53 protein-coding genes and 2 tRNA genes (2 of these 55 cut by a window edge) are annotated in these 57,671 nt (G+C 67.7%); 38 read left to right on the top strand and 17 right to left on the bottom strand.

All coding sequences use genetic code 11. The features are described from left to right. Positions 1–224, bottom strand: partial view of a hypothetical protein gene (locus tag DTA22_RS10650; RefSeq protein ID WP_112299400.1) — the beginning only. 418 nt of this gene lie to the left of the window's left edge; the window shows 224 of its 642 coding nt (coding positions 1–224); its start codon is at positions 222–224; its stop codon lies off the left edge, out of view. Between the two features lie 139 nt (positions 225–363). On the opposite strand from DTA22_RS10650, the gene DTA22_RS10645 reads away from it, so the two are divergent. From DTA22_RS10645 to gatB, 4 genes are all read left to right on the top strand, one after another. Next, positions 364–1,560 carry a sensor histidine kinase gene (locus DTA22_RS10645; RefSeq protein WP_037245426.1) on the top strand — a complete coding sequence of 399 codons (1,197 nt, stop codon included), beginning with the start codon at positions 364–366 and terminating at the stop codon, positions 1,558–1,560. Between the two features lie 9 nt (positions 1,561–1,569). Further along, positions 1,570–2,232: a response regulator gene (locus DTA22_RS10640; RefSeq protein ID WP_005240363.1), complete on the top strand. Its 663-nt coding sequence runs from the start codon at positions 1,570–1,572 to the stop codon at positions 2,230–2,232. 96 nt (positions 2,233–2,328) lie between these two features. Next, positions 2,329–3,360: an ATP-dependent 6-phosphofructokinase gene (locus DTA22_RS10635; RefSeq protein WP_009479670.1), complete on the top strand. Its 1,032-nt coding sequence runs from the start codon at positions 2,329–2,331 to the stop codon at positions 3,358–3,360. Between the two features lie 42 nt (positions 3,361–3,402). Continuing rightward, entirely contained in the window at positions 3,403–4,914 is a 1,512-nt protein-coding gene (gatB, locus tag DTA22_RS10630; protein WP_112299399.1) for an Asp-tRNA(Asn)/Glu-tRNA(Gln) amidotransferase subunit GatB, read from the top strand. Between the two features lie 76 nt (positions 4,915–4,990). On the opposite strand, the gene DTA22_RS10625 is transcribed toward gatB, so the two are convergent. Beyond that, entirely contained in the window at positions 4,991–6,139 is a 1,149-nt protein-coding gene (locus tag DTA22_RS10625; RefSeq protein ID WP_112299398.1) for a PQQ-dependent sugar dehydrogenase, read from the bottom strand. 98 nt (positions 6,140–6,237) lie between these two features. Here DTA22_RS10625 and DTA22_RS10620 point away from each other — a divergent pair, with 98 nt between their 5' ends. Continuing rightward, positions 6,238–7,107, top strand: a complete 870-nt coding sequence (locus tag DTA22_RS10620) for a DoxX family protein (protein WP_037245435.1) — start codon at positions 6,238–6,240, stop codon at positions 7,105–7,107. Between the two features lie 69 nt (positions 7,108–7,176). Here DTA22_RS10620 and DTA22_RS10615 read toward each other — a convergent pair whose 3' ends face one another. From DTA22_RS10615 to DTA22_RS10605, 3 genes are all read right to left on the bottom strand, one after another. Continuing rightward, positions 7,177–8,712: an amino acid permease gene (locus DTA22_RS10615; protein ID WP_112299397.1), complete on the bottom strand. Its 1,536-nt coding sequence runs from the start codon at positions 8,710–8,712 to the stop codon at positions 7,177–7,179. Between the two features lie 324 nt (positions 8,713–9,036). Next, positions 9,037–10,881 (bottom strand): dihydroxy-acid dehydratase, encoded by a 1,845-nt coding sequence (gene ilvD, locus DTA22_RS10610; RefSeq protein ID WP_112299396.1) that lies wholly within the window; start codon positions 10,879–10,881, stop codon positions 9,037–9,039. A 52-nt stretch (positions 10,882–10,933) separates the two neighbouring features. Then, a complete protein-coding gene (locus tag DTA22_RS10605) occupies positions 10,934–11,431 on the bottom strand; it encodes a PH domain-containing protein (RefSeq protein WP_037245444.1) in 498 nt (165 codons plus the stop codon). Between the two features lie 267 nt (positions 11,432–11,698). On the opposite strand from DTA22_RS10605, the gene DTA22_RS10600 reads away from it, so the two are divergent. The 5 genes from DTA22_RS10600 (at position 11,699) to DTA22_RS10580 (ending at position 18,095) form a co-directional block, all read left to right on the top strand. Then, positions 11,699–13,642 (top strand): acetolactate synthase large subunit, encoded by a 1,944-nt coding sequence (locus tag DTA22_RS10600; protein ID WP_037245447.1) that lies wholly within the window; start codon positions 11,699–11,701, stop codon positions 13,640–13,642. Next, positions 13,639–14,142 carry an acetolactate synthase small subunit gene (gene ilvN / locus DTA22_RS10595; RefSeq protein WP_015890233.1) on the top strand — a complete coding sequence of 168 codons (504 nt, stop codon included), beginning with the start codon at positions 13,639–13,641 and terminating at the stop codon, positions 14,140–14,142. The genes DTA22_RS10600 and ilvN overlap by 4 nt, the downstream gene beginning before the upstream one ends. Positions 14,143–14,191: 49 nt before the next feature. Next, a complete protein-coding gene (ilvC, locus tag DTA22_RS10590) occupies positions 14,192–15,193 on the top strand; it encodes a ketol-acid reductoisomerase (RefSeq protein WP_061700158.1) in 1,002 nt (333 codons plus the stop codon). A 224-nt stretch (positions 15,194–15,417) separates the two neighbouring features. Beyond that, positions 15,418–17,013 (top strand): phosphoglycerate dehydrogenase, encoded by a 1,596-nt coding sequence (serA, locus tag DTA22_RS10585; protein WP_005240386.1) that lies wholly within the window; start codon positions 15,418–15,420, stop codon positions 17,011–17,013. Positions 17,014–17,084: 71 nt separating this feature from the next. After that, positions 17,085–18,095 (top strand): 3-isopropylmalate dehydrogenase, encoded by a 1,011-nt coding sequence (locus DTA22_RS10580; RefSeq protein ID WP_005240388.1) that lies wholly within the window; start codon positions 17,085–17,087, stop codon positions 18,093–18,095. Here DTA22_RS10580 and DTA22_RS10575 read toward each other — a convergent pair. Continuing rightward, a complete protein-coding gene (locus tag DTA22_RS10575; protein WP_112299395.1) occupies positions 18,092–19,336 on the bottom strand; it encodes an MFS transporter in 1,245 nt (414 codons plus the stop codon). The two genes, DTA22_RS10580 and DTA22_RS10575, sit on opposite strands and share 4 nt — an antisense overlap. A gap of 115 nt (positions 19,337–19,451) precedes the next feature. Between DTA22_RS10575 and DTA22_RS10570 the strand changes: the two genes are divergently transcribed. From DTA22_RS10570 to DTA22_RS10555, 4 genes are all read left to right on the top strand, one after another. Further along, positions 19,452–20,225, top strand: coding sequence for a fumarylacetoacetate hydrolase family protein (locus DTA22_RS10570; protein ID WP_037245454.1), 774 nt, complete (start codon positions 19,452–19,454; stop codon positions 20,223–20,225). 73 nt (positions 20,226–20,298) lie between these two features. Continuing rightward, positions 20,299–21,774, top strand: a complete 1,476-nt coding sequence (gltX, locus tag DTA22_RS10565) for a glutamate--tRNA ligase (protein ID WP_037245456.1) — start codon at positions 20,299–20,301, stop codon at positions 21,772–21,774. A 142-nt stretch (positions 21,775–21,916) separates the two neighbouring features. Next, positions 21,917–21,988, top strand: a tRNA-Gln gene (locus tag DTA22_RS10560). A gap of 76 nt (positions 21,989–22,064) precedes the next feature. Further along, positions 22,065–22,137: transfer RNA gene (locus DTA22_RS10555), tRNA-Glu, on the top strand. A 60-nt stretch (positions 22,138–22,197) separates the two neighbouring features. Here DTA22_RS10555 and DTA22_RS36040 read toward each other — a convergent pair. The 3 genes from DTA22_RS36040 to DTA22_RS10545 form a co-directional block, all read right to left on the bottom strand. Continuing rightward, positions 22,198–22,365 carry a DUF5302 domain-containing protein gene (locus tag DTA22_RS36040; RefSeq protein ID WP_005240394.1) on the bottom strand — a complete coding sequence of 56 codons (168 nt, stop codon included), beginning with the start codon at positions 22,363–22,365 and terminating at the stop codon, positions 22,198–22,200. 85 nt (positions 22,366–22,450) lie between these two features. Further along, positions 22,451–22,969 (bottom strand): pyridoxamine 5'-phosphate oxidase family protein, encoded by a 519-nt coding sequence (locus tag DTA22_RS10550; protein WP_112299394.1) that lies wholly within the window; start codon positions 22,967–22,969, stop codon positions 22,451–22,453. A gap of 39 nt (positions 22,970–23,008) precedes the next feature. Next, complete coding sequence (locus tag DTA22_RS10545) at positions 23,009–23,710, bottom strand: IclR family transcriptional regulator (protein WP_037245461.1); 702 nt, start codon at positions 23,708–23,710, stop codon at positions 23,009–23,011. A 138-nt stretch (positions 23,711–23,848) separates the two neighbouring features. Between DTA22_RS10545 and leuC the strand changes: the two genes are divergently transcribed. From leuC to DTA22_RS10530, 3 genes are all read left to right on the top strand, one after another. Then, complete coding sequence (leuC, locus tag DTA22_RS10540; RefSeq protein WP_112299437.1) at positions 23,849–25,270, top strand: 3-isopropylmalate dehydratase large subunit; 1,422 nt, start codon at positions 23,849–23,851, stop codon at positions 25,268–25,270. A 27-nt stretch (positions 25,271–25,297) separates the two neighbouring features. Further along, positions 25,298–25,906, top strand: coding sequence for a 3-isopropylmalate dehydratase small subunit (gene leuD / locus DTA22_RS10535; protein ID WP_037245463.1), 609 nt, complete (start codon positions 25,298–25,300; stop codon positions 25,904–25,906). A 158-nt stretch (positions 25,907–26,064) separates the two neighbouring features. Next, positions 26,065–26,760 carry an HU family DNA-binding protein gene (locus DTA22_RS10530; protein ID WP_112299393.1) on the top strand — a complete coding sequence of 232 codons (696 nt, stop codon included), beginning with the start codon at positions 26,065–26,067 and terminating at the stop codon, positions 26,758–26,760. A 100-nt stretch (positions 26,761–26,860) separates the two neighbouring features. On the opposite strand, the gene DTA22_RS10525 is transcribed toward DTA22_RS10530, so the two are convergent. The 3 genes from DTA22_RS10525 to cofC form a co-directional block, all read right to left on the bottom strand. Beyond that, positions 26,861–27,796 (bottom strand): NUDIX hydrolase, encoded by a 936-nt coding sequence (locus DTA22_RS10525; protein ID WP_112299392.1) that lies wholly within the window; start codon positions 27,794–27,796, stop codon positions 26,861–26,863. Positions 27,797–27,830: 34 nt separating this feature from the next. After that, a complete protein-coding gene (locus tag DTA22_RS10520) occupies positions 27,831–30,035 on the bottom strand; it encodes an RNA degradosome polyphosphate kinase (RefSeq protein ID WP_037245470.1) in 2,205 nt (734 codons plus the stop codon). 68 nt (positions 30,036–30,103) lie between these two features. Further along, a complete protein-coding gene (gene cofC, locus DTA22_RS10515; RefSeq protein ID WP_322789946.1) occupies positions 30,104–30,805 on the bottom strand; it encodes a 2-phospho-L-lactate guanylyltransferase in 702 nt (233 codons plus the stop codon). Positions 30,806–30,975: 170 nt separating this feature from the next. On the opposite strand from cofC, the gene DTA22_RS10510 reads away from it, so the two are divergent. The 3 genes from DTA22_RS10510 (at position 30,976) to DTA22_RS10500 (ending at position 34,302) form a co-directional block, all read left to right on the top strand. Continuing rightward, positions 30,976–31,974, top strand: coding sequence for an NAD(P)H-dependent glycerol-3-phosphate dehydrogenase (locus DTA22_RS10510; protein ID WP_037245476.1), 999 nt, complete (start codon positions 30,976–30,978; stop codon positions 31,972–31,974). Positions 31,975–31,978: 4 nt separating this feature from the next. Then, positions 31,979–33,103 (top strand): cystathionine gamma-lyase, encoded by a 1,125-nt coding sequence (locus DTA22_RS10505; RefSeq protein ID WP_112299390.1) that lies wholly within the window; start codon positions 31,979–31,981, stop codon positions 33,101–33,103. Positions 33,104–33,195: 92 nt separating this feature from the next. Further along, on the top strand, positions 33,196–34,302 hold the full coding sequence (locus tag DTA22_RS10500) for a D-alanine--D-alanine ligase family protein (RefSeq protein WP_037245482.1): 1,107 nt from the start codon (positions 33,196–33,198) through the stop codon (positions 34,300–34,302). A 19-nt stretch (positions 34,303–34,321) separates the two neighbouring features. Here DTA22_RS10500 and DTA22_RS10495 read toward each other — a convergent pair whose 3' ends face one another. Both DTA22_RS10495 and DTA22_RS10490 read right to left on the bottom strand, forming a co-directional pair. Continuing rightward, positions 34,322–34,918: a DUF3515 domain-containing protein gene (locus tag DTA22_RS10495; RefSeq protein ID WP_112299389.1), complete on the bottom strand. Its 597-nt coding sequence runs from the start codon at positions 34,916–34,918 to the stop codon at positions 34,322–34,324. A 2-nt stretch (positions 34,919–34,920) separates the two neighbouring features. Next, a complete protein-coding gene (locus tag DTA22_RS10490) occupies positions 34,921–35,154 on the bottom strand; it encodes an Lrp/AsnC ligand binding domain-containing protein (RefSeq protein ID WP_005240420.1) in 234 nt (77 codons plus the stop codon). Between the two features lie 247 nt (positions 35,155–35,401). On the opposite strand from DTA22_RS10490, the gene DTA22_RS10485 reads away from it, so the two are divergent. The 3 genes from DTA22_RS10485 to DTA22_RS10475 are packed head-to-tail and all read left to right on the top strand — an operon-like array spanning position 35,402 to position 37,518. Further along, the gene (locus tag DTA22_RS10485) at positions 35,402–36,313 is read left to right on the top strand and encodes a thiamine-phosphate kinase (protein WP_245973303.1); all 912 of its coding nucleotides are present in this window, start codon (positions 35,402–35,404) and stop codon (positions 36,311–36,313) included. Positions 36,314–36,322: 9 nt separating this feature from the next. Then, positions 36,323–36,844, top strand: coding sequence for a gamma carbonic anhydrase family protein (locus DTA22_RS10480; protein WP_112299387.1), 522 nt, complete (start codon positions 36,323–36,325; stop codon positions 36,842–36,844). Then, positions 36,844–37,518, top strand: coding sequence for a uracil-DNA glycosylase (locus DTA22_RS10475; protein ID WP_037245494.1), 675 nt, complete (start codon positions 36,844–36,846; stop codon positions 37,516–37,518). Before DTA22_RS10480 ends, DTA22_RS10475 begins: the two co-directional genes overlap by 1 nt. Positions 37,519–37,548: 30 nt before the next feature. Here the strand turns inward: DTA22_RS10475 and DTA22_RS10470 are convergent, their stop codons facing one another. Together DTA22_RS10470 and rpmB are read right to left on the bottom strand one after the other, a co-directional pair. Next, a complete protein-coding gene (locus tag DTA22_RS10470) occupies positions 37,549–38,337 on the bottom strand; it encodes an enoyl-CoA hydratase/isomerase family protein (protein ID WP_037245497.1) in 789 nt (262 codons plus the stop codon). A gap of 147 nt (positions 38,338–38,484) precedes the next feature. Then, positions 38,485–38,676, bottom strand: coding sequence for a 50S ribosomal protein L28 (rpmB, locus tag DTA22_RS10465; RefSeq protein WP_005240429.1), 192 nt, complete (start codon positions 38,674–38,676; stop codon positions 38,485–38,487). 235 nt (positions 38,677–38,911) lie between these two features. Here rpmB and DTA22_RS10460 point away from each other — a divergent pair, with 235 nt between their 5' ends. The 10 genes from DTA22_RS10460 to mutM all read left to right on the top strand — a co-directional run bounded on the left by DTA22_RS10460 (position 38,912) and on the right by mutM (position 50,908). After that, positions 38,912–40,594 (top strand): DAK2 domain-containing protein, encoded by a 1,683-nt coding sequence (locus DTA22_RS10460; protein ID WP_112299386.1) that lies wholly within the window; start codon positions 38,912–38,914, stop codon positions 40,592–40,594. A gap of 8 nt (positions 40,595–40,602) precedes the next feature. Then, entirely contained in the window at positions 40,603–42,861 is a 2,259-nt protein-coding gene (gene recG / locus DTA22_RS10455) for an ATP-dependent DNA helicase RecG (RefSeq protein ID WP_112299385.1), read from the top strand. Between the two features lie 155 nt (positions 42,862–43,016). Next, positions 43,017–46,421, top strand: a complete 3,405-nt coding sequence (locus DTA22_RS10450) for a pyruvate carboxylase (RefSeq protein WP_112299384.1) — start codon at positions 43,017–43,019, stop codon at positions 46,419–46,421. After that, positions 46,418–46,984, top strand: coding sequence for a 16S rRNA (guanine(966)-N(2))-methyltransferase RsmD (gene rsmD / locus DTA22_RS10445; RefSeq protein ID WP_112299383.1), 567 nt, complete (start codon positions 46,418–46,420; stop codon positions 46,982–46,984). Before DTA22_RS10450 ends, rsmD begins: the two co-directional genes overlap by 4 nt. After that, positions 46,981–47,475, top strand: coding sequence for a pantetheine-phosphate adenylyltransferase (gene coaD, locus DTA22_RS10440; protein ID WP_005240440.1), 495 nt, complete (start codon positions 46,981–46,983; stop codon positions 47,473–47,475). The genes rsmD and coaD overlap by 4 nt, the downstream gene beginning before the upstream one ends. A gap of 108 nt (positions 47,476–47,583) precedes the next feature. Beyond that, the gene (locus tag DTA22_RS10435; protein ID WP_037245510.1) at positions 47,584–48,357 is read left to right on the top strand and encodes a DivIVA domain-containing protein; all 774 of its coding nucleotides are present in this window, start codon (positions 47,584–47,586) and stop codon (positions 48,355–48,357) included. A gap of 156 nt (positions 48,358–48,513) precedes the next feature. After that, positions 48,514–49,074: a YceD family protein gene (locus tag DTA22_RS10430; protein ID WP_037245512.1), complete on the top strand. Its 561-nt coding sequence runs from the start codon at positions 48,514–48,516 to the stop codon at positions 49,072–49,074. Between the two features lie 2 nt (positions 49,075–49,076). Further along, complete coding sequence (gene rpmF, locus DTA22_RS10425; protein WP_005240446.1) at positions 49,077–49,259, top strand: 50S ribosomal protein L32; 183 nt, start codon at positions 49,077–49,079, stop codon at positions 49,257–49,259. A 19-nt stretch (positions 49,260–49,278) separates the two neighbouring features. After that, on the top strand, positions 49,279–50,037 hold the full coding sequence (gene rnc, locus DTA22_RS10420) for a ribonuclease III (RefSeq protein ID WP_009479707.1): 759 nt from the start codon (positions 49,279–49,281) through the stop codon (positions 50,035–50,037). Beyond that, on the top strand, positions 50,030–50,908 hold the full coding sequence (gene mutM, locus DTA22_RS10415; RefSeq protein WP_112299382.1) for a bifunctional DNA-formamidopyrimidine glycosylase/DNA-(apurinic or apyrimidinic site) lyase: 879 nt from the start codon (positions 50,030–50,032) through the stop codon (positions 50,906–50,908). Before rnc ends, mutM begins: the two co-directional genes overlap by 8 nt. Here mutM and DTA22_RS10410 read toward each other — a convergent pair. After that, positions 50,850–51,554, bottom strand: coding sequence for a pyridoxamine 5'-phosphate oxidase family protein (locus tag DTA22_RS10410; RefSeq protein ID WP_037245519.1), 705 nt, complete (start codon positions 51,552–51,554; stop codon positions 50,850–50,852). The genes mutM and DTA22_RS10410 overlap by 59 nt on opposite strands. A gap of 147 nt (positions 51,555–51,701) precedes the next feature. Here DTA22_RS10410 and DTA22_RS10405 point away from each other — a divergent pair, with 147 nt between their 5' ends. The 5 genes from DTA22_RS10405 to ftsY all read left to right on the top strand — a co-directional run. After that, a complete protein-coding gene (locus tag DTA22_RS10405) occupies positions 51,702–52,142 on the top strand; it encodes an OsmC family protein (protein WP_112299381.1) in 441 nt (146 codons plus the stop codon). Further along, entirely contained in the window at positions 52,142–53,071 is a 930-nt protein-coding gene (locus DTA22_RS10400; RefSeq protein WP_081792793.1) for an NHL repeat-containing protein, read from the top strand. Before DTA22_RS10405 ends, DTA22_RS10400 begins: the two co-directional genes overlap by 1 nt. Positions 53,072–53,076: 5 nt before the next feature. Then, on the top strand, positions 53,077–53,346 hold the full coding sequence (locus DTA22_RS10395) for an acylphosphatase (RefSeq protein WP_011598391.1): 270 nt from the start codon (positions 53,077–53,079) through the stop codon (positions 53,344–53,346). Positions 53,347–53,368: 22 nt separating this feature from the next. Continuing rightward, complete coding sequence (smc, locus tag DTA22_RS10390; RefSeq protein ID WP_112299380.1) at positions 53,369–56,974, top strand: chromosome segregation protein SMC; 3,606 nt, start codon at positions 53,369–53,371, stop codon at positions 56,972–56,974. 66 nt (positions 56,975–57,040) lie between these two features. After that, on the top strand, positions 57,041–57,671 hold the beginning of the coding sequence (gene ftsY, locus DTA22_RS10385; protein ID WP_112299379.1) for a signal recognition particle-docking protein FtsY. Its footprint extends 758 nt past the window's final position; only the first 631 of its 1,389 coding nucleotides appear in the window; it begins with the start codon at positions 57,041–57,043; its stop codon lies off the right edge, out of view.

Raw genomic sequence — 57,671 nt, 5'->3', positions numbered from 1 at the left:
GGCACCGGCGTGTAGCCCATCACGTCGGCGAAGTCCGCGGGAATGGAGTCCTCGGAGATTTCGGCCGGTGCGGTGAGGGTGTGCACCGCGGCGGAGGCGGCGGCGTTCTCGTGCCGGGGCGTGCTCGCGGCGCCGGTGCCTGCGAATCCTGTCGTGGTCAGTAGTGCGGTTGCGGCGCACGCCACCGCGGCCCAAGTCGTTCTCCGTGTCCCCGTCTTTCGCATGACGAGAACGTTATGAATTCGTGTTGCGGGGCCACATCACCCCGGAGTCCGGTTCGATCCCTGGCCTCGTGGTGCGAGGGGGCCCCGATCTCATACTCCGGGGCTACGCCGACATGAGCCCGGGGTATGAGGACACTGCGTGACCACGGTTTCTACTGTCGACGGTGTGAAGACGAAGACGCGCATCCGGAGAGCCGCCGAAGGCCAGTGGCTGAACGTGGCAATCGTCGTGGTCACGGCGATCCTGTTCGCCGTGGCGTGGCCGACCCTGCAGCTGACCCACCAGGTCAGTCCTCCCATTCAACCGTTCGTGGCGGCGCTCGCGACGTTCCCGTTCCTGCTCATCCGGTCGAATCCGGCGCTGGCCTGGGCCGTCTCCGCGGTCTCGGCGCTGGTGATTCCGCGCGTCTTCGCACTGCAGGACGGCTACGACTACCCCTGGCAGGTGGTCCACATCCTGGTGATGCTCGCCCTGCTGGCCGCCGTCAGCATGCGGGCCGCGATTCCGGTCGTGGGCGTGGCATGGATGTCCACCGTCCTGCTGTTCCTCGCCGACACCCCGGGCACCAACGGCCGCGGGTGGGCGGTGGGCCTGACCGCGATCGTCGTCTTCGGCCTGCTGATCCGGTGGCTGGTGCTCTCCCGCCGGCAACTCGCGCAGCAGGAGGAACTGAGCGAGCTCGAGCGCACTCGCCGGACGATCCTGGAGGAGAAGGCGCGCATCGCCCGGGACCTGCACGACGTCGTCGCGCACCACATGTCGATGGTCGTGGTGCAGGCGCAGAGCGCGCCGTACCGCATCGCCGACATGTCGGACGAGACGCGGGCCGAGTTCGAATCGATCGGGGCCGCCGGCCGCGCCGCGCTGAACGAGGTCCGCGGACTGCTCGGAGTGCTGCGCAGCGACGGCCAGCTGGCAGAGCACGCGCCCCAGCCCGGGGTGCAGCAGATCAGCGAGCTGCTCGAGGGCAGCCGCAGGGCAGGCATTCCCGTCGCCTGGCACGTCGACGGTGACCCGACGCTCGTGTCGGAGTCGGTCGGACTCGTGATGTACCGCATCCTGCAGGAATCCCTCGCCAACACGGCCCGCCACGCGGCGGGCGCCGCGGTCGAGGTGAAGATCGCGTACGAGTCGCCGATCGCGTCGGTGTCGATCGTGAACGGCCCGCCGAGGCGGAGCCTCGTCTCGGCCCTGACCAGGCACGAGTCGACCGGCGGCAACGGCATCATCGGAATGCGTGAGCGTGCGCAGGCAGTCGGGGGCGTACTCACCACCCACCTGCACGACAACGGCGGATTCGAGGTCCACGCCGAGTTCCCGGTTGCCTCCGCCTAGGCTGGCTGGGTGGCCATCACCGTATTCATCGCCGACGACCAGGCTATGGTCCGGCAGGGCTTCGGAGCCCTGCTCGCCTCACAGCCCGACATCAGTGTCATCGGTGACGCTCCGGACGGGGCGGTGGCGGTGAGCGAGGTCCGGCGTCTGCGGCCCGACGTGGTCCTGATGGACGTCCGCATGCCGGAGATGAACGGACTCGACGCGGCCCGCGTCATCCTGTCGGCCGGTTTCGATCCGCCGGTGCGGGTGCTCATGCTCACCACGTTCGACGTCGACGACTACGTGTACGAGGCGCTGAGCATCGGGGCCAGCGGCTTCATGCTCAAGGACGCGCCCGCGGAGGAACTCATCCGTGCGGTGCGGGTGGTCGCGGACGGTGAGGCGCTTCTCGCGCCGACCGTCACCCGGCGACTCATCGCCGACGTGACCAGCCGCCGCAGCACGGCGCGCCGCAAACCGGCAGCGCTGTCGGCGCTGACGCCCCGCGAACGCGAGGTGCTCGAACTCATCGCCCGCGGCATGTCCAACACCGAGATCGCGGAGCGCCTGTTCGTCGCCGAGCAGACCGTCAAGACGCACGTCGGCAAAGTGCTGTCGAAGCTGGATCTGCGCGACCGCGCACAGGCAGTGGTCCTGGCGTACGAGAGCGGTCTCGTCACACCCGGCTGAGTGAACCGGCCGGTCCGAGGTGCTCGAACGCGGTTCGAGCGGCAAGATGTGTAAAGAGAACCACCATCACCACACGAGACGACGAGGGGTGCTTGGATGCGGATCGGAATGCTCACCGGAGGCGGCGACTGCCCCGGATTGAATGCGGTGATCAGGGCGGTGGTTCGGACTGCCGCCGGCCGATACGGCAGCTCGGTGGTGGGATTCCGTGACGGCTGGCGCGGCCTGCTCGAGGATCGCAAGGTCGTGCTGTCCAACGACGACCGGATCGACCGAATTCTCACCCGCGGCGGCACCATCCTCGGCACCGCGCGGGTCAACCCCGACAAATTGAAGGCCGGTCTCGACCAGATCCGCCAGACGCTCGACGACAACGGGATCGACGCGCTCATCCCGATCGGCGGGGAGGGAACGCTCACGGCCGCCAGCTGGCTCGCCGAGAGTGGGGTGCCCGTGATCGGGGTTCCGAAGACGATCGACAACGACATCGACTGCACCGACGTGACGTTCGGTTTCGACACCGCGCTGTCCATCGCGACCGACGCGATCGACCGCCTCCACACCACCGCCGAATCCCACCAGCGGGTGATGCTCGTCGAGGTGATGGGACGGCATGCGGGCTGGATCGCGCTGCACTCCGGGCTCGCGACCGGTGCGCATCTCACTCTCGTTCCCGAGGTCCCGTTCGACGTCGGCGAAGTCTGCTCCCTCGTGAAGAAGCGATTCCAGCGCGGCGATTCGCATTTCATCTGCGTCGTCGCCGAGGGGGCCACTCCGACCCCGGAGTCGATGAGTCTGCGCGAAGGCGGCATCGACGAGTTCGGTCACAAACGATTCACCGGCGTCGCGCAGCAGCTCGGCGACGAGATCGTCCGCCGCATCGGCAAGGAGGTGCGGACGACGGTGCTCGGGCACGTGCAGCGGGGTGGAACCCCGACGCCGTACGACCGGGTGCTCGCCACCCGCTTCGGGGTGCACGCCACCGACGCGGTCCACCGCGGCGACTTCGGCAACATGGTGGCCCTGCACGGCACGTCGATCGACCTCGTGCCGCTCGAGGAGGCGACCCGGCGCCTCAAGACGGTGCCGCGGGAGCGGTACGAGGAGGCGGCCGCATTTTTCGGCTGACCGCGTTTTTCGGTGAACGCCCGGACGCATAAACTCTGTGGCATGACTGCTGTCGACGCTCCGGACCTCCTCGACTACGACGAAGTGCTCGCCAAGTACGAGCCTGTTCTCGGCATGGAGGTGCACGTAGAGCTCGGCACCGAAACGAAGATGTTCTGCCCGTGCCCCACCGAGTTCGGTGCCGAGCCGAACACGCAGGTGTGCCCGGTGTGCCTCGGTCTGCCCGGGTCGTTGCCCGTCGTGAACGAGGCGGCGGTCGAGTCCGCGATCCGGATCGGGCTCGCACTGAACTGTTCCATCACACCGTGGGGCCGGTTCGCGCGGAAGAACTACTTCTACCCGGATCAGCCGAAGAACTACCAGATCTCCCAGTACGACGAGCCGATCGCCACCGACGGTTACCTCGACGTCGTCCTCGACGACGGCACCACGTGGCGCGTGGAGATCGAGCGCGCGCACATGGAAGAGGACACCGGAAAGTCGCTGCACGTCGGCGGCGCGACCGGGCGTATCCACGGTGCCAGCCATTCGCTGCTCGACTACAACCGCGCCGGGGTCCCGCTGGTCGAGATCGTCACCAAGACCATCAGCGGCGCCGGTGCCCGCGCCCCCGAGGTGGCCCGCGCGTACGTCACCGCGCTGCGCGACCTGCTGAAGTCGCTGAACGTCTCCGACGTCCGCATGGACCAGGGTTCGATGCGCTGCGATGCCAACGCATCTCTGATGCCGATCGGGGCGACCGAACTCGGGACCCGCACCGAGACGAAGAACGTCAACTCCCTCAAGAGCGTCGAGGTGGCGGTGCGGTACGAGATGCGCCGGCAGGCCGCTGTGCTGGAGGCCGGCGGTGAGGTGATCCAGGAGACCCGGCACTTCCAGGAGGCCGACGGGACCACGTCGCCGGGCCGCCGCAAGGAGACCGCCGAGGACTACCGCTACTTCCCGGAGCCCGACCTCGAGCCGGTCGCGCCCAGCGCGGAATGGATCGAGGAACTGCGTGGCACCCTGCCGGAGCTGCCGTGGGTCCGCCGTGCCCGGATCCAGGCCGACTGGGGTGTCTCCGACGAGGTCATGCGCGACCTCGTCAATGCGGGCGCCCTCGACCTCGTCATCGCCACCGTCGAGGCCGGTGCGTCCCCGGAGGCCGCGCGGTCCTGGTGGGTGTCGTACCTGGCGCAGCAGGCGAACACCCGCGGGGTGGAACTCGCCGAACTGCCGATCACGCCGGCCCAGGTCGCGCAGGTGGTCGCGCTGATCGACAGCGGGAAGCTCAACAACAAGGTGGCCCGCCAGGTGGTCGACCACGTCCTCGAGGGTGAGGGCGACCCCGAGCAGGTCGTCGCGAACCACCCCGAGCTGGTCGTCGAACGCGACGACACGAAGCTGAAGGCGGCCGTCGACGAGGCTCTGGCCGCGAACCCCGACATCGCCGAGAAGATTCGCGGCGGCAAGGTCGCGGCGGCGGGCAAGATCGTCGGCGACGTGATGAAGGCCACGCGTGGTCAGGCCGACCCGGCCCGCGTCAAGGAACTGGTCATCGAGGCCTGCGGCTGATCTCCGTCTGCACCAACGGGACGCTCGTTCGGATGAACCGAACGAGCGTCCCGTTCGTTTCGACGGGGGCGGGCCGTCAGTCGAATCCGCCGCCACCGGAGGGCAGGGGCATCTTGATCACACGGTCGTCGTTGGGTCCGGGCTGACCGGCGGTCTTGTTGACGGTGCTCACCCAGATGAGACCGTCGGGTCCGAGTGCGGCGCCGCCGAGTTGGCCGTACCGGTCCTGGACGATGACACCGGGGGCTGTCGTGACGGCTCCCGTGCCGGGGTCGGCAGCGAGTGCGGACATGGCCTTCGCGGTGCTCAGTGACACCGCCACGACGTCACCGGCGGCGACGCAGCCGCCGACGCCGGGCCGCTCCGGCCACGTCCACACCGGAGATGACACGGCTCCGTCGGCGCTGACCCGCAGGAGCCGGTCCTCCAACGCGGTGCGGTCGGTGACCCACACGGCCACACCCGGGTCGACGCACACCCCGCCGGCGGTCCCGATGCCCGACAGCACCACCTGAGGGCGGGGCTGCGCCGGAGTCGGTGCGGGCGACAGGGCGGTGACCTTCAGCAGTTTCCCGGCGAGGGACGCCGGATCGGCGGCCGCGGCGGCGTTGCCCGCGTTGCCGGTGAGGACCATCAGTTCGTCGCCCGAGAACTCGAGCGACCCGGCGTTGCCCGCGTCTCCGCGCGGGATCCCGCCGAGAACTTCCTTGGCGGAGTCTCCCGGTGCGATCCGCACCACCCGGTTGTCGGTCGGGGTCGTGACGTACGCGTAGATGAGGTTGTCCTCGACGAAACTCGGCGACAGCGCGATGTCGAGGAGTCCACCGTCGGTGCTGCCGTCGACGTCGACGTGCGCGATCTCCTTGGGGGTCTGCCCCTGGGCGACCTGCAGGATGCGTCCGGTCCGCCGCTCCGCGACCAGGGCGGTGGCCCCGTCGGGGAGGACGACGAGTCCGCCGGTGGTGTCGAGGCAGGTGGCGATCACGCTGGGGTCGGGATCCTGGCACGGCCCGAGCGGCCCGCTCGGCGGTGGGGTGGTCGTGGTGGACGGCGGCGGGTTCTCCGGTTCCACCTCGCCCGCCGACGCGCCCGTCGGTTCGGGTGTGAAGGGGGAGGACGCGGAGTCGTCGAATTTCGCGCATCCGGCGGCGAGGACCGCCGTCACGCACAGTGCGGACATCGCCATCTTGCGGGACGCCGTGCGGCGCCGCCCACCCACCATCATGATGGAGACGTTACGGAAGAGTGCGAGGTCGCCGCCACGCCGGTTCCGCCTACCAGCGATGTCCGGCCGGTCGACCTAGGCTTGACGGTGTGACTGACATGCGGAAAGACCCCAGCGAGTCGTCGGACCAGGGTGCTGCGGACCAGAGCGCCTCACCCGGCTACGGCAAGGTCTCGAGCCCTTACGACCTTCCCACCGAGCGCTTTCCGTCGGCCACGCCGACGTCCGGTTCCGCGGGGCAGCGTCTGCCGCACACCGATGACGAACTCGACTACGGCGATGCGCGCGGCGCCGGTCTCCCCACCGAGCAGATCCCCGCGTACCGGCAGTCGGGGGCGTCCGACATGTCGGACCAGCCGACGCAGGTGATCGGCGCGGGTTCCGGCGCATCCCTCGGGGCCACGGCGGGTGATTCGTCGACCGACCGGATCGGCGAGGGCGACGTGAAGATCGGCCGCGGCACCCTGGACCTCGGACTGCTGGCCCTGCGACTCGCGGTCGGCGGAACGGCACTCGTGCACGGTCTGCAGAAGCTGACGGGGATGTGGAACGGTCCGGGACTCGACGGGTTCGAAGAGGTGCTCGTGAACTCGGGGTTCCAGCAGGCGAAACTGCTCGCGATCCTGGGTGCGATCGGTGAGGTCGCAGGCGGTGCACTGCTGATCCTCGGCCTCGTCACCCCGCTGGCCGCGGCCTCGGTGCTGGCCGTGATGATCAATGCGTGGGCGTTCCGGCAGATCGCGGAACCGGGGCTCGAGTACTTCGCGCCCGCAGGCACCGAGTACGAGACGCTGCTGGGTGTGTGCGCCGGCGTGATCATTCTCACCGGGCCGGGACGCATCTCGCTCGACGGCCGCCGGGGCTGGGCGACGCGCCCGTTCATCGGGTCGTTCGCGGCACTGATCCTGGGCGTCGCCGCCGGTGTCTGCGTGTGGATCTTCCTGAACGGCGCCAACCCGCTCATCTGAGCGTCTCTTGCATACACGACTGCGCCGCACCCCGGATCGGGAGTGCGGCGCAGTCGTTTTCGTCAGAGATCAGCGTTGGACGAGTTCCGGGATGTTCTCCTCCTCGGGCGGGCCGGCCTGTGCGGCGAGCTTCTGTCCGAGGACCGACTTGCGCCGGCCGTAGGCGAGGTAGACGACGACGCCGAGGGCCATCCACACGAGGAACCGGATCCAGGTCTCGACCGACAGGTTCAGCATCAGCCACCCGCAGGCCAGGACGGCGAGGATGGGGACGAGCGGGACCAGCGGAACGCGGAATCCGCGGGGCAGGTCGGGACGCGTGCGGCGGAGGATGATGACGCCGATGCAGACGAGGACGAACGCGAAGAGGGTGCCGATGTTCACCATCTCCTCGAGCGTGCCCATCGGGAAGAAGGCGGCGAGGAGTGCGACCACGGCGCCGACGAACAGGGTGATGCGGACCGGGCTGCCGTTCTTGCCGGTCTTGGCGAGACCACGGGGCACCAGTCCGTCGCGGGACATGGCGAACAGGACACGTGTCTGGCCGAGCATCATCACCATCACGACGGTGGTGAGGCCCGCGAGCCCACCGAAGTTGATCGCGGTCTGGGCCCAGGTGATGCCGTGTGCCTCGAAGGCGGTTGCGAGGGTGGCACTGCTGTCGCCGACGAGCGGGCTACCGGTCTTGAGGTCGGTGTACTTCACCATGCCGGTGAGCACGAGGGTGACGGCGACGTAGAGCACGGTGACGATGGCGAGCGAGCCGAGAATGCCGCGGGGGAGCGCCTTCTGCGGGTTCTTGGTCTCTTCGGCGGTGGTGGCGACGACGTCGAATCCGATGAAGGCGAAGAAGACGAGGCTCGCTGCGGCGAGGAGGCCGTACCAGCCGTAGCTGCTGCCGTCGGCTCCGGAGAGGAAGGAGAAGAGGGTCTGGTGCACACCCTGCGCGGCGCTGCCGTTGCTCTCGGCGGGCGGGATGTACGGGGCGTAGTTCTCCTTCTTGATGTAGAAGACGCCCACGGCGATGACGAGGAGGACGACGGCGATCTTGATGGCCGTGATGACGGCGGACACGCGCGAGGACACCTTGGTCCCGATGGCGAGCACGATCGTGATGCCGCCGACGATGATCAGCGAGCCCCAGTCGAAGTCGATGGGACCGAGGTGGGCTGTGGTGGATCCGCTGAACCCGAGGACGTTACCCAGATAGAGCGACCAGCCCTTGGAGACGACGGCCGCTGCGAGGGCGAATTCGAGGATGAGGTCCCAGCCGATGATCCAGGCGACGAACTCGCCGAAGGTGGCGTAGGAGAACGTGTACGCACTGCCCGCGACGGGGACGGTGGATGCGAACTCGGCGTAACAGAGGGCGGCCAGGCCGCACGCGATGGCGGCGAGGACGAAGGCGAGCGAGATGGACGGCCCGGCGACGTTGCCTGCAGTCCGGGCGGTGAGCGTGAAGATGCCGGCGCCGATCACGACGGCGACACCGAAGACGGTGAGGTCCTTCGCGGTGAGTTCCCTCCGCAGCCGGGTGTCGGGTTCGTCGGTGTCCGCTATCGATTGCTCAACGGATTTCGTTCGCCAAATGCCGACTCCTGGCATGTGTCGCTCCTTGGTTGTGTTCCCGATGGCCTCGTGGGCCGGAGATGTTCCGGTGGTGCTGCCGATTGTGATGTAGGTCTCAACGGCCAACTGAGGGAACCACTACTGAGCGCCGTGTGCAAGAAGCGCGGGCCCAACTGATCAATTCGATCAGTAGAACCTGTTCTGGGGTGTTGCCGCCTGAGCGAGTTGATCACCCGTGAGCGCGGTCACATCCGCGGCGGAATCGGTGGGCGCACCGACGACGGAAGCCGGGTGCCGCGGCAGGAAGCTCCTGCTGCGGCACCCGGCTTCGTGTCTGCTCGGTGCGCCCGGTGCGGGGCGTCAGGGGACCTGACGGACCGCGCCCTTGTCTGCGGACGTGGCCAGCGCGGCGTACGCCCGCAGGGCCGTGGTGACGGTGCGTTCGCGATTCACCGGCTGCCACGGACGCTCGGAAGACTCCATCTTCGCCCGGCGCTCGGCGAGCACCGCGTCGTCGACGAGGAGCTTCAGCGTGCGGGTCGCGATGTCGATGAGGATCTGGTCGCCGTCCTCCACCAGGCCGATGGCGCCGCCGCTGGCGGCCTCGGGGGAGATGTGGCCGATGGACAGTCCCGAGGAACCGCCGGAGAATCGGCCGTCGGTGATCAGCGCGCACTTCTTCCCGAGGCCGGAGCCCTTGAGGAATGCGGTGGGGTGCAGCATCTCCTGCATGCCCGGGCCGCCTGCGGGACCCTCGTAGCGCACGACGAGGACCTCACCGGGCTGAATCTTCTTGCCGAGGATCACCGACACCGCCTCTTCCTGAGACTCCACGACGCGCGCGGGACCCTGGAAGTGGAACAGGTCTTCGTCGATGCCCGCCGTCTTGATGACAGCGCCGTCGACGGCGATGTTGCCGCGCAGCACGGCCAGGCCGCCCTCGACCGTGTGCTTGTGCTCGAAGTCGCGGATGCAGCCGTTGGCGGCGTCCGTGTCGAGCGACGACCAGCGGTTGCTCGTCGAGAACGGCTCGGTGGTGCGGACACCGCCCGGTGCGGCGTGGAAGAGTTCGACGGCCTCGTCGGATGCCTTGCCGGACCGGATGTCCCACGTGTCGAGCCACTCGTCGAAGCTCTTCGTGTGCACGGTCGAGACGTCGCTCTCGAGCAGTCCGGCCCGCCGGAGTTCGCCGAGGATCGCGGGGATTCCGCCCGCCCGGTGCACGTCCTCCATGTGGTAGTCCGAGTTGGGCGAGACCTTCGACAGACACGGAACCTTGCGGCTGATCTCGTCGATCTTGTCGAGGTCGAAGTCGTGGACCTCACCCTCCTGCGCGGCCGCGAGGGTGTGCAGGACCGTGTTGGTGGACCCGCCCATCGCGACGTCCAGTGCCATCGCGTTGCGGAACGCGGCGGGCGTCGCGATGTTGCGGGGGAGGACGGAGTCGTCGTCGTCCCGGTAGTACCGCAGTGCGGCTTCGACGACGGTGGTTCCCGCACGGGTGAACAGCGCGCGACGGGCCTCGTGGGTGGCCAGCGTGGAACCGTTGCCCGGCAACGCCAGACCGAGCGCCTCGGTGAGGCAGTTCATGGAGTTCGCGGTGAACATGCCCGAGCACGACCCGCACGTGGGGCAGGCGCTGCGCTCGACCTCGGACAGTCCTTCGTCGTCGACCTGGTCGTTGGCGCTCGCCGAGATCGCCGTGATGAGGTCGGTCGGTGCCTGGGCGACACCGTTCACGACCACCGCCTTGCCTGCCTCCATCGGACCGCCGGACACGAACACTGTGGGAACGTTCAAACGCAGTGCGGCATTGAGCATTCCGGGGGTGATCTTGTCGCAGTTGGAGATGCACACGAGTGCGTCGGCGGTGTGCGCGTTGACCATGTACTCGACGGAGTCGGCGATGATCTCGCGGCTGGGAAGGGAATACAGCATGCCGCCGTGTCCCATCGCGATGCCGTCGTCGACAGCGATCGTATGGAACTCGCGAGGTACACCACCGGCGGCGCGGACGGCGTCGGCGACGATGTCGCCGACGTTCTTCAGGTGGACGTGCCCGGGAACGAACTGCGTGTACGAGTTCGCGATCGCGACGATCGGCTTCCCGAAGTCGGAGTCGGTCATTCCGGTGGCGCGCCACAGCGCGCGGGCGCCTGCGGCATTTCGTCCTGCGGTGGTGGTTCGGGACCTCAGCGGGGGCATGAGCGTATTCCTTAGTCAGCGTACGGAAGTACTGACAAACGCTACTCGCGCACTATTCCCCGTCTGTGTCCGGCCGGTTCTTCACGGGCTGCTCGCCGTTCGATTCGGCGCCGGCGTGGTCGGCCGCTTCGTCCGCCGCGGCGGCTGCCGCGTACGGGTCGGTGATGCGGCCGCCGCTCGCCTCGGCGATCTCGGGAAGGCGGTCGAACGTGACGACGGGCAGGGTCACCTCGCCCCCGTCGGCCAGCGTCGCCCGGGCCCAGCCGCGCTTGGGGAACCGGAATCCCGTGATCTCGGACCACGCCAGCGACCGGCCGCCGAACAGCCGGCGCACCTCGAGTCCGTCGGACGTGACCGTGGTGCGCACCCGCGCGACCCAGGCCACCGCGGCGATCGGGGCGATCACGAGCCAGCCGAAGGCGGCGGGCCAGCCGAAGATGGGGAACGACACGGCGAACAGGAGGAAGGCGCATCCCAGATAGGCCAGGGGAGAAATCCGGATGACCTGCTTGGGTGGGTTCGTCGTGTGGGATGATGATTCTGGTGGCACGGGCTGCTGCGGAGTTGACACCTCTACATCTTCGCACCGCAGCCGATGTATCTCATATTCTGGGACGGCCGACTCACCAAGTTGACTGTTCGCTATTAGCGCGCCTACCGTCGAGCGCGTGAAACAGAATGAGTTGCTCGTAATCGGCCGGCGCGTCGTCGCCTGAGTCGATTCCTTCAACTCGCCAGATAACGACGCGCCACCCTCGTACAGCATCAGCTGACGGGGGTTTTTTGTTGCCCGGAGCCAGAATCAGAGGATTTCCCAGTGAGCGCACCAACCGCACGGCCTCAACCCACGCCGCGCAAGTCGGGGGCAGCAAGCCCGACGACCGCGGCCGCCGCGACTCAGACCGGTAGCCGCCGCCAACTCGCCCCCGAGCGGGTCAGCGGCGCCCAGTCCGTGGTCCGAGCCCTCGAGGAGCTCGAGGTCGACACGGTATTCGGCATTCCGGGTGGTGCCGTTCTGCCTGTCTACGACCCGCTCTTCGACTCGAAGAAGGTCCGGCACGTGCTCGTCCGTCACGAGCAGGGTGCAGGCCACGCTGCCACCGGGTATGCCCAGGCGACCGGCAAGGTCGGCGTCTGTATGGCGACGTCCGGGCCCGGTGCGACCAACCTCGTGACACCGCTCGCCGACGCGCAGATGGACTCCGTTCCGGTCGTGGCCATCACCGGACAGGTCGGCCGCGGGCTCATCGGTACGGATGCGTTCCAGGAAGCCGACATCTCCGGCATCACGATGCCGATCACCAAGCACAACTTCCTCATCACCGACGGCGTCGACATCCCCCGGATCATCGCGGAGGCCTTCTATCTCGCCTCCAGCGGTCGTCCCGGCGCAGTGCTCGTCGACATCCCGAAGGACGTTCTCCAAGCGCAGACCACGTTCTCGTGGCCGCCGGAGATGCGGCTGCCCGGATACCGTCCCGTCACCAAGCCGCACGGCAAGCAGGTCCGCGAGGCGGCCCGCCTGATCGCCGACGCGAAGCACCCGGTGCTGTACGTCGGTGGTGGCGTCATCAAGTCGGAATCGTCTCCGGAGCTGCTCGAACTGGCCGAGCTCACCGGCATTCCGGTGGTCACCACCCTCATGGCGCGCGGCGCGTTCCCGGACAGCCACACGCTGAACTGCGGCATGCCCGGTATGCACGGCACGGTCGCCGCGGTGGCGGCACTGCAGCGCAGCGACCTGCTGATCACGCTCGGTGCGCGCTTCGACGACCGCGTCACCGGTCAGCTCGATTCGTTCGCCCCCGACGCCAAGGTCATCCACGCCGACATCGACCCGGCGGAGATCGGCAAGAACCGGTACGCGGACGTCCCGATCGTCGGCGACTGCAAAGAGGTCATCGTCGAACTGATCGAGGCGATCAAGGCCGACCTGGCCACCGGAACCACGCTGGACCTCACCGAGTGGTGGGCGTACCTCGACGGAATCCGTCGCACGTACCCGCTCAGCTACGACCGTCCGTCCGACGGCGCGCTGTCCCCGGAGTACGTGATCCAGTCGGTCGGCAAGCTCGCCGGTCCCGACGCGATCTACTGCGCCGGCGTCGGACAGCACCAGATGTGGGCCGCACAGTTCGTCAACTACGAGAAGCCGCGCACCTGGCTGAACTCCGGCGGTCTCGGCACGATGGGCTACGCCGTGCCCGCCGCGATGGGCGCCAAGATGGGCATGCCCGACACCGAGGTGTGGGCCATCGACGGTGACGGCTGCTTCCAGATGACCAATCAGGAACTCGCCACCTGCGCGCTCGAGGGCATCCCGATCAAGGTTGCGCTCATCAACAACGGCAACCTCGGCATGGTGCGCCAGTGGCAGACGCTGTTCTACGACCAGCGCTACTCCAACACCAACCTCGGCACGCACGGCGCGATCCGCATCCCCGACTTCGTCAAGCTGGCGGAGGCGTTGGGCTGCCACGGCATTCGCGTCGAGCGCGAAGAGGACGTCGAGGCGGCGATCCGTGAGGCGCAGTCCATCAACGACAAGCCCGTGGTGATCGACTTCATCGTCGGCGCCGACGCCCAGGTGTGGCCGATGGTCGCGGCGGGCACGAGCAACGACGAGATCATGGCGGCGCGGGGCATCCGTCCGCTGTTCGACGACGACGAGGCGGCCGCAGAGCCGGCCGTCATTCACGAGGCCATGGAGCGCGAGCAGCGTTCGGGCACGGCCGCAGCGGCCAGGGAGGAAGATCAGTGAGCACCAGCCACACCCTCAGTGTTCTCGTCGAGGACAAGCCGGGCGTGCTGGCCAGGGTGGCCGCGCTGTTCTCCCGTCGTGGGTTCAACATCGAGTCGCTCGCCGTCGGTGGCACCGAGCTCCCCGAGATCTCCCGCATGACCATCGTCGTGACCGTCGACGAGTTCCCGCTCGAGCAGGTGACCAAGCAGCTCAACAAGCTCGTCAACGTCATCAAGATCGTCGAGCAGGACGGTGAGGCCTCCGTGGCCCGCGAGCTGGTGCTCATCAAGGTGCGAGCCGACGCCAGCGTGCGCACGCAGGTGATCGAGACGGTGAATCTGTTCCGCGCCAAGGTGATCGACGTCTCCCCGGAGTCGGTCACGATCGAGGCGACTGGAACGCGATCCAAGCTGGATGCGCTGCTGCGGATGCTCGATCCGTACGGTATCCGGGAGATCGTGCAGTCCGGGGTCGTGGCCGTGGGACGGGGGCCTAAGTCCATCACGGCCACTCGCTAGTACTTTAGATACGCAAATCCAAGAAAGAGGTTGAACTGTGGCAGTCGAGATGTTCTACGACGACGATGCCGATCTGTCGATCATCCAGGGCCGTAAGGTCGCTGTGATCGGTTACGGAAGCCAGGGCCACGCGCACTCGCTGAGCCTGCGCGACTCGGGCGTCGATGTGCGTATCGGCCTCAAGGAAGGCTCGAAGTCCCGCGCGAAGGCCGAAGAGCAGGGCCTGACCGTCGGTACCCCCGCCGAGGTCTCCGAGTGGGCCGACGTGATCATGGTGCTCGCACCCGACACCGCGCAGGCGTCGATCTTCACCAATGACATCGAGCCCAACCTGAAGGACGGCGACGCGCTGTTCTTCGGACACGGCCTCAACATCCACTTCGACCTGATCAAGGCTCCGGAGTTCGTCACCGTCGGCATGGTCGCCCCCAAGGGCCCCGGCCACCTGGTGCGTCGTCAGTTCGTCGACGGCAAGGGTGTTCCCGCGCTCATCGCGATCGACCAGGACCCGAAGGGTGAGGGCCAGGCCCTCGCGCTGTCCTACGCCAAGGGCATCGGCGGCACCCGCGCCGGCGTCATCAAGACCACGTTCAAGGAAGAGACCGAGACGGACCTCTTCGGCGAGCAGGCCGTGCTCTGCGGCGGCACCGAGGAACTGGTCAAGACCGGTTTCGAGGTCATGGTCGAGGCCGGCTACGCGCCCGAGATGGCGTACTTCGAGGTGCTGCACGAGCTCAAGCTCATCGTCGACCTCATGTACGAGGGTGGCATCGCCCGCATGAACTACTCGGTGTCCGACACCGCGGAGTTCGGTGGCTACCTCTCCGGCCCGCGCGTCATCGACGCCGGCACCAAGGAGCGCATGAAGGCGATCCTGGCCGACATCCAGTCGGGTGAGTTCACCCGCCGCCTCGTCGCCAACGTCGAGAACGGCAACACCGAACTCGAGGGCCTGCGCAAGGCCAACGCCGAGCACCCCATCGAGGTCACCGGCAAGAAGCTGCGCGACCTGATGAGCTGGGTCGATCGCCCGATCACCGAAACGGCCTAGGTTTCACTGCTTTACAGTTCCACCGAATCACCGGCCCGATGTCGCATCGGTCTCGTCAGAGGCCCCCGATGCGACATTGGGCCGGTGTTGTTTCGTGTCCGATTCCGTTGTTGCAGGCGTCCACTATGTGGTATCGGAGACCAGGATGCGGTTTCCCTGTGAGGGCGGACTAAGCTGTGTGTGGTTAAAACACCCCCACACCCACCTATTCAGGGAGTTTGCACGTGAGCCAGCCAGGCCGTCCTGTAGTTCTGATCGCCGACAAGCTCGCGCCGTCCACCGTCGAGGCATTGGGCGACGGTGTGGAGGTGCGATGGGTCGACGGACCTGATCGCCCGGCCCTGCTCGCGGCGGTGCCCGAGGCCGACGCGATCCTCGTCCGTTCCGCCACCACCGTGGACGCCGAAGTCCTGGCGGCCGGTACCAAGCTCAAGATCGTCGCCCGTGCGGGCGTCGGCCTCGACAACGTCGACGTGCCCGCGGCCACCGAGCGCGGTGTCATGGTCGTCAACGCCCCGACGTCCAACATCCACACGGCCGCCGAGCACGCCGTCGCGCTGATGCTCGCCACCGCCCGCCAGATCCCCGCGGCCGACGCCACCCTGCGCGACCGCGAATGGAAGCGCAGCAAGTTCAACGGTGTCGAGATCTTCGGCAAGACCGTCGGCGTCGTCGGCCTCGGCCGGATCGGCCAGCTGTTCGCGCAGCGTCTCGCCGCGTTCGAGACGCACGTCATCGCGTACGACCCCTACGTGTCGGCCGCCCGCGCCGCGCAGCTCGGCATCGAACTGGTCACCCTCGACGAACTGCTCGAGCGCGCCGACCTCATCTCCGTGCACCTCCCCAAGACCCCCGAGACCAAGGGACTGCTCGGCACGGAGAACCTGGCGAAGACCAAGAAGGGCGTCGTCATCGTCAACGCTGCCCGTGGTGGTCTGATCGACGAGGCCGCGCTGGCCGAGGCCATCAAGTCGGGTCACGTGCGCGCCGCGGGCCTGGACGTGTTCGAGACCGAGCCCTGCACCGACAGCCCGTTGTTCGACCTGCCCGAGGTCGTCGTGACGCCGCACCTCGGTGCCTCCACGAGCGAGGCTCAGGACCGCGCCGGCACCGACGTCGCGAAGTCCGTACTGCTTGCTCTCGCAGGCGATTTCGTTCCGGACGCCGTCAACGTGTCGGGTGGAGCCGTGGGCGAGGAAGTTGCCCCGTGGCTCGAGATCGTCCGCAAGCAGGGTGTGCTCATCGGCGCTCTGTCGGGTGAACTGCCCGTCAACCTGTCCGTCGACGTGCGCGGCGAGCTCGCCTCCGAGGACGTCGAGGTGCTCGCGCTCTCGGCTCTTCGCGGTGTGTTCTCCGCCGTCATCGAGGACGCGGTCACGTTCGTCAACGCTCCCGCACTGGCGGAAGAGCGCGGTGTCACAGCCGAGGTCACCAAGGCCGCGGAAAGCCCCAACCACCGCAGCGTCGTGGACCTGCGCGCCGTGTTCGGCGACGGCAGTGTCATCAACGTCTCGGGCACGCTGACCGGCCCGCAGCAGGTCGAGAAGATCGTCAACATCAACGGCCGCAACTTCGAACTGCGCGCCGAGGGTCTCAACCTGGTGGTCAACTACACCGATCAGCCCGGCGCGCTGGGCAAGATCGGCACGCAGCTCGGCAACGCCGGCATCGACATCCAGGCTGCCCAGCTCAGCCAGGATGCCGAGGGCGAGGGTGCGACCATCCTCCTCCGCGTCGACCGGGAGGTGCCGAGCGAGGTGCGGGACGCGATCTCCACCGCTGTCGGCGCCACCAAGATTGAGCTCGTCAACCTGGCCTAATCCCCACTGTGCGCGTGTCGCGACCCCTGTCGTCGTGGCACGCGCACAGCTCTATCTGAAGTGAGGCGTTCATGAAGCTTGCGGTCATTCCGGGTGACGGCATCGGTGTCGAGGTCACGGCCGAGGCGCTGAAGGTGCTGCGGAAGCTCGTACCCGATCTCGAGACCACCGAGTACGACCTCGGTGCCCGTCGATACAACGCCACCGGGGAGCTGCTCCCGGACGCCGATCTCGCGGCGATCCGCGAGCACGACGCGATCCTGCTGGGCGCCATCGGCGACCCGTCGGTCACGCCCGGCGTGCTCGAGCGGGGTCTGCTGCTGAACATGCGATTCGCGTTGGATCATCACGTGAATCTGCGGCCGTCGCAGCTCTATCCGGGGTCGAAGTCGCCGCTGGCGGCGCAGCCGGACATCGACTTCGTGGTCGTGCGCGAGGGGACGGAGGGTCCGTACACCGGCAACGGTGGCGCGATCCGCGTCGGCACCCCGCACGAGATCGCGACCGAGGTGTCGATCAACACGTGGTTCGGTGCCGAGCGGGTGGTGCGGTACGCGTTCGCGCTCGCGCAGACCCGGCGTAAGCACGTCACGCTGATTCACAAGACGAACGTCCTCTCCAACGCCGGTGCGATCTGGACGCGTGCCGTGGAGACGGTGTCGGCCGAATACCCGGACGTGGAGACGGCCTACTGCCACATCGACGCGGCCACCATCTACATGGTCACCGACCCGTCGCGCTTCGACGTGATCGTCACCGACAACCTGTTCGGCGACATCATCACCGACCTCGCGGGTGCGGTCACGGGAGGCATCGGCCTGGCGGCGTCGGGGAACATCGACGCGTCGGGGACCAACCCGTCGATGTTCGAGCCCGTGCACGGCAGCGCCCCGGACATCGCCGGCCAGGGGATCGCGGATCCCACGGCGGCCATCCTGTCCGCGGCGCTGCTGCTGCGTCACCTCGGCCGGGACGGCGATGCCGCGCGCATCGAAGCTGCCGTCGAGGCCGATCTGGCGTCCCGTGGTGACTCGAAGGTCGTCACGTCGGAGGTCGGCGACCGGATCGCCGCCGCCCTCTAGGACCGCGATTCGACCTTGTCTCCCTCGATCCCCGTGGCCCGGTCTTCGGACCGGGCCACGGGGATCAGTGGTATCGAGGCGGCCGGAAATCCCGCAGCTATGGCGAAAGTCACCGGGAAGCCGACGATTCCGATCAGAGCGCCGAACACCGGGGGAACGATCGAGGCCGCGACGAACTGACCGGTGTTCTGGACGCCGAGCGCGCGCCCGCCCCAGAACGGCCCCGCGATCTCGGCGACGGCGGTGAAGGCGAGGCCGTTCGGTGCCACGGTCGCGACGGACGCCGCCAGCAGCGCCGCGATCGCCAGCGGCGAGTCCATCGCATCCGTCACGGCGAGCGCCGCCATCGACACTCCGCCTGCGACGGCGACCCAGCGAAGTGGGCGCATGCGACTGCCCACCACGTCGGACCAGAAGCCGACTCCCATCCTGCCGAACGCGCCGAGGATCTGGGCGACTGTCACGATCAGGCCTGCCGCCGTTGCTTCCCAATGCCTTTCGGAGATCAGCCACACGAGCGCGTACGTCCACACCGTGTACTGGGGCACGACGAGCAGCACCGAGACGGCGTGGATGCGCCACAGTGTGCCGCTGTCGCGATACGGATTCGCGAGCATGCCGAGGTCCTCCGCAGCGCTGCGACTCGGTCTGGGCGGATCGACCACCCAGAGTGCGCAGGCCAGCGCGGCAGTCGCGCACAGGGTGGCAGGCAGCGCGAGCGCCCATCCGATGCCGTGGTCGTGTGCGACCGAGGGGAGCGTCAGCGCAGCGCAGGCAATGCCCAGCGGCAGCGACATCTGCCGGATGCCCATCGCCAGTCCGCGGCGCTCGGGCGGGAACCATCCGACGACGACGCGCCCGCTCGCGGCATTCGCCGAGGCCGCCGCCATGCCGCCCAGAAGCAGGAAGGCTGCGGTGGCCGTGAGTGATCCGGACAGGGCCGCGCCGATTCCCGCGGCCGCCGTGGACGCCATTCCGGCGGCCAGCACCCGGCGTTCGCCGTAGCGGTCGGCGAGTGCGCCCCACGCGATCAGCGTCAGCATGACTCCGAGGGTGGGTGCGGCGACGAGGAGTCCGGTGCGGGCGAGGCTGAGCCCGTGATTCTCCTGGAGTTCGGGGATCAGGAAGGCGACGCCGTTGACGAAGACCGCCTGTGCGGCCTGCGCGAACATCCCGAGGGCGAGCATCCACCATCTGCGGGCAGTTCCGACGGTGGACGGCGTGTCGATCGATGCTGTCATGTCATCTCAATATCTAGGATTGAAGTCTCATATATTGGGGAACATGCGGAGTCTATACCTCGCGTCCCCCGGCGTCCCGGTACGGCGGTGAACCCGGGCCGATAGACTCGGCGCCATGCGTCTTGGTCGAGTGGCAAGTCCCGATGGTGTTGCGTTCGTCAGTATCGAGGGGGACGGGGAGTCCCGGATCGCGAAGGAGATCGCCGAGCATCCGTTCGGCAGTCCCACTTTCACCGGCCGGAGCTGGCCGCTCGCCGATGTGCGACTGCTGGCCCCGATCCTCGCGAGCAAGGTCGTGGCGATCGGAAAGAACTACGCTGCCCACGCCGCCGAGATGGGCGGCGAGGCACCGGCCGATCCTGTGATCTTCCTCAAGCCCAACACCTCGATCGTGGGCCCCGACGCCGCGATCGTCCTGCCGAAGTCCTCCAACGAAGTTCATTACGAAGGAGAACTCGCGGTCGTCATCGGACGCCCCTGCAAGGACGTGCCCGCAGCCAAGGCCCTCGACGTGGTGCTCGGTTACACGGCCGCCAACGACGTGTCGGCCCGTGATCAGCAGCGCCAGGACGGGCAGTGGACGAGAGCGAAGGGTCACGACACGTTCTGCCCACTGGGCCCGTGGATCGAGACCCAGCTCGACGCGTCCGACGTCGACATCACCACCGAGGTGGACGGAGTGGTGAAGCAGCGGAGCAACACTTCGCTTCTGCTGCACGACATTCCGAAGATCATCGAATGGGTGTCGGCCGTCATGACGCTGCTCCCGGGCGACGTCATCCTCACGGGCACCCCCGAAGGCGTCGGCCCGATCGTCGACGGTCAGAGCGTGAGCGTGACCATCGGTGGCATCGGCACCCTCACCAACCCGGTGACTGCCAAGCGCTGACGGCTCTCGTGTCGAAATCGGGAGCGGACTAGCCTGTAGGAGTCCGTTTTCCCAGCGTCGACCCAAGTGAGCCATGACCACAAGCGAAGTTCGCGTCCGTTTCTGCCCGTCGCCCACCGGAACCCCGCACGTGGGGCTCGTCCGAACCGCCCTGTTCAACTGGGCGTTCGCCCGACACAACGGTGGGTCGTTCGTGTTCCGCATCGAGGACACCGATGCTGCCCGTGACAGTGAGGAGTCGTACCAGGCGATCCTGGACGCGCTGCGCTGGCTCGGACTGAACTGGGACGAGGGCCCGGAGGTCGGGGGACCGTACGAGCCCTACCGCCAGTCCCAGCGGCGGGACCTGCATCTGGACGTCGTCGCGAAACTGCTCGCGGCGGGCGAGGCGTACGAGTCGTTCTCGACGCCCGAAGAGGTCGAGGAGCGGCACAAGGCAGCCGGCCGCGATCCCAAGCTCGGCTACGACAACTTCGACCGTGATCTGACACCGGAGCAGCGGCAGGCGTTCCTCGACGAGGGACGCAAACCCGTGGTCCGGCTCCGGATGCCGGACCACGACCTGACGTGGGACGACCTCGTGCGTGGCGAGACGACGTTCAAGGCCGGAACCGTTCCCGACTTCGCCCTCACTCGCGGCAACGGGATTCCGCTGTACACGTTGGTCAACCCCGTCGACGACGCGTTGATGAAGATCACACACGTCCTGCGCGGCGAGGACCTGCTGTCGTCGACGCCGCGGCAGCTCGCCCTCTACGAGGCGATGCAGCGGATCGGCGTGGCCGATTTCACTCCGAAGTTCGGGCATCTGCCGTTCGTCATGGGGCAGGGCAACAAGAAGCTGTCCAAGCGCGACCCCGAGTCGAACCTCTTCATTCATCGCGACCGCGGTTTCGTCCCCGAGGGATTGTTGAATTACCTGGCGCTGCTGGGCTGGGGTATTTCCGACGACCACGACGTGTTCTCGCTGGACGAGATGGTCGCCGCCTTCGATATCTCCAAGGTCAATTCCAATCCGGCCCGGTTCGACCAGAAAAAGGCCGACGCGATCAACGCCGAGCACATCCGGTTGCTGGAGCCCGCCGACTTCGCCGCGCGCCTGCGCGCGTTCCTGACGCTTCACGGCCATCTCGGGGAGAACGTGGACGAGTCCGTCTTCGCGACCGCTGCAGAACTGGTCCAGACGCGCATCGTCGTCCTGTCCGATGCCTGGGATCTGCTGAAATTCCTGTTCGTCGACGAGGCCGGCTTCGCGATCGATCCGGCCGCCGCTGCCAAGAACCTGGGCGCCGACTCCGCACCGGTTCTCGACGCCGCCCTCGCGTCGCTGGACGCACTCGAGGGATGGGATGCGGCCTCCCTGGAAGAGGCCCTCAAGACCGCTCTCGTGGACGAACTGGGCCTCAAGCCACGTAAGGCGTTCGCTCCGGTGCGGGTGGCCGTCACGGGCTCGCACATCAGCCCGCCGCTCTACGAATCGATGGAACTGCTCGGACGCGACGTTTCGCTGTCCCGGCTGCGCTCTGCGCGGGCCGGCATCGACGGCTAGGACGCCGCCCTCGGGCCGAAAAGGGTGCAAAAACAGCCTCTGACCATACGATTTGGTAAATCCCGGCAGTAGGCTGGTAATCTCTTCTTCGGCCCGAGGCGGGCCGCAGAGCCCACAAGCTCAGCGGTTCGAGAACGGCCATTGGGGTATGGTGTAATTGGCAACACAGCGGTTTCTGGTACCGCCATTCTAGGTTCGAGTCCTGGTACCCCAGCGGAAGTTCGGCCGATTTTGACTCCGAACTTCTGGAAGCTATGCTTGCTGAGCTTCCAAAGCAAGGCAAAGTTCCTGGCCCCGTCGTCTAGCGGCCTAGGACGCCGCCCTCTCAAGGCGGTAGCGCGGGTTCGAATCCCGTCGGGGCTACAAAGAGAAACACCCTCCAAGTAATTGGAGGGTGTTTCTTTATATCCGGATATGTGTCGTTTATCCGGTCTTGCGGCGGAATTCGCGTTTGTGGTCGGCAGGCCCGTGGGCCTCGTGCGCCTTGGAATGTCCGTCCTTGTGATCGGTGGACAGCCCGGCCTGATGATTCTTCCGCTCGAGTGCTTCGCGGAATTTCTTTTTCGTGTCCTCGTTACTGGCGTCAGTCATGGTGAACTCCCTCGGGTAGTCGGTTCACTCTGTGAAGCTACGCCGAGGGCACCGAGAATGCTCCCGTTTTTCCGCCCGCCCGGGATCAGGCGCGGCGGTCGGCCGTCTCCAGGTACGCGGCCGTGGTGCCTCCCACCGGCATCGCGGGCAGGCCGAGCTTGGCGTGATTCCAGCTCCTGATGCGCTCGGGAACGATCCGCACGACCACCCGCTTGTGCAGCAGCTGATCGATGGCGGGACGCAGATCGTCGGTGTAGGGGCCGGTGTACCGCTCCCACACGCTGACCCCGACCGCGAACATCGCGTCCGGGTCCTCCACGATCTCCGCCCGGCCCTCGACGGAAATACCGCGCAGGGTGTCGTACGTCTGGCCGTCCTCGATCAGGACGGTGACCCGGTCGTTACGGCGCAGGTTGACCGCCTTCTGCGATTTGGATTTCGTCTCGAACCAGATCTCGCCGTCGATCACGGCGTACCACATGGCGACCAGATGAGCTCTGCCGTCCGCTGCCACCGTTGCGAGCGTGGCAATCCGGCTCCGATCCACGAATTCGGCGATCTCCGAATCCGTCATCGTGATCTGCGATCGCTGGTTCTTCCCCATCGGCTTCTCCTGTTCGCGGTGAACGTCGGTCGTGAATGGTCAGAGTCTCTTGTGCAACGCCTCCGCGGCGGCGAGAAGGTCGGCCGCCCACCGGGCACCGGGGCGCCTGCCCATTCTGTCGATGGGTCCGGACACCGAAATCGCTGCGATGACAGCGCCGCCGGAATCCCGCACGGGAGCGGCGACGCTGGCGACACCGGGTTCCCGCTCGGCGGCGCTCTGTGCCCAGCCGCGTCGGCGGACCTCGAGCAGCACACGTTCGCCGAACGCCGCGTCGGGCAGAACTGCGCGCTGGGTCTGCGGGTCGGCCCAGGCGAGAAGGACCTTGGCGCCCGAGCCGGCGCTCATCGGCAGTCGTGCCCCGACGAGAACGGTGTCGCGCAGGCCCGTGGGCGGCTCCATCGCCGCCACACAGATGCGCTGCGTGCCTTCCCGGCGGTACAGCTGCACGCTCTCGCCGGTGATCTCGCGCAGCCGCGGGAGGACGAGCGCGGCCGCCGAGACGAGCGGATCGTTAGCCGTTGCAGCGAGTTCGGCGAGGCCGGGACCGGGGCACCACAGCCCCTCGGAGTCGCGGGTCAGGAGGCGGTGGACCTCGAGCCCGACGGCCAGCCGGTGGGCGGTGGCGCGGGGGAGTCCGGTGCGCGAGCACAGTTCAGTGAGGCTGCAGGGCTTCTCGGCCACGGCATGCAGCACGCCCACCGCTTTGTCAAGGACTCCGATGCCGCTATGCTGTCTCATAGGTCGATACCACTTTCTCGCATACTGGGATCATAGCGCACCTTCGTCTCACGTCGAGTGCGTGTCCGGGAAGAGGGTAACGACATCAAGCGCACGGCGGACCGGCCCGACGCCCGCGGTGCGAGAGGACACACAGAGGTGGAGAAGATGGCGGAGAAAGCACGCACCCTGGCAGAGAAGGTGTGGGACGACCACGTCGTGGTCCGGGGTGAGGGAGACAACCCCGACCTCATCTACATCGATCTGCATCTCGTTCACGAAGTGACGAGTCCGCAGGCATTCGACGGACTTCGGCTGGCGGGGCGCCCGCTGCGCCGTCCCGACCTGACGATCGCCACCGAGGACCACAACGTCCCCACCGTCGACATCGACAAGCCGATCGCCGACCCCGTCTCCAAGACTCAGGTGGACACGCTACGGCGCAACTGTGAGGAATTCGGTGTCCGGCTGCACCCGATGGGAAACATCGACCAGGGCATCGTCCACGTCGTCGGCCCCCAGCTGGGTCTCACTCAGCCCGGCATGACCGTGGTGTGCGGCGACAGTCACACGTCCACCCACGGCGCCTTCGGCGCGCTCGCGATGGGTATCGGCACCAGTGAGGTCGAACACGTCATGGCGACGCAGACGTTGTCGTTGCGTCCCTTCCGGACGATGGCGATCACCGTCGACGGCGAATTACCCGAAGGCGTGACGAGTAAAGATCTCATTTTGGCCGTCATCGCGAAGATCGGAACGGGCGGAGGCCAGGGTTACGTCCTGGAGTACCGCGGCGAGGCGATCCGCAAGATGTCGATGGAAGCGCGGATGACCATCTGCAACATGTCCATCGAGGCGGGTGCACGGGCAGGCATGATCGCCCCCGACGAGATCACCTACGAATTCATCAAGGGCCGTCCCCACGCGCCGAAGGGCCCCGACTGGGACGCCGCGGTGGAGGCCTGGGAGCAGTTGAAGACCGACGAGGGTGCGGTTTTCGACAACGAGGTCCACATCGACGCGAGCGCCCTGACGCCGTTCGTGACCTGGGGCACCAACCCGGGGCAGGGCCTGCCGCTCGGTGACGCCGTGCCGAATCCGGCCGAGATCGTGGACGAGAGCGAGCGTCACGCCGCGGAGAAGGCGTTGACCTACATGGGTCTCGAAGCCGGAACTCCGTTGCGTGAGGTGGCGATCGACACAGTTTTCGTGGGTTCGTGCACCAACGGCCGTATCGAGGATCTGCGGGCCGTGGCCGACGTGCTGCGCGGCCGCCACGTCGCAGACGGAGTCCGGATGCTGATCGTGCCGGGCTCGATGCGCGTTCGCGCGCAGGCCGAAAAGGAGGGTCTCGGCGAGATCTTCACCGCCGCGGGCGCCGAATGGCGGCAGGCGGGGTGCTCGATGTGCCTCGGAATGAACCCGGATCAGCTCGCGCCCGGCGAGCGTTCGGCCTCCACGTCCAACCGCAATTTCGAAGGCCGTCAAGGCAAGGGCGGCCGGACTCACCTGGTTTCGCCGCTGGTCGCCGCCGCGACCGCGGTCCGGGGAACACTGTCCGCGCCGACAGATCTGGCCTAGGACCCAAGGAATTTAGGAGATTTTTCGATGGAATCCTTTAGCACACACAAAGGTATCGGCGTTCCGCTGCGGCGATCCAACGTGGACACGGACCAGATCATTCCGGCGGTCTACCTGAAACGAGTGACCCGCACCGGTTTCGAGGACGGTCTGTTCGCCGCGTGGCGGAACGATCCGGACTTCGTTCTGAACGTCGCCCCGTACGACAAGGGCAGCGTTCTGGTGGCCGGGCCCGACTTCGGCACGGGCTCCTCCCGGGAGCACGCCGTGTGGGCGCTATCCGACTTCGGATTTCGGGTCGTGATCGCATCTCGCTTCGCGGACATCTTCCGGGGCAACGCCGGCAAGGCCGGTCTGCTGGCCGCTCAGGTGGCCCAGTCGGACGTCGAACTGCTCTGGAAGTTGCTCGACGAGCAACCCGGTCTCGAATTGATTGTCGACCTCGAGAACAAGACTGTGACGGCCGGAACCACCGTGGTGCCCTTTGCGATTGATGACTACACGCGGTGGCGTCTGATCGAGGGTCTGGACGACATCGGATTGACATTACGGCAGGTAGAAGCCATTTCCGAGTTCGAAAAGTCAAGGCCTTCTTGGAAACCTGCCACTCTTCCGGAGCCCACTCCGGCCGACTGAAAGTTGGAATCGGAGCCCTGTCTCCCAGATAATAAGTTCCTGAGAATGGTGCCGCGTTGTATGAGAATTGGCGTGGCACATAGACTCCTGCGGTATTCAGGTTTACCGTAGTTCGTAGTCGGTCCGATGATGGACCATTAGTTCGCGGAGGAATTTCAATGAATAAGGCAGAGCTCATCGATGTTCTGACCGAGAAACTGGGCACGGACAGGCGCACGGCAACGGAAGCTGTCGAGCATGTCGTGGACACGATCGTCCGGGCAGTGCACCGCGGCGACAGCGTGACCATCACCGGTTTCGGTGTCTTCGAGCAGCGTCGTCGCGCGGCACGTGTCGCACGGAACCCGCGCACGGGCGAGACCGTCAAGGTCAAGCCGACGTCGGTGCCGGCGTTCCGTCCGGGCGCTCAGTTCAAGGCGGTTATCGCTGGCGGCCAGAAGCTTCCGGCCACCGGTCCGGCAGTCAAGCGCGGCGCAGCGGCGCCCGCCACCAAGGCTGCCGCCAAGAAGGCCGCTGCAAAGAAGACGGCTGCAAAGAAGACCGCAGCCAAGAAGGCAGCTCCGGCCAAGACCACGGCCGCGAAGAAGACTGCAGCCAAGAAGGCTCCGGCCAAGACCACGGCCGCGAAGAAGACCGTGGCGAAGAAGGTGGCTCCGGCCAAGACCACGGCCGCGAAGAAGACCGTGGCCAAGAAGGCTCCGGCCAAGACCACGGCCGCGAAGAAGACCGTGGCGAAGAAGGTGGCCCCGGCCAAGACCACGGCCGCGAAGAAGACTGCAGCCAAGAAGGCTCCGGCCAAGACTGCAGCCAAGAAGACCGCAGCAAAGAAGGCTCCCGCGAAGCGCGCCAAGTAATACAGCGCACACAGGACTGCCCGAACACAGACAGGCGCCGACCCTGGGGGTTGGCGCCTGTCTGTGTTTTCCTGGCCTCCCGGTGAACTCCGGCCGGTGCTCAGTCCTTCCGAGTGGGAGGCAGTGGACTGTCGATGTGGTCGGCGGCGATGAGTTTGCCACCGGACAGCGAGAGCACCCAGGTGCTCGCCTTTCTGTTCCGAGCCGGGGGAAGTGCGATGCCGTCGATCTCCGCCCACCAGTCGAGCAGATCGGGAATGACACCACCCTGACTGCAGATCACCTGAACTCCGCCGAGAGAGGCGATCTTGCGGACCAGCGTGCGGGTGGCCACCGGGTCGGCGGTGTAACTCTCCTCGGACAGCAGCGGATCCAACCGGACGGTCGTGTCCAACGTGCGTGCCAGCGGCTCGACCGTCTGAGTGCACCGCGTCCGGTCGGCCGACGTGATGTCGGTGGCCCCGAATGCCTCGAGCTGCGTGACGAGCGCTTCGGCCTGGAGTAGGCCGTTCGTATCCAAGGGCCGGGTGGTGTCGTCGCCCTTGTACCGTTTCCGGCTTCCAGCCTTGGCATGCCGGACCAGGAGCACGGTTGCGGTGTCGGGTGGCTGAGCCGTGAATCGACGGAGCATCTTGCGATCCATGGGATACGACAGCTGGTCGGCCACCTCGGATACGGGAAGCCACCGCATCTCGTCCACTTCGCTGTTGGGAACGAATTCACCGGCGCGGGCTTCCGCCGCCCAGTATTCGACTCGTTTCAATCGGCGGTGGCCCGGAATCGGATATGTCAACGCACCGAGATGCCGGCCGAGGCGCCCGCGGATACCCGTCTCTTCTTCCACCTCACGCAGTGCGGCCACGACGGCGGTCTCGCCGGGGTCGAGCTTTCCCTTGGGGAATGACCAGTCCTCGTATTTGGGCCGGTGAATGAGCGCGATCTCGATCTCGTCGGGATTGTCGGGAGATTTTCGCCACAGCACTGCCCCCGCAGCGAAGATATTGGCTTTGACCGGTTTGCCGGGTGAACTGCTCACCGAATTCCTTCCTTCTGCCGCGGACTCGCCGCGATCAGGATCCGGTGCCCATTCGTTTGCGCATCATGGCTTCCTGGTGGTCGCGAACCTCCTCGCCGTGGGCGGGTGACGGAACCCACCGGCCGTCGGACCCGAGCACCCAGCACCGCGTGCGGGGATCGAGCGCGGAATCGGCTATCTCGGCTATCTGGGCGGTGAGTCGAGGATCTTTCACCTGCGCCATGACTTCGACGCGTCGGTCGAGGTTGCGGTGCATCATGTCTGCGCTGCCGATCCAGAATTCGTCGGCGCCGCGAAAATGGAAGACTCGGGAATGTTCGAGGAAGCGTCCGAGAATCGACCGGACGTGGATGTTCTCACTCAGGCCGGGAACTCCGGGTTTGAGGGCGCAGATGCCGCGCACCACGATCTCGACGGGCACACCGGCCCGGGATGCACGGTAGAGCGAGTCGATCACCTGTTCGTCGACCAAGGCGTTGGCCTTCAGCAGGATTCCGGCGTCCTCGCCCCGCAGTTTGTGCGCGATCTCACCGTCGATCCGCTCGATGATTCCCCGGCGCACACCGTACGGCGCGACGAGGAGGTTGCGGTACTGCGTCTTCCGCGAGTAGCCGGTGAGGGAATTGAACAGGTCGGTGAGGTCTGCGCCGATCTCCGGGGCGGCGGTGAGCAGACCGATGTCTTCGTACAGCCGGGCGGTCTTCGGGTTGTAGTTGCCGGTACCGATGTGGCAGTAACGCCGGATGGTGGACCCTTCGCGACGGACGACGAGGCACGTCTTGCAGTGGGTCTTGAGCCCGACCAGTCCGTACACCACGTGCACACCCGCGTGTTCGAGCTTGCGGGCCCACTTGATGTTCGCCTGCTCGTCGAATCGCGCCTTGATCTCGACCAGTGCCACAACCTGTTTGCCCGCCTCGGCGGCGGTGATCAACGCGTCGACGATGGGGGAGTCGCCCGAAGTGCGGTAAAGGGTCTGCTTGATCGCCAGAACCTGGGGGTCGGCCGCAGCCTGTTCGATGAAGCGCTGGACGCTCGTGGAGAACGAGTCGTACGGGTGGTGGACCAGGACGTCGCCGTCGCGGAGGGTCGAGAAGACGCTCTTGGGTGTTTCCCTCTCGCCGAATGCCGGATGCGTTGCCGGGACGAACGGTGCGTCCTTGAGGGCGGGCCGGTCGACCGCGTACACCTGCCAGAGGCACGACAGGTCCAGCAATCCGGGCACCTGGATGACGTCGCCGGGATCGACGTCGAGTTCGCGCAGGAGGAGTTCGAGCATGTGCTCGGTCATGTCGTCCGCGACCTCGAGCCGCACCGGGGAACCGAACCGGCGGCGCGCCAACTCACGCTCGAGCGCCTGCAGAAGATCTTCGTCGCGGTCTTCCTCGACCTCGAAATCGGCGTTACGCGTGATGCGGAATGCATGGTGCTCCACGATCTCCATGCCCGGGAACAGCATGTCGAGGTGAGCGGAGATCAGATCTTCGAGGGGCAGGAACGCGTCGATGGAGGAGGGTGTCTCGTCGCGGCGGACGCGGACGAACCGGCCCACGTTGTCCGGAACCTTGACCCTCGCAAAGTGTTCGCCACCCGTGACCGCATCCTTCACCGTCACCGCGAGGTTGAGACTCAGGCCGCTGATGTACGGGAAGGGGTGGGCGTGGTCGACGGCCAGCGGAGTGAGCACCGGGAAGATCTGGTCCTGGAAATGCACCGACAGGCGCTCGCGGTCGTCGTCGGTGAGATCGTCCCATCCGATGATGGAGATCCCTTCGGCGGCAAGCGCAGGACGAACGGAGTCGAGGAACACCCGCGCGGCCTTCTCCGAGATCTCCTGGGTCCGGGTCGCGATCAGGGAGAGCTGTTCGCGGGGGGAGAGGCCGTCGGCGGACCGCACGGACAGGCCGGTCTCGTCGCGGCGCTTGAGTCCGGCGACGCGGACCATGAAGAACTCGTCCAGATTGGACGCGAAGATGGCGAGGAACTTGGCGCGCTCGAGCAACGGCAGCGACGTGTCCTCGGCGAGGGCGAGAACCCGGGCATTGAAATCGAGCCAACTGAGTTCGCGGTTCAGGTAACGATCTTCGGGGAGCCCGTCGGTCAGCGCGCTCGTGAGGGCACTCGTCGCAGCGGGTGGCGCCATCGGAACGTTCGTGGGATTGGCCGTGACGATGCTGTCGCGGGTTCCGTTCTTTCCGTCGACGTCGGTCTGCTGGTCGAGCGCTTCTCGGTTACTCACCCCACGATCATCCCTCGAGAATTCGGCCGCGGACAATCGATGGGGCAAATTCACACGGCCTGCGCGGCCTACTCGTTTCCGCAGCGCGAGGGGGCGGTGTGTTCGAGAGCGTCGAGTGCGGCACGCGTCGCAGGTCCGACGCCGAGAGCCTGCGCGGCATCGAGATCGTCGGCGGTGTCGACGTCGGTTCGCAGACCCGGCCAGTGCCCGTCGAGGGGACGTGCCCCGGATTCGAGGTGCCGCTTCGCCGATCCTGGTCCGAAGCGGGGATCGAGCGGAATGTCCGGGTCGCAGGAGAACAGGGCGGCGGTGCCGGTGCCGTGATGATCGACGACCACAGACCTGCCGCCGGTTCTCGCCGCGGCGAGTGCTTCACCGAATTCGCCTCCGCGCAGAGACGGAAGGTCGGCCTGCAGTGCGACGACGTCGACTCCGCGCTCGTTGAGGCGGACATGCTCGGCCGCCGCTGACAGCGCCGCATTGAGACTGTGCTCGGTGCCGCCCTCGTCCGGCCGCTCGTCGGTGGACACGGGCGCGGGGTCGGCGTAGACGTCCGCGCCGACACTGCGTGCGAGCCGCGCCACCGCGGGGTCCGGCGTGACCACGGTGACACCGACGACCGTCGCGACGTCGCTGACGACGGCCAGGGTGTCGCGCAGCATCGACAGCACCAGTCCGGTGCGGTCGGCCGTGTCGAAGACACCGGACAGCCGCGTCTTGGCCGCGTGGAGTTCCTTGACCGCGACGAGTACGTGCGCGCGCGGCGCCACGGATCGGGTCGCTGTGCTCATGCGGATATCTTGCCAGCCCGCGCGGGGTGGTGCTCCGGACGCCCGGTCGCGGCTGAGCAGCGAACGAGTTCGGTAGCGGGGCGGCGCTCGACCTCGGCATCGGCAATACTGTGGGCGACGCATCGGGTAACGAACGACGAGGGGGCTGTGTGAGCAAGGCTGCGGTACTGGGAGCGGGTTCATGGGGGACTGCATTTGCGAAGGTCCTGGCCGATGCCGGGACCGATGTCACCATGTGGGCGCGACGCGCTGAGGTCGCCGAATCGATCGTGTCGCGTCACGAGAACGCGGACTACCTGCCGGGCATCGCCCTGCCTCCGTCGTTGACCGCAACGGACGACGCGCGGGCCGCACTCGATGGCGCCGACATCGTCGTCCTGGCGGTGCCGTCGCAGTCTCTGCGCGACAATTTGCAGGTCTGGACTCCGATGATCCCCGAGAACGCCACCCTGCTGAGCCTCGCCAAGGGCATCGAGACCGGCACCCTCATGCGGATGAGTCAGGTGATCATCCAGGTCACCGGCGCAGACCCGGGCCGGGTCGCCGTCCTGTCCGGGCCCAATCTGGCCCGGGAGATCGCTATCGGTCAGCCGGCGGCGACGGTTGTCGCGTGCACGGATTCGACGCGGGCACTGGAACTGCAGAAGGCCTCGGCAACCGGATACTTCCGTCCGTACACGAATTCGGACGTCATCGGGTGTGAGATCGGCGGCGCCTGCAAGAACGTCATCGCCCTCGCCTGCGGTATGGCATCGGGAATCGGATTGGGAGAGAACACGATTGCGAGCATCATCACTCGCGGTCTGGCCGAGATCATCCGGCTGGGGGTGGCGCTCGGTGCGAAACCTGCCACCCTCGCGGGTCTCGCGGGAGTGGGCGATCTGGTCGCGACATGCACGTCGCCCCTGTCACGAAATCGGTCGTTCGGTGAACGCCTCGGCCAGGGTGGTTCGATCGAGAGTGCCCAGGCGGCAACTCATGGTCAGGTCGCCGAGGGTGTGAAATCGTGCTCGTCCGTGCGGGCTCTCGCCGCCAGTTACGACGTCGAGATGCCGCTGACCGATGCCGTGCACAGGGTGTGCCACGAGGGTCTCGTGGTGCAGGACGCGATCGGTCAGCTGCTCGGCCGCCGCACGAAGCCGGAGTGAGCTCGTGAGTGGTGATTCCACCCGCTGCGTCAAAGCCGTTGCCGCAGAAAATATTCCCGGCTCGCCGATGCAGAGGGGGCCGGTTTTCGCGGCGCCGTATCAGCTGAGCGCCGACGAGGGAACCGAGTCCGACACCTACGCACGCGCCTCCAATCCGGGCTGGCGTGACCTCGAATCGGCGCTGGCGACGCTCGAGGGCGCCGCGGGCGCGCTCGTCGTCGGCTCCGGGATGTCGGCGGTCACCGTCGTGCTGAGGAGTCTGCTCACCGCCGGTGACACCGTGGTCGTTCCGTCCGATGGCTACTACCAGGTGCGTGCGTACGCGCGGGAGCGTCTGGAGCCGATGGGTATCACCGTGCACGAACTGAGGACCGCCGACATGGCCGGCGAGGCGGCCGCCGCACTGCTGGCGTCCGCCGAGGGGACGACGGTGGTGGTGGCCGAGACTCCGGCCAACCCTTCCCTCGACGTGGTGGATCTGCGCGCCGTATCAGAGCAGTGCGCGAACGCGGGCGCCGTTCTGGTGGTGGACAACACGACTGCCACCCCACTCGGCCAGCAGCCGCTCGAACTCGGTGCTGACGTGGTAGTCGCCAGCGGCACAAAGACTTTGAGCGGTCACAGCGATCTCCTCATGGGATACATCGCCGCGTCGGACGCCGACTTCCTGGCCGGAATGGAACGCGAGAGGGCGCTGTCGGGCACGGTGCTGGGGCCGTTCGAGACGTGGCTCGCCCATCGGAGTCTCGGGACGGCCGGTCTGCGCTTCGAGCGTCAATGCGCCAACGCCCTGGCCCTCGCGGCGCTGCTCCAGTCGCACCCCGCGGCCCACCGCGTCCGGTACCCGGGTCTGCCCGGTGATCCTGCACACGCCGTCGCCGCCGGTCAGATGCGTCGATTCGGCGGGCTGGTGAGCTTCGAGGTGGATTCCGCCGAACAGTTCCACCGCCTCGTGGCCGGAAGCGAACTCCTCGTACCTGCGACGAGCTTCGGCGGCATCCACACCACCGCCGATCGCCGGGCCCGGTGGGGTGACCCCGTGCCCGACGGGTTCGTCCGGCTCTCGTGTGGAATCGAGGACACCGAAGACCTGGTCGCCGATCTCGAGCGGGCACTGTCCGCATTGTGAGTGCGGGACCCGACGTGTCGTGAGGTCGGCGAAGGAAATGTGAGGAGAGGTGGGTGCGATGAGCGTGTCGCGGCGACGGTACGGTTTGTGTCGTGAGTAAACCGCGTACCCGGGTAGCCGTCATCTTCGGCGGCCGCAGCAACGAGCATTCCGTGTCCTGTGTGTCGGCCGGAAGCGTCCTGAGGAACCTCGACCCGGAACGGTACGAGGTGGTGCCGATCGGCATCACCACCGAGGGTTCGTGGGTCCTCGGCTCCACCGACCCCGAGACGCTGTCCATCCGCGGCCGGGCACTCCCGAGCGTCGACGCCGACGGGTCCGCACTGGCCCTCACCGCCGACCCGACGCGGTCCGGAGACCTCGTCGCCCTCGACGACGGCGAAGCGGGCAAGATCCTGGCCTCGGTCGACGTCGTCTTCCCCGTCCTGCACGGCGCCTACGGCGAGGACGGCACGATCCAGGGCCTGCTCGAACTCGCGGGTGTTCCGTACGTCGGTCCCGGTGTTCTCGCCAGCGCTGCCGGCATGGACAAGGAATTCACGAAGAAACTGCTCGCCGCGGAAGGCTTGCCCATCGGGTTCCAGGTCGTCCTGCGTCCGGGCACCGCCTCGCTGACCGACGAACAGAAGTCCCGCCTCCACCTCCCGGTGTTCGTGAAGCCTGCCCGCGGCGGATCGTCGATCGGGATCACCCGGGTGGCCGAGTGGGCCGCGCTCGACGACGCCATCACCCACGCCCGTCTGCACGACCCCAAGGTGATCGTCGAATCGGGGATCGTCGGCCGTGAGGTCGAGTGCGGAGTCCTCGAGTTCCCGGACGGCGACGTGCGGGCCAGCGTCATCGCCGAGATCCGGATGCCGGAAGGCGCAGGCGACGACGAGGCGTTCTACGACTTCGACAGCAAATACCTCGACGACGTGTGCGAGTTCGACGTGCCCGCCAAACTCGACGAATCGGTCAGCGAAGAGATCCGCGAACTCGCGGTGCGAGCGTTCTCCGCGCTCGACTGCCAGGGACTCGCGCGGGTCGACTTCTTCGTGACCGAGGACGGCCCGGTGATCAACGAGATCAACACGATGCCGGGATTCACGTCGATCTCGATGTACCCGCGCATGTGGGGCGCGGTGGGTGTCGACTACGGCACCCTCGTCTCGACCCTGGTCGACACCGCCCTCGCGCGCGGCATCGGCCTGCGTTAGCGAAACGGCGGTCCGGCGCTCAGGGATTCGCGACGGGCGCCGGATCGAGGGGCTTCTGCGGCAACGCCTGCGACACCGCGCCGGACATGTCCTGAAGCGGCGTCGGTCCCACCCCGGTGGGGACCGTGAGTCCGATGTACACGCCGCGGTCGACGGCGAAATAGCTGCTCGCGTCGATTCCGGCGCTCGCGCCCGAGATCTCGAACCACTGAACTCCGTCGATCACCTGCAGCGGCGAAGCCTGATCGAACTCCGCGGGACGGTCCAGACCGCAACGCAGGACGAGTGGTTCGCCCTCGACCGGCTGCCACGCGGCGGTCGCCTCGGGTGCGGGTTCGGTGAGTTCGGCGCGCGTGTAGTCGCCGAGCGCGTCGGGGAGGCCCCCCATCAGGGTGGCGCACTCCGCGGAGCCGGATGCGGGCGCGGGCACAGGGCCCAGCGACACGGGTTCCTTCACCGGGTTCCGCCCGGCGAACACCGCGGCGACGACGATGCCGATGACCAGGGCCACGGGGAGCGCCACGGCCGTCGCGATGAGTGCGGGATTCCGCCGCTCCGCAGGAACCGGGTCGGAGTTGCCGGCGGGTGTGCTCTGTTCGGGTTCGAGGTCGGACATGCTCAGTTCTTGTTCGCAGACTTTTCGGGGACATCGCAGGTGAGGGTGCGGGTGATGCCGGAGACCTGACGGATCTCCTTGACGACGGGAGCGACGTCGTCAGCGGACACCCGCACGATGACGTCGTACGGTCCGACCACGTCCTCGGCGGTGCGGACTCCGGTGATCTTCGCGATCTCGGTCGCGATCGCCGCGGCCTTGCCGACTTCGGTCTGGATCAGGATGAACGCTTGCACTCTCGCTCCGGCCCTTCCCTGCTCCGCGCCGCATGGGTCTCGGTAGAGTCGCGGGTGCTTCGGCGCGCTGATCGGTCACGTGCCGAGAAGTCCCGGCAACAGCTAAAAGGTACCGCAGTCGTACATTCCGTCGACCGGACCCACCGCCGCTGCACGGGCCACCCGACACTGGAGGCACACCATCACACCGACGGATTCCCCGGACCCGACCCCGCCCCTCACCGTCGCCGACGTCGGCGAGTTCGCCGTGATCGGCCGAGCGGTGGAGGGCCGGGTGCAGCCCCCGTCCACGCTGATCGGTCCCGGAGACGACGCCGCCCTCGTCCGGGCCGCCGACGGCCGGGTGGCGGTGTCCGCCGACATGCTGGTGCAGGACAGGCACTTTCGGCTCGACTGGTCGACTCCGCGCGACGTGGGCCGCAAGGCGGTGGCCCAGAATGCGGCCGACGTCGCGGCGATGGGCGCGCGGCCGACGGCTTTCCTGGTCTCTCTGGGCTTGCCGCCGGACACGTCGATCGACGTGGCGGACGGCATCTCGGCCGCAATCGGGGAGGGCGCCGAGGAACTCGGGGCCGGTGTCGTGGGCGGTGATCTCGTGCAGGCCGCGCAGGTCGTGATTTCCGTCACCGTCCTCGGTGATCTGGGTGGCAGGAGCCCGATCCGGCGGTCCGGCGCGCGGTCGGGCGACGTCGTCGCGGTGGCCGGCGAACTCGGCCGATCGGCGGCCGGTCTCGCACTGCTGCTCGGCGGGTCCTCGGATTTCCCGGACCTCCTCGCCGCGCACCGTGTCCCCACGCCGCCGTATTCCGCCGCCTGGGCCGCCGCGGACGGGGGCGCCCACGCGATGACCGACATCTCCGACGGGCTCCTCGCCGACCTCGGTCACATCTGCGACGCCTCCGGCGTCGGAATGTCCCTCACCCGATCCGAAATGATCGTTTCACCCGAACTGGTGTCGGCGGCGACGGTTCTCGGCGCCGACTACTGGGAATGGGTGCTCACCGGGGGAGAGGACCACGGCTTCGCCGCCACCTTTCCCACCGACGTCCCGCTCCCGGCGGGCTGGACCGCGATCGGCGCGGTACACGACGGGTCCGGCATCTCGGTCGACGGCGAGACCTGGCCGGGGGCCGGCGGCTGGCAGAGTTTCTCGGTATAGGTTGCACGCATGGCTATCTACGCGCTCGGGGACCGCGAACCCGACATCCATCCGGACGCCTACGTCCATCCCGACGCCGTGGTGATCGGGAACGTGACCCTGGCGGCAGGCACCTCGGTGTGGCCGCAGGCCGTGCTCCGCGCCGACTACGGCACCATCACCGTCGGCGCCGACACGAACATCCAGGACGGCACGGTGATCCATTGCACGATGACCGATCCCACCGTCATCGGCTCGGGGTGCGTCGTCGGTCACGCGGCGCACATCGAGGGATCCACGATCGGCGACCACTGCCTGATCGCCTCCGGATCGATCGTTCTCAACGGCTCGGTCATCGGTGCCGGTTCGGTCGTCGGAGCCGGCGCCGTCGTTCCGTTCAAGTTCGAGGTTCCGCCGCGGAGCATGGCGCTCGGCGTCCCCGCGAAGATCCGGCAGGGCTACGAGGTTCCCGAGCGGCACCTCGAGATGAACGTGAAGATGTATGCCGCGAACGCGGCCTACTACCGCGACTCGCTGCGCAGGCTCGACTGATGGCGGCGCCGCTGTCGGACCTCGTCGAGGCCGGATGGGCAGACGCACTCGAACCGGTGTCCGGCCGGATCACGGAGATGGGCGAGTTCCTGCGCGCGGAAATCGCCGGCGGGCGTGAATACCTCCCCGCCGGAGAGAACGTCCTGCGCGCGTTCACCCACCCGTTCTCCGAGGTCAAGGTCCTGATCGTGGGTCAGGACCCGTACCCCACACCCGGTCACGCGGTCGGTCTCAGTTTCTCGGTGGCACCGGACGTGCGCCCGGTGCCACGCAGCCTCGGCAACATCTTCACCGAGTACAGCAAGGACCTCGGCTACGAGACACCCACCACCGGCGACCTCACTCCGTGGTCACGCCAGGGCGTGCTTCTCCTGAACAGGGTGCTCACCGTGCAGCCCGGACTCCCGGCCTCGCACCGGAAGAAGGGCTGGGAGGCGGTGACCGAGCAGGCCATCCGCGCTCTCGTGGCGCGCCCCGAACCCCTCGTCGCAATTCTGTGGGGCCGGGACGCGTCCACGCTGAAACCGATGCTCGGCGATGTGCCGACGATCGAGTCGGCCCACCCCTCACCGTTGTCCGCGTCGCGCGGATTCTTCGGTTCGCGGCCGTTCAGCCGGGCGAACGAACTCCTCGACGGACTGGGCGCCGAGCCGGTGAACTGGCAGCTGCCGTAATTGGTGGCCGCGAGAAGTCGGCACGTCGCTTCACTGCACTGATGAGAAGTCGGCTCGCCGCTTCTCGACGAATGCGTCGACGCCCTCGCGTCCCACCGGGCTGTCGGCCGCGGTGGCGATCGACGCGGCCTCCGCGTCGAGTTGCTCGGCGAGCGTGCGATATCGGGAGTCGCGGACGAGCGTCTTGATCCCCGAGAAGGACGGCGTCGGGCCGGCAGCGAGGGTGCGGGCGAGCCGAAGTGCCTCGTCCTGGACGACGTCGTCGCCGACGAGGCGGCTGAGGATGCCCAGGCGGACGGCCTCGTCGCCGCTGAGAACGGCATCGGTGATCAGGATCTCGCGCGCGCGGGCGTCGCCGACGATGCGCGGCAGGGTCCAGGACATGCCGCCGTCCGGGGTGAAGCCGATGGACGGGTAGGCCGGGCGCAACTTGGTGCCCGGGCCGCCGATGGCGACGTCCGTTAGGCACACGAGGCTCATGCCGGCGCCCGCAGCCCACCCGTGAACACCGGCGATCACCGGAACGGTCACGGCGTCGAGCGCACGAACGAACTCGTGGAACACGCGCGCGACCTCGGCGACGTATTCGCTTCGCACCGGTGCGGACGCGAAGGCGTGCACGTTGCCGCCGGCGCAGAAGTTCGGGCCCTCCCCGACGAGAAGGACGCTGCCGATCCGGTCACCGACCGCTTCGAGTGCCCGGGCACCCTGCACCATGCCCTCGCCGTCCAGCGAGGTGCCGTTCTCCGCAGTCGCGATCGTGATGCGTAGCACGCCGTCTTCGAGCTGTACTTTGCTGAGTCCATCGAGAGAAGTCACCGTTGCACCTTACGTGGGTCCTTGCCGGTGCCCGACGTGCCCCGATGCGCTGCGACGATGCCGAATCGGACAGGTGCGGGAACATAAAAAACTGCGCCCCCGACACCGAAGTGTCGGGGGCGCAGTGACATCGCACGCAGCGTCGGGTCAGCCCCGAGCAACCTTTCCAGCCTTCAGGCAGGAGGTGCAGACGTTGACCTTCCGGGTGTTTCCGGGGGCAACCTCGGCACGAACAGTCTGAATGTTCGGGTTCCAGCGACGGTTGGTACGCCGGTGCGAGTGCGAGACCGACTTACCGAAGCCGGGCCCCTTGGCGCATACGTCGCAGACGGCAGCCATAGTCGCGAACTCCTTCAAGATAGTGAACTGTGAAATTTGCTGGCCTCGTGGAGACAGGACACAGCAAGCGCGCCCTGTACGAGGCAACCGTGCAAGAGTAGCCGCTCGAGTGTGGATTGGCCAAACCCGGTCCCGAAGGGCTCGGACCGCGGGCCCGATCATCGTCCCCCGACTAGTCTGACGGCACCTTCCCATTCCCTGGCCGGAGAGGACGACAGTGGCCCCTGAGCTCCCGATGGACGGGCGAGTCCTCGAATCGTGGGCGCGGACCGCCGTCGCGGGTCTGGAAAAGCGGTGCGAGGAGATCAACAGCCTCAACGTCTTTCCGATTCCGGACTCCGACACGGGCACCAATCTGCTGTTCACGATGCGTGCGGCGCTGGGTGCGATCGACGAGTACGCGGGCAGCGGCATCAAGGACGTCCGGCAGGTGGCCATCGCCCTGGCCCGGGGCGCGGTCGCGGGCGCGCGCGGGAACTCCGGGGTGATCCTGTCCCAGGTGCTGCGTGGGATTGCGGAAGCAGCCGTCACCCCCGCCGTCGACACAAGAACGGTCCGGACCGGGCTGCTGATGGCCACCAACCTGGTGACGGACGCGGTGAGCTACCTGGTGGAGGGGACCATCGTCACCGTGCTGCGCTGCGCCGCCGACGCCGCGGCGGAGTTCCCGGACGAGGCGCCGATCGCGGTCACGGCCCGCGCAGCCGCGGATGCGGCGGCGTCCGCGCTCACCAGGACGCCGTCGCAACTCGAGGTGCTCGGCACCGCGGGCGTCGTCGATGCGGGAGGACTCGGCCTCGTCGTGATCCTCGACGCTCTCGTCACGGCGGTAACGGGGTCGCCGCCGGATCGCGCACCGATCGCGCTCCACGTTCCGCGCCGCACACCGTCCACGCATCGCGCAGAGCCCGTCCCCGATTCCGTGCCGCACCCGTCGCAGGGCACGCACGCGCATTCGGGACCCGACTGCGAAGAGGGCCCGGATCAGGATTTCGAGGTGATGTACCTGGTCGCGGAGTCCGACGAGGACCGCATGGCGGAGTTGCGCACCACGCTGAACGCGCTCGGGGACTCGATCGTGATCGTCGGCGACGGCGGCGGAGGCTGGTCGGTGCACGTGCACTGCACGGACGCGGGCGCCGCCGTGGAGGCCGGACTCGCCGCGGGACGCATCCACGGAATCCGCGTCAGCAGCTTCCTCGTGGATGCGCGGGACCAGGGGTTGCTCGTCCCGCCGGTCCGGACCCGCCCGGATCAGGGGGAGCGGGGAATCGTCGCCGTCGTGGCCGGAGACGGCGCCGCCGAACTGTTCGCGAGCGAGGGCGCGACAGTCCTCCGGTGCGACGACGCGCCCGTCACCCGGGCCCAGCTCCTCGGCATCATCAGGCAGATGGGACGCACCGAGGTGCTCGTCCTCCCCAACGGCGCGCTGACGGCTCAGGAACTCGTCGCGGTCAGTGCCGCGGCGAGGGACGCCCGGCACGAGGTCCTGCTGCTCGCGACGTCCGCGATGGTGCAGGGACTCGCGTCCCTGGCGGTGCACGATCCCGAGCGTGAGGCGGTGGACGACGCGTTCGCGATGTCGGAGGCCGCCGCCGCCACCCGCTGGGGATCCCTGCGCATCGCCCGGGAACGGGCCCTCACCTACGTGGGAACGTGCGAACCGGGAGACGGCATCGGCCTGATGGGTCACGAGGTGATCGTCATCGAACCGGACGCGGTCGCGGCCGGACGGCGACTCGTCGACCTCGTCCTCGGCGCGGGTGGTGAACTGGTGACGCTCCTGATGGGGTCGGAGGCGCCGGAGGGGCTCGACACGGAATTGGCCGATCACATCTCGCAGCGGCACCCCGGCGTCGAGGTGATGATCTACCACGGTGGACAGCCAGGAGATCTGTTGCAACTCGGGGTGGAATGAGGAATTCGATGGCCACATTGTCCGATCGGCTCGATCATCTGCTGGGGAAGAAGACCGCCGACGCGCTCGAGGCGGCGTTCGACATCCGCACGGTCGAGGACCTGCTGCGGCACTACCCGCACCGGTACGCCTCCCAGGGCCGCGAGCTCGCGGAGAAGGACCCGCCGGAGGGCGAGCACATCACGATCATCGCCCGGGTCACGTCCGCGGCAGTCGTGAAGATGAAGAACCGGCCGGGCAGCATGCTCAAGGTGGTCCTGTCGACCGACACCCAGAACGTGGACGTCACCTTCTTCAGCCCGCAGAAGGTCAAGCACGTGATCAAGCCCGGTGTGCGCGCGATGTTCTCGGGAACGGTCAAGTACTTCCGCCAGAAGTGGAGCCTCACCCATCCGAGCTATCTCATCCTTCCCGAGCCACGTGCCGGCAGCGAGGACCCCGTGGTGAACGTCGGCCGGATCCGCGGTGCCGGGGATCTCGCGGGAATCGCCCGAGCGTCGCAGGAAGCCGGTGCGGGGGTCGACATGTCCGTGTTCGACCGGGCGCTGATCCCGCTCTATCCCGCCACGCGGGACGTCGAGAGCTGGACGATCATGAAGTGCGTCCGCCAGATCCTGGACCAGCTCGATCACGTCGACGACCCCCTGCCGGAGAACATCCGAGCCGAACGCGACCTGATCGGTCTCGACGAAGCTCTCCGGTCGGTCCACCTGCCCGACACACGTGAGGACGTGGAGAACGCCCACGACCGTCTGCGGTTCGACGAGGCGACCGCGCTCCAGCTGGTTCTCGCCCGACGCCGCCACGACAACGCCGAGCGCGTCGCGCCCGAGTGCCCGCCCGTGCCCGGCGGGATCGCCGACGTGTTCGAGAGCATGCTTCCGTTCCAGCTCACCGACGGTCAGCACGCGGTCGCCGACGAGATCTCCGCCGATCTGGCGCAGCCGCACCCGATGAGCAGGCTGCTGCAGGGTGAGGTGGGTTCGGGTAAGACGATCGTGGCCCTGCGCGCCATGCTCCAGGTGGTCGACGCCGGCTACCAGTGCGCTCTACTCGCCCCGACCGAGGTCCTCGCGACGCAGCACGCCCGGTCGCTGCGGGCGATGCTCGGCTCCCTCGCGACCGCCGGGGAACTCGGGGCGCACGAGAAGGCGACGCGGGTGGCGCTGCTGACGGGGTCGATGCCGGTCGCCGCCAAACGCGCGGCGCTGAACGAGGCGATTACCGGCGACGCCGGGATCGTCATCGGCACGCACGCCCTCATCCAGGACAATGTCGAATTCTTCAACCTCGGGATGGTGGTGGTCGACGAGCAGCACCGGTTCGGTGTCGAGCAGCGCGACCGGCTGCGGTCGAGGGCGCGGGAGGGTCTGAGCCCGCACCTGCTGGTGATGACGGCGACGCCGATTCCCCGCACCATCGCGATGACGGTGCTCGGCGATCTCGAGGTGTCGACGCTGCGCCAGCTGCCGAAGGGGCGGTCGCCGATCAAGAGCAGTGTGGTACCCGCGTCCCAGAAGCCGCAGTGGGTCGCGCGCGCGTGGGAACGGATCCGCGAGGACGTGGCCGAGGGGCGGCAGGCGTACGTCGTGTGCTCGCGCATCGGCGACGGCGAGAAGGGCGACGGTGAGGACGCGTTCGACGAGAAGGCGCCCGAGACGAAGTCCGCCGTCGAGGTGTTCGAGGAGTTGAGCGGCAGCATCATGCCCGACCTGCGGGTGGGACTGCTGCACGGCCGGCTTCCCGCGGACGAGAAGGACGCGGTGATGCGCGACTTCACGGCCGGTGACATCGACGTCCTCGTGTGCACCACCGTCGTCGAGGTCGGCGTCGACGTCCCGAACGCGACGATCATGGTGATCGTCGACGCGGACCGTTTCGGTGTGAGCCAGCTGCACCAGCTGCGCGGACGCGTCGGCCGAGGCAAACACCAGGGCCTCTGCATTCTCGTCACGGAGATGAATCCGGGCGGTCCCGCCTACGAGCGACTGTCGAACGTGGCCTCGACCAACGACGGTTTCGAACTCGCGCAACTCGACCTCGCCACCCGGCGCGAAGGCGACATTCTCGGTGCGGCGCAGTCGGGCACGACGTCTACGTTGCGGCTGTTGTCGCTGCTCGGCCACGAGGACGTCATCGCCGCGGCATCCGAGTTCGCGCGTTCGGTGATCGCGGACGATCCGCGACTCGAAAACCATCCGGGACTGTCGGCGATGGTGACGTCGGCTCTCGACGCCGACCGCATCGAATATCTGGAGAAAACGTGAGAACTTACTTCGCTTCACGTAAATCTTCGCTCGTCTGTTTCGGGTCTGTTGCAGAATTCGCACACGTCAGGGGGGTCTTTGTGAAGTTTGTGGAGGATCCTGAAATGTGGGATGCCACTTATCCGCGGCCGTCTTCGGCGGGGTAGTTTGCTCCAATGTTCTCCAAAGTCCTGGTCGCCAACCGTGGCGAAATTGCGATCCGCGCTTTCCGTGCCGCCTACGAACTAGGTGCTGGAACGGTCGCGGTGTTCCCGTACGAGGATCGGAACTCGATCCACCGTCTGAAGGCTGATGAGAGTTATCAGATCGGCGAGGAGGGACACCCGGTTCGGGCGTACCTCTCCGTCGACGAGATCGTCTCCGCGGCCAAGCAGGCAGGCGCCGACGCCATCTACCCCGGCTACGGCTTCCTTTCCGAGAACCCCGATCTCGCCGCCGCGTGCGCCGAGGCGGGCATCACGTTCGTGGGTCCCTCCGCCGAGGTGCTCGAGCTCACCGGCAACAAGGCGCGTGCGATCGCCGCGGCGAAGGCGGCCGGTCTGCCGGTGCTGGCGTCGTCGGAGCCGTCCGCCGATGTGGACGAGTTGCTGGCCGCGGCCGAGACCATGCAGTTCCCGCTGTTCGTGAAGGCCGTCGCCGGCGGCGGTGGCCGCGGCATGCGCCGCGTCGCCGAGCGGGCTCAGCTCAAGGAGTCCATCGAGGCCGCCGCGCGTGAGGCCGAGTCGGCCTTCGGCGACCCGACGGTGTTCCTCGAACAGGCCGTCGTCGACCCGCGTCACATCGAGGTCCAGATCCTGGCCGACGGTCAGGGCAACGTCATCCACCTGTTCGAGCGGGACTGCTCGCTGCAGCGCCGCCACCAGAAGGTGATCGAGCTCGCGCCGGCCCCGAACCTGTCGGAAGAGCTGCGGGCGAAGATCTGCGCGGACGCCGTCGCGTTCGCGAAGGAGATCAACTACGCCTGTGCGGGCACCGTCGAATTCCTCCTCGACACCCGCGGCAACCACGTCTTCATCGAGATGAACCCCCGCATCCAGGTCGAGCACACCGTCACCGAAGAGGTCACGGACGTCGACCTCGTGCAGTCGCAGCTGCGGATCGCGTCGGGGGAGACCCTCGCGGATCTGGGCCTGAGCCAGGACAAGATCACGCTGCGCGGTGCGGCGCTGCAGTGCCGCATCACCACCGAGGACCCCGCCAACGGGTTCCGCCCGGACACCGGTCGGATCACCGGCTACCGCACCCCGGGCGGTGCCGGTATCCGCCTCGACGGCGGGACGTCGGTCGGGGCAGAGGTCTCCGCGTACTTCGATTCGATGCTCGTCAAGCTGACGTGCCGCGGCCGCGACTTCGAAACCGCCGTCGCCCGTGCCCGCCGCGCGGTCACCGAGTTCCGCATCCGCGGCGTGTCGACGAACATCCCGTTCCTGCAGGCGGTGCTCGACGACCCCGATTTCAAGGCCGGCCGGGTCACCACGTCCTTCATCGAGGAGCGGCCCCAGCTGCTCACGCTGCGCAGCTCCGCCGACCGTGGCACCAAGATCCTCACCTACCTCGCCGACGTGACGGTCAACAAGCCGCACGGCGAGCGGCCGTCGGCGGTGTACCCGCGCGACAAGCTGCCCCAGATCGACCTGTCCACCCCGCCGCCGGACGGCAGCCGTCAGAAGCTGCTCGCCCTCGGGCCGGAGGGATTCGCCAAGGCACTGCGGGAGCAGAAGGCCCTCGCCGTCACCGAGACCACGTTCCGTGACGCACACCAGTCGCTGCTCGCGACCCGCGTGCGGACCAGCGGTCTGCTCGACGTCGCCGGGCACGTCGCCCGGCTGACCCCCGAGCTGCTGTCCATCGAGGCGTGGGGTGGTGCGACCTACGACGTGGCGCTGCGGTTCCTGCACGAGGACCCCTGGTACCGGCTGGCCGCGCTGCGCGAGGCCGTGCCGAACATCTGCCTGCAGATGCTGCTGCGCGGACGGAACACCGTCGGCTACACCCCGTACCCGGAGAAGGTGACGCGGGCGTTCGTCGAGGAGGCCACCAACAGCGGCATCGACATCTTCCGCATCTTCGACGCCCTCAACAACGTCGACCAGATGCGGCCGGCCATCGACGCCGTCCGCGAGACCGGCACCGCTCTCGCCGAGGTCGCCCTGTCCTACACCGGCGACCTGTCGAACCCGAACGAGAACCTCTACACCCTCGACTACTACCTGCGCCTGGCGGAGGAGATCGTCGAGGCCGGTGCGCACATCATCGCGATCAAGGACATGGCCGGACTGCTCCGCGCCCCCGCCGCCACCACCCTGGTGACGGCGCTGCGCAAGAACTTCGACCTGCCCGTGCACGTGCACACCCACGACACCCCCGGCGGTCAGCTCGCGACGTACCTGGCCGCATGGCAGGCAGGCGCGGACGCGGTCGACGGCGCCTCGGCCGCGATGGCGGGCACCACCAGTCAGCCGGCGTTGTCGGCGATCGTGGCCGCGGCCGCGCACTCGCAGTACGACACCGGCCTGGACCTGCAGGCCGTGTGCGACCTCGAGCCGTACTGGGAGGCGCTGCGCAAGGTCTACAAGCCGTTCGAGTCCGGGCTGCCTGCCCCGACCGGACGCGTCTACACCCACGAGATCCCCGGCGGTCAGCTGTCGAACCTGCGCACCCAGGCCGTGGCCCTCGGACTCGGCGACAAGTTCGAGGAAGTCGAGGCCAAGTACGCGGCCGCCGACCGGATGCTCGGACGCCTGGTGAAGGTCACCCCGTCGTCGAAGGTCGTCGGCGACCTCGCCCTGCACCTCGTCGGATCCGGGGCCTCCACCGAGGAATTCAAGGAGAACCCGGCGAAGTTCGACATCCCCGACTCGGTGGTCGGGTTCCTGCGCGGCGAACTGGGTACCCCGCCCGGTGGCTGGCCCGAACCGTTCCGCACCCGGGCCCTCGAAGGTCGCGGAGTCGCGAAGCCCGAGGTGCCGCTGTCCGCGGAGGACGAGAAGGCCCTCTCCGGCACCTCCGCGGAACGCCGCGCGACGCTCAACCGGCTGCTGTTCCCCGGCCCGACGAAGGAATTCCTCGAGCACCGCGACAAGTACGGCGACACCTCGCAGCTCTCGGCGAACCAGTTCTTCTACGGCCTGCGCCGCGGCGACGAGCACCGGGTCCGCCTCGCACCCGGTGTCGAGCTGATCATCGGGCTCGAGGCCATCTCCGAACCCGACGAGCGGGGATACCGCACCGTGATGTGCATCCTCAACGGGCAGCTGCGCCCGGTGTCGGTGCGCGACCGGTCCATCTCCAGTGAGATCCCCGCCGCGGAGAAGGCCGACAAGAACAACCCCGGCCACGTGCCGGCACCGTTCGCCGGTGTGGTGACCCTCGCCGTCACCGAGGGCCAGCACATCACCGCCGGCGACACGATCGCCACCATCGAGGCCATGAAGATGGAAGCGGCCATCACCGCCCCACGAAGCGGCACTGTCTCCCGGCTGGCCATCGGATCGGTCCAGCAGGTCGAAGGCGGCGACCTCCTCGCCGTCGTGTCGACAGGGGAGTCCGCGAGCGAGTGACTCGGATCATCGCGGGACTCGCGGGCGGTCGACGCCTGCGGGTCCCGCCGAGCGGGACCCGGCCCACCTCGGACCGGGTCCGCGAGGCATTGTTCAGCGCACTGCACAGCCGGATGGACCTCGAGGGCGCGTCCGTCCTCGATCTCTACGCGGGATCGGGGGCGCTCGGCCTGGAGGCGCTCTCCCGGGGTGCGGACCGCGTCGTCCTCGTCGAGTCCGACGCGAAAGCGGCGGGCATCATCAAGCACAACGTGACGACGGTCGGTCTACCGGGCGCGGAGGTGCGCGGCGCTCCGGTGGCGGCGGTGCTCGCGGGCACCGCCGACAGGCCGTACGACCTGGTGATGGCGGATCCGCCGTACGCCGTCGACGACGGGGCGGTGCAGACGGTGCTCGGCCACCTGCGGGGCAACGGCTGGGTCGGCGACGGCTCGATCGTGGTGCTCGAGCGGTCGTCGAGGTCGCCCGAGACGGTCTGGCCCGAAGGCTTCGCGCCCGTCAAGGCGAAGAAGTACGGCGAGGCGAGAATCGAATTGGCGACCTGCTACGGTCTGGACTCATGACTGGCGCTGTCTGCCCCGGATCCTTCGACCCCGTGACCAATGGCCACCTTGACGTGATCGGCAGAGCTGCCGCGCAGTTCGACGAGGTCATCGTGACGGTCATGGTCAACAAGAGCAAGCGTGGCCTGTTCACCGTCGAAGAGCGCATCGAGATGCTCGAAGACTCGACCAGTGAGCTGCCCAACGTTCGGGTGTCCTCCTGGCACGGTCTGCTGGTGGATTACGCCAAGCAGCAAGGGATCACAGCGATCGTCAAGGGCCTGCGCGGCGCCAACGACTTCGACTACGAACTGCAGATGGCGCAGATGAACCAGAAGCTCAGTGGCGTCGACACCCTCTTCATCCCGACCAACCCCACCTACAGCTACCTGTCGAGTTCGCTCGTGAAGGAAGTGGCCACGTTCGGTGGCGACGTCTCCGACATGCTGCCCGAGAAGGTGCACGCCCGTCTTCTCGCGAGGATCGCCGAGCGCGCCGCCGAGAGCAGCTGATACCCGACACACCGGCTGCCACGACACACCCGCGGCGTCCGGTCGGGCAGACTTGCACGAAGAAGGCTGCGCCGACCTGCTGAGGGTCATGGATGATTGGGGTTGCTTGTGTACCGGGTATTCGAGGCGCTCGACGAACTTGTCGCGATTGTCGAAGAGGCACGCGGCGTACCGATGACCGCCGGCTGCGTGGTTCCGCGCGGTGACGTCCTCGAACTGCTCGACGACGTGCGCGATGCGATTCCCGGTGAACTCGACGACGCCCAGGACGTCCTGGACCACAAGGACAAACTGGTGGGGGACGCGCGGTCCAACGCGGAGAAGACCGTCTCCAGCGCCAACGCCGAGGCGAACTCCACCATCGAGAACGCCCGGGACGATGCCGACCGCATCCTGGCGGACGCGAAGGCGCAGGCGGACCGGATGGTCGCCGAGGCCCGCGCACACGCCGAGCAGTTGGTCACCGACGCGCGCGCCGAGGCCGAGTCCTCCGTCGCGGAAGGCCAGCGCGAGTACGACGCACTCACGGGCCGTGCACGGTCCGAGGCCGATCGCATGATCGAGTCGGGCAAGGCGTCCTACGAGAGGTCCGTTGCGGAGGGCACGGCGGAGCAGGCGCGCCTCGTCTCGCAGACGGAGGTCGTCCAGGCGGCGCACGCCGAGTCGGCGCGGGTGATCGACTCCGCGCACGCCGAATCGGATCGTCTCCGCTCGGACTGCGACCTGTACGTCGACACGAAGCTCGCGGAGTTCGAGGACTTCCTGAACGGCACCGTCCGGTCCGTGGGGCGCGGACGTCAGCAGTTGCGGACCGGTTCGGGTGTTCCCGACTACGCCTCGGACTACGACGTCGACGACCGCCGGGCCGAGCGTCGCCGCTGAGCGACCGTCCGACCGGCGCCCGATCGAATTTGGCTCCACCGCGCAGATTGCGTATCGTGGAGTGGTTGCCCTTTGTCGTTTCCCTTTTCTCGAAAGTGAAGTTTGTTGTCATCCCATCGCCACAGCTCATCGCGTTCCCGACGGGACGCGGACTTCGTGCTGGACACGGTCAAACTCGGCCGTCGTCCCGGTTCGATGCGCACCGTGGAACGGGTGGTGACGGCGCCACAGCGCATCGGTCTCGACCTAATCGCCATCGAGGAAGGATCGGAGATCGATCTCGATCTCCGATTGGAGGCCGTATCCGAGGGGGTCCTGGTCACCGGTTCGTTGCGAGCCGACACCGTGGGGGAGTGCTCGAGATGTCTCGAGCCGTTCTCCGACGCGGTGGACCTGACTCTCACGGAGCTGTTCGCATACCCGGACAGCACCACGGAGGAGACCACGGAGGAGGGGGAGGTCTATCACGTCGTCGACGACGAGATCGACCTCGAACCCGTCGTGATCGACGCCGTCGGCCTCGCACTGCCATTGCAGCCGCTCTGCAGTGACGACTGCCAAGGATTGTGCCCAGAATGTGGCGTTCGCCTGGCGATTGCCGAATCTGGCCATGGGCATGACATACTTGATCCTCGCTGGGCTGGTCTTGCAGCCAAATTTGGCGTGGAATCAGAACCCAGCAAGAATCTTGTGAACACCGAAGCCGAGGAGAAGTAGAAGTGGCTGTCCCCAAGCGCAGAATGTCGCGATCCAACACGAGGTCGCGTCGCAGCCAGTGGAAGACCACTGTGCCTACCCTCGTCACCTGCCCCAACCGTGGCTGCGGCGAGAAGACGCTGCCCCACGTCGCGTGCCCGTCGTGTGGCACATACAAGGGCCGCCAGGTCACTGCCGCCGTCTAGTTCTCCGCGGAGAGGCGTTGTGACGAGCGACATCAGTAATACACCCGCCGGCGGCGAGGAGGATCATGCTTCCCTCCTCGCCGCCCTCGGCGTAGAAATCGAGCCTTCGCTGCTCACCCTGGCGTTGACGCACCGCTCGTATGCGTACGAGAACGGTGGTCTGCCCACCAACGAGCGTCTCGAATTTCTCGGCGACTCCGTGCTCGGAGTGACCGTCACCGAGAAGCTCTACCTTGCGCATCCCGACAAATCCGAGGGCGACCTCGCGAAGATTCGGGCGAGCATCGTCAACATGCACGCGCTCGCGGAGGTGGCCCGCACTCTCGGTGAGGGCGGCCTCGGTGCCCATCTCCTGCTCGGTAAGGGCGAGGAGATGACCGGTGGCCGCGACAAGCCGAGCATCCTGGCCGACGGCATGGAGTCGATTCTCGGCGCCATCCACCTCGAGCACGGCATCGACACGGCGCGACGCGTCGTGCTCGACCTCTTCAGCGATCTCCTCCAGCGAGCCCCCCGTCTCGGCGCGGGTCTGGACTGGAAGACGAGTCTGCAGGAGTTGACCGCGGAGCGTGGCGTCGGTGTGCCGGCGTACGAGATCACGGCGACCGGCCCCGACCACGACAAGGAATTCACCGCCACCGTGATCGTCGGCGGCAAGCCCCTCGGCGTCGGTATCGGCCGCTCCAAGAAGGAGGCCGAGCAGAAGGCTGCGAGTACGGCGTGGAATGCGTTGTCCGACGCAGGCCCCGACGTAGCGGCCGACGACGTCAGTGCCTGAACTACCCGAAGTCGAGGTGGTCCGGCGCGGACTCGAACGCCACATCGTGGGGGCGTCGATCGATTCCGTCGACATCCTGCACCCGCGGGCGATCCGGCGTCATCTGCCCGGCGCCGCCGACCTCGCCGGACAGCTCACCGGCGAACGCATCGCGAGCGCCGACCGTCGTGGAAAGTATCTGTGGCTGGTCCTCGAACCCAGCACGGTCGCTCTCGTGGTGCATCTCGGCATGAGTGGTCAAATGCTCGTGCAGCCACCGGATCTGCCGACCGAGAAGCATTTGCGCATCCGGGCCCGGCTCGATTCGGGTCTCGACCTCAGATTCGTCGACCAACGGACGTTCGGGGGCTGGGCGCTGGCACCCCTCGTCGACGTCGACGGCTCGCTCGTGCCGGACTCGGTGGCGCACATCGCCCGCGACCCGCTGGATCCGCGTTTCGACCTCGCGGCCACCGTGAAGGTCGTGCGCGGCAAGCACACCGAGATCAAGCGTGCCCTTCTGGACCAGACCGTCGTCTCCGGCATCGGCAACATCTACGCAGACGAGGCGCTGTGGCGCGCACAGATCCACGGAAATCGGCTCACCGACAGGCTGAGTGGTCCCAAGATCCGTGCAGCGCTCACCGCCGCCCAGGAGGTCATGCGTGAGGCACTCACTCAGGGCGGCACGTCCTTCGACGCGCTGTACGTGAACGTCAACGGAGCGTCGGGCTATTTCGACCGTTCGCTGTCCGCCTACGGTCAGGAGGATCGCCCGTGCCCGCGGTGCGGCACCGCGATCCGGCGGGAGAAATTCATGAACCGCTCGTCGTTCAGTTGCCCGAAGTGCCAGCCGGCACCACGGAGAAGCCCGGCGACATCGTCTGTGTGAGTGCGGCGGTCGCGGGCTCCTCGGCGAACTGATCGTCGGTGTCGTGGCGTGGTGTCGCCTTGGCGTCGAAGTAGTCGCCGCCCTTGCGTTTCACGTCGTCGGTTCCCCATTCGCGGTGCCGGGGAACCGGTGCCATTCTCGGAATGTGTTTGCGGCAGTGTATGTATGCCTCCTCCACCTCCACCACCACCCAGCGTTCCGGGATCCGGCCGTTCGTGTGGTCCGCAGGCAGATCCGCGATCTCGGAGCGAAGGACCGGGTCTTCGACGATCCGGGCCGAACCGTTCACGTGCAGTCCGATGAGGTCCTGCACGAAGTCCACGAGAATGATTCCGACGTGCGGGTTTTCCCGGATGTTGCCGAGGCTCGCCATCACGCCGTTGCCGCGGTACTCCGGGTACGCGAGGGTAGTGGAATCGATGACGTGCATGAATCCCGGTGTCCCGGCTCGCAGACTGTTGTCACACTCGCCGGACGCGTCGGCGGTGGCGATGAAGGCGATCTCCTGGCGTCCGATGAACTCGATCATCATGGGATTGAGATGGTCCAGCATCTGATCCGAGTAGAACTTGGCGGCACGATCCTCGGTGCCGTACTCGGACTGAAGTTGGCGCTCTCCCGCACTACCGATCTGGCCCATCTGCATTCCCCGCTACGTCTCGGCGTCATTGGTCGGTTCACCCTACGGCCCACCGATTCCCTCTGCTGAGAATCCTCGTTCACAATTCCGCGGAAACCACTGCCGCCCACCCACCTACCTGGCGTTGCGCCGACCGGTGGCAGGATTGAGCGCATGGCAGAACAGACTTCCGACACGACGGCGCCCACCTCACTGTGGGTCGAGCGAACGGGCACCCGGCGATACACCGGCCGCAGCTCGCGCGGCGCCGAGGTCCTGATCGGCTCCGAGGGCGTGGAGGGCGTGTTCACCCCCGGGGAACTCCTGAAGATCGCACTCGCCGCGTGCAGTGGCATGAGCTCGGACTTCCCGCTGTCGCGGCGGCTGGGCGACAACTACGACGCCACCATCCGGGTGTCGGGTGCCGCCGATCGGGAGAACGAGGTGTACCCGCAGCTGAACGAGGTGATGGAGCTCGATCTCAGCGAGCTCGACGCCGACGCGCAGGAGCGTCTGGTGGCGCTCGTCGAACGGTCGGTCGACAAGGTCTGCACGGTCGGACGGACGCTGAAGGCGGGAACGACGGTGACGTTGACCGTCGAAAGAGAAGCATGATGCGGCGTGAGCTGGCCGCGCTCGCGGGCGGGACCGCGCTCTGCGCGGGTCTACTCGTGGTCGCGCCCGCGGCTGCCGGGCCCGCGTTCGCGCCCCCCGGCGGCGCGTGCACCCCGTGGTCGGTGTCCGAGGTGACGTCCGGGGCGGGTGTTCTCGAGAACCTGGCCTTCGACGGCGCGGGCACCATGCTGGTGTCGCGGACAGGCCTGGTGGGCGGCGGAGCCCTCGACGGGGTCGCCCCCGACGGCTCCGTCACCCCGATCGTGCCCGAGGTCGAGTCGCCCGGCGGAATTGCCGTGGACGGCGCCGACGCGTATTTCGCCACGGGGAACTCCTTCGCCGCCGGGGTCACGGGCTCGGCCAGCGGCACGGTGGACGTGGTGAACCTCGACACGGGTGACACACGAACCGTGGCCGAGGGGCTGGTCATGCCGAACGGGCTGGTCCGGCTGAGCAACGGAGACATCCTCACCGCCCGGAATCTGGGCGCCGGGGCCGGACTGACCCGCGTCCCCGCCTCGGATCCCCACACACCGGAGGTCGTGCGCACCGATCTGGGAACGGTGGACGGTCTCGCCGCGCACGACGGCAACGTGTACACGGTGACGACGTTCGACACGACCACCACGCTGCGCATCCTCCGCGAAGACGACCTCGGCGGTCCGGTCGTATCGGTCGAGTTGCCCGGCTCCGGGCCCCTCAACGCGGCCGACGACCTCACCGTCGGACCGGACGGCATCGTCTACGTCGCCTACAACGGTGGCGGCAAGGTGGTGCGGGTGGATCCCGCGACGGGGGAGAGCTGCGCTCTGGCGTCCGGACTGCCACTCGTGTCCTCGGTGCGGTTCGGCGCCGGACCGGGCTGGGATGCGGACGCGCTCTACGCCACGAGTTTCACCGGGAAGATCTACAAACTCGAACGGTCGTGACGGACATGGAGAGAATGACCGCGTGGGTGCACGGATTCGTGCAGGGAGTGGGATTCCGGTGGTGGACCCGCGCCCGGGCGCTGGAACTCGGTCTCGTCGGCTACGCGGCCAATCAGAAGGACGGCCGCGTGCTCGTCATCGCCGAGGGGCCTCGCGACAAGCTGGAGACCCTGCTGACGCTGCTGCGGTCGGGGGACACGCCGGGCGCGGTGGATCTCGTCGTCGAGCAATGGGATTCCGCCCGCGGCGACCTCACCGGGTTCGTGGAACGGTGAACCGCAGGTAAAGTTCTCCGTCATGCATCTGAAGAGTCTGACGCTGAAGGGATTCAAATCCTTTGCGTCCGCAACGACTCTGCGATTCGAGCCGGGAATCACCTGTGTCGTGGGGCCCAACGGGTCGGGTAAGTCCAACGTCGTCGACGCGCTCACCTGGGTGATGGGGGAGCAGGGAGCGAAGGCTCTGCGCGGCGGCAAGATGGAAGACGTCATCTTCGCGGGCACCGCCGGGCGGGCACCCCTCGGACGCGCCGAGGTCACGCTGACCATCGACAACTCCGACGGCGCCCTGCCGATCGACTACTCCGAGGTGTCGATCACCCGGCGCATGTTCCGCGACGGCGCCGGCGAATACGAGATCAACGGCAGCTCGTGCCGGCTGATGGACGTGCAGGAACTGCTCAGCGACTCCGGCATCGGCCGGGAGATGCACGTGATCGTCGGGCAGGGCCGCCTCGCCGCCATCCTCGAATCCCGTCCGGAGGACCGGCGCGCGTTCATCGAGGAAGCAGCCGGCGTACTCAAACACCGCAAACGCAAGGAAAAAGCGGTCCGCAAACTCGACGCGATGCAGGCCAACCTGGCGCGTCTGAACGACCTCACCGCGGAATTGCGGCGCCAGCTCAAACCACTCGGACGGCAGGCCGAGGTGGCGCGCCGCGCACAGACGGTGCAGGCCGATCTCCGCGACGCGAAGCTGCGGCTCGCCGCGGACGACCTGGTCACGCGACGCGAGGACCTGGCCAACCAGGCTCAGGACGAGAAGGTCGCGCGCGAGCAGCACGACCAGGTCACCGAGGCGCTCGACGAGGCCAATCTCGAGCTGGGACGGCACGAGCAGGAACTGTCGAGGCTCACACCGGGTGCGGAAGCGGCCGCGCAGACCTGGTTTCAGCTGTCGGCACTCGCGGAGCGCGTCAACGCGACCATCCGCATCGCCCGGGAGCGGGCGCGCCACCTCGACTCCGAGCCCTCCGCGAACCGCGGTCAGGATCCGGACGAGATGGAGGCCCGCGCCGATCGGATCGCCGCGGAGGAGATGGAGCTCGTCGAAGCCGTCGAGATGGCGCGTGCGGCGCTGGACGCGGCCAAGGAGCAGCTGGCACTGGGGGAGGAGACCGCCGCCGAGGCGGAACGCGCTCACATGGCGGCGGTCCGGGCGATCGCCGACCGCCGTGAAGGCCTGGCCCGGCTGTCCGGGCAGGTCGACACTCTGCGCACCCGCGCCGACTCCGTCGACGCCGAAGTGTCCCGGCTGACCGTCGCGATCGAAGAGGCCCGCCAGCGCGGCGACGCGGCACAGTCCGAGTTCGAGGTCGTCCAGGACGAGATCGGTGACCTCGACGCCGGTGAGCTCGGGCTGGATTCGCACCACGAGCGTGCCGTCGAGGCGCTGCGCCTGATCACCGAACGCGTCACGGAACTCCAGGCCGAGGAGCGCGCCGCCGGGCAGGAAGTGGCGTCCCTGCGTGCCCGGATCGACGCGCTGTCGATGGGCCTCGAACGCAAGGACGGCGCCGGCTGGCTCGTCGAGAATCGGGGCGAGCACGGTATCCGCGGACCGATCGGTGGCCTCATCACCGTCGAGACAGGGTACGAGGGCGCCGTCGCGGCAGCGATGGGTCCTGCCGCGGACGCCGTTGTCGCCGAATCCCTCGACGCCGCCCGTAGCGCTGTCGGTGCGTTGAAGGAGACGGACAGCGGTCGGGCGTCCCTGTTCATCGGGACCGATCAGGCCGCGCCGAACGGCGGACTCCTGGACTCCGGCGCCCGGTGGGCCGTCGACGTCATCGACTGCCCCGCCGAACTGCGGACCGGGATCGCGGCGCTCCTGGGTGGAGTGGTCGTGGTCGATTCCCTCGACGACGCCGTCGAGACCGTCCGGCGCAGGCCCGACGTGCGCGCCGTCACCCGCGACGGAGATCTCCTCGGAGCGGGCTGGATGAGCGGCGGGTCGGACCGACAGCCGAGCACCCTCGAAGTCCAGGCCGCCATCGACAACTCCGTGCAGGATCTCGCCCGCGCCGAACGGCGCGCCGAGGAACTGTCCGCGGCACTGTCCGGCGCGGTCGCGGAACAGGCCGACCGCCAGGAGAACGCCGAGCAGGCACTGGCCGCGCTGAACGAGTCGGACGCCGCGATGTCCGCCATCTACGAGCGCCTCGGCCGCCTCGGTCAGGCCGCGCGGGCCGCGCACGCCGAATCCGATCGGCTCATGGCCCAGCGGGACAAGGCCGAGAGCGGTCGGGAGGACACGCTGACCGCGCTCGCCGAACTCGAGGAACGGCTGCGCCTGGCGGAACAGGACGGGTCGTCCGCCGGCGCCGACACGGGTGGATCCGACACGACGAGCATCGATCGTGAGATGGCGGCCGCGGCGCTGGCCGAGGTGCGGGCCGTGGAAGTGGAGGCCCGGCTGTCCGTGCGCACGGCCGAGGAGCGGGCCGAGTCGGTACGAGGCAAGGCGGACTCCCTGCGCCGCGCCGCACAGGTGGAACGCGACGCGCGCGCCCGGGCCGAACGTGCGATGAAGGCCCGCCAGAACGCGGCCGCCGTCGCAGCGGCGGTCGCCGAGTCGGGACAACGGGTCGCCGAGCATCTCGGTGACGTCGTCGACGCCGCGGTGGCACACCGTGACGAACTCGCCCGGGCCCGCACCGAGCGGACGACTCAACTCGAACAGGTGAAGGAAAGGGTGCGTCAGCTGACCGGACAGCTGGCGTCGCTCACCGACGCCGTGCACCGCGACGAGGTCGCTCGCGCCCAGGCCGCGCTGCGCATCGAACAGCTCGAGGAGGCCATCCTCGAACAGCACGGGATCGGCCTGGACGATCTGATCGCCGAATACGGCCCCGATGTCGCGCTGCCGCCGTCCGCACTCGAGATGGAGGAGTACGAGCAGGCGAAGGAGCGCGGCGAGCAGGTCACGATGCCCGCGCCGATTCCGTACGACCGCGCCACGCAGGAACGTCGCGCGAAACGTGCCGAGAAGGACCTGGCGACGCTCGGCAAGGTCAACCCGCTGGCACTCGAGGAGTTCGCCGCGCTCGAGGAGCGCTACAACTTCCTCTCTACGCAGCTCGAGGACGTGAAGACCGCCCGCAAGGATCTCCTCGGTGTGGTGGCCGACGTGGATGCCCGCATCCTGCAGGTGTTCACCGAGGCCTATTCGGACGTCGAACGCGAATTCGTGCAGGTCTTCGCGAAGCTGTTCCCCGGTGGCGAGGGCAGGCTGGTGCTCACCGACCCGTCGAACATGCTGACCACCGGCATCGAGGTGGAGGCCCGGCCGCCGGGCAAGAAGGTCAAGCGCCTGTCGCTACTGTCCGGTGGCGAGAAGTCGCTGACGGCGGTGGCGATGCTCGTGGCGATCTTCCGGGCCAGGCCGTCCCCCTTCTATGTGATGGACGAGGTGGAGGCCGCGCTGGACGACACGAACCTGCGCCGTCTCATCGGGTTGTTCGAGCAGCTGCGGGAGAAGTCGCAGCTGATCGTCATCACCCACCAGAAGCCGACGATGGAGGTGGCCGACGCGCTCTACGGCGTCAGCATGCGCGGCGACGGCATCACCACCGTCATCTCCCAGCGGCTCCGTGGCCAGGACATGGCGGCCGCAGACGCCTGATTGTGGTCCGGTCCGGGACTGTGCGGGCGGGAAGGCAGTGCGCGACGAAATCCGGAGCCTGAAACAATGGGCGGCGTGACTACCGGAGCTTGGATTGCCATCGCGGCCGCACTGGCCGTACTTCTCGTCGTTCTCGTCGTCGGGTCCCTGCTGTATCGGCGTCGCCGAATCTCACTGAAGGCGCCGGACACCCCGCAGGTCACCACGGCGGAGAAGGACCGTTCGGGCAGTTACCGGGCGGACGGCGGGTTCAACTTCAGTCAGGGGTCGACGGCGACGGCGCCGCCACGTCCGCCTGCGCCCGAGCCGGTTCTGCCGAAACCGGTGCCCGAACCCGAGGTGGCGCCCGTACCCGAGGTCGTCGCGCCCCCCGAGCCGGAGAAGGCCCCCGAGAAGGCCCCGGAGAAGCCGACGGCCCCGCCGGAGCCGGTCACCTACGAACCGGTCGTCGCGCCCGAGGTCGAACCGGAACCCGCGGTCGCGCCCGAACCCGAACCCGAACCGGCTCCCGCCGCGCCGGTGCTCGACGTCATCGCCCCCACGGAAGGACGGCTCGACCGTCTGCGTGGGCGACTGTCGCGTTCACAGTCCGCGGTGGGCAAGAGCCTGCTCGGACTACTCGGCGGTGGCGATCTCGACGAGGACTCCTGGGAAGAGGTGGAGGACACGCTCCTCATCGCCGACCTCGGCTCGGCGA

This window comes from Rhodococcus wratislaviensis (assembly GCF_900455735.1).
In the GTDB taxonomy this organism is placed as follows: Bacteria; Actinomycetota; Actinomycetes; order Mycobacteriales; family Mycobacteriaceae; genus Rhodococcus_F; species Rhodococcus_F wratislaviensis.
Note: the sequence above shows the minus strand (reverse complement) of the source record. Positions and strands in the feature narration are given on the sequence as shown.

Coding starts and splice junctions, on each gene's coding strand:
- DTA22_RS10635 (WP_009479670.1), top strand. CDS start 2,329: ATGCGGATCGGAATGCTCACCGGAGGCGGCGACTGCCCCGGATTGAAT.
- gatB (WP_112299399.1), top strand. CDS start 3,403: ATGACTGCTGTCGACGCTCCGGACCTCCTCGACTACGACGAAGTGCTC.
- DTA22_RS10625 (WP_112299398.1), bottom strand. CDS start 6,139: ATGATGGTGGGTGGGCGGCGCCGCACGGCGTCCCGCAAGATGGCGATG.
- DTA22_RS10620 (WP_037245435.1), top strand. CDS start 6,238: ATGCGGAAAGACCCCAGCGAGTCGTCGGACCAGGGTGCTGCGGACCAG.
- DTA22_RS10615 (WP_112299397.1), bottom strand. CDS start 8,712: ATGCCAGGAGTCGGCATTTGGCGAACGAAATCCGTTGAGCAATCGATA.
- ilvD (WP_112299396.1), bottom strand. CDS start 10,881: ATGCCCCCGCTGAGGTCCCGAACCACCACCGCAGGACGAAATGCCGCA.
- ilvC (WP_061700158.1), top strand. CDS start 14,192: ATGTTCTACGACGACGATGCCGATCTGTCGATCATCCAGGGCCGTAAG.
- DTA22_RS10580 (WP_005240388.1), top strand. CDS start 17,085: ATGAAGCTTGCGGTCATTCCGGGTGACGGCATCGGTGTCGAGGTCACG.
- DTA22_RS10575 (WP_112299395.1), bottom strand. CDS start 19,336: ATGACAGCATCGATCGACACGCCGTCCACCGTCGGAACTGCCCGCAGA.
- DTA22_RS10570 (WP_037245454.1), top strand. CDS start 19,452: ATGCGTCTTGGTCGAGTGGCAAGTCCCGATGGTGTTGCGTTCGTCAGT.
- gltX (WP_037245456.1), top strand. CDS start 20,299: ATGACCACAAGCGAAGTTCGCGTCCGTTTCTGCCCGTCGCCCACCGGA.
- DTA22_RS36040 (WP_005240394.1), bottom strand. CDS start 22,365: ATGACTGACGCCAGTAACGAGGACACGAAAAAGAAATTCCGCGAAGCA.
- DTA22_RS10550 (WP_112299394.1), bottom strand. CDS start 22,969: ATGGGGAAGAACCAGCGATCGCAGATCACGATGACGGATTCGGAGATC.
- DTA22_RS10545 (WP_037245461.1), bottom strand. CDS start 23,710: ATGAGACAGCATAGCGGCATCGGAGTCCTTGACAAAGCGGTGGGCGTG.
- leuD (WP_037245463.1), top strand. CDS start 25,298: ATGGAATCCTTTAGCACACACAAAGGTATCGGCGTTCCGCTGCGGCGA.
- DTA22_RS10530 (WP_112299393.1), top strand. CDS start 26,065: ATGAATAAGGCAGAGCTCATCGATGTTCTGACCGAGAAACTGGGCACG.
- DTA22_RS10495 (WP_112299389.1), bottom strand. CDS start 34,918: ATGTCCGACCTCGAACCCGAACAGAGCACACCCGCCGGCAACTCCGAC.
- DTA22_RS10480 (WP_112299387.1), top strand. CDS start 36,323: ATGGCTATCTACGCGCTCGGGGACCGCGAACCCGACATCCATCCGGAC.
- DTA22_RS10475 (WP_037245494.1), top strand. CDS start 36,844: ATGGCGGCGCCGCTGTCGGACCTCGTCGAGGCCGGATGGGCAGACGCA.
- rpmB (WP_005240429.1), bottom strand. CDS start 38,676: ATGGCTGCCGTCTGCGACGTATGCGCCAAGGGGCCCGGCTTCGGTAAG.
- DTA22_RS10460 (WP_112299386.1), top strand. CDS start 38,912: ATGGACGGGCGAGTCCTCGAATCGTGGGCGCGGACCGCCGTCGCGGGT.
- recG (WP_112299385.1), top strand. CDS start 40,603: ATGGCCACATTGTCCGATCGGCTCGATCATCTGCTGGGGAAGAAGACC.
- DTA22_RS10450 (WP_112299384.1), top strand. CDS start 43,017: ATGTTCTCCAAAGTCCTGGTCGCCAACCGTGGCGAAATTGCGATCCGC.
- coaD (WP_005240440.1), top strand. CDS start 46,981: ATGACTGGCGCTGTCTGCCCCGGATCCTTCGACCCCGTGACCAATGGC.
- DTA22_RS10410 (WP_037245519.1), bottom strand. CDS start 51,554: ATGCAGATGGGCCAGATCGGTAGTGCGGGAGAGCGCCAACTTCAGTCC.
- DTA22_RS10405 (WP_112299381.1), top strand. CDS start 51,702: ATGGCAGAACAGACTTCCGACACGACGGCGCCCACCTCACTGTGGGTC.
- DTA22_RS10400 (WP_081792793.1), top strand. CDS start 52,142: ATGCGGCGTGAGCTGGCCGCGCTCGCGGGCGGGACCGCGCTCTGCGCG.
- DTA22_RS10395 (WP_011598391.1), top strand. CDS start 53,077: ATGGAGAGAATGACCGCGTGGGTGCACGGATTCGTGCAGGGAGTGGGA.
- smc (WP_112299380.1), top strand. CDS start 53,369: ATGCATCTGAAGAGTCTGACGCTGAAGGGATTCAAATCCTTTGCGTCC.